Genomic DNA, 57,671 nt, shown 5'->3' on the forward strand with positions numbered 1-57,671 from the left:
CCAGGTCAAATTGAGGCTGTGTTCGATCTTGGTAGTCTTAGCTCACCATTTTTAGGAAGCAACGGCTTTCTCACCTTGCGGCAAGCTGGGGGAAATTATTCAACGTTCGACCCCAACTCGAACAACCTCCAAAACACGCTCAGTGGTTTTACATGGGGTTCGGGAGATCTAAGTTCGGTAGGATTTATGGATGAAGGGAACAATGGTGTTCTTGAAAACAGTGGAGGAACCTTCATACTCCTGAAGAATAACGGCGGGGCGAGCACAGCACCAACAATTACCAGCCCCGATCTTATAGATCTCGATGCAGACAACGACAATGAGTTGGATGCAGGTTCGATTCTAGATAGTTGGACAATCCTGGATTCAATCGGAATTAATGGCGATCCTGGTGAGCCGGCCGGTTTCATGTATGCCCCGATCAATTTTAGTTTGGCAACTCCTCCCGGTGGAGGTAATGTACCTGCAGGAGCCACGTTTGTAGATGTCGGATTTGAAATCGAGTACTTCGGTCGCTGGGGAAATAGTACCGGCTCAACGGCTGCCGATTGGCACATCGCTAACCTTACCAACGATAATGCATCCGGATTTGATGGTCCGACTGACTTCCGCCAATCAGCTGAGCCTCACGGAATCAATACTCCCGATCAGTATGTTGAAACGAGCCAAGGCGTACCCTACGGTACGATCATTACTGGAACTCTCGGGTCTGAGAATCTCTCTATCTTGAACGGTGATTTCGATGCCGTCTACGATGGCGAAGAATATGTATTCGACGGCGATATTGACGGTCATGACTTTCTCACTTGGCAGCGAAATTTTGGGTTCGGCTTAGACTCTTTGAGCGTACCCAAATTCGCCACGCGGCGTCATGGAGATTCGAATGGAGACCGCATTGTCGACGGTGCTGACCTAGCACTCTGGGCTGCTAACTACGGGGCCGGGGCAGGTCCTTTAGTTAGCTCGGCGGTAGCAGTACCCGAACCAACCTCTTTGACCTTGCTGGTATTGTCGGGCTTGCTATTGCTGCGAATTCGCCACAGCGAGCTTTAAGAGACTTGATATCTAGAAACCTGATAACAGATTTTTCCCGCTTGGAGGCATTCATGTTGCGTTTGGATATGCGCAGGCCGCGCCGCTCGCCAAAAGCATTTACTTTGGTTGAGTTATTGGTGGTGATCGCTATCATCGGTGTGCTGGTTGCTCTGTTGCTGCCCGCCATTCAAGCGGCCCGTGAGGCGGCAAGAAGAGCTCAGTGTATGAGCAATCTTAAGCAGATTGGGCTGGGAATGCTTAATTTCGAGAGTTCCCGCAAACATTTTCCGCCGGGACAGTTCAAGCCAGCAGGGTTAACGGAGAAACGTGCCCTCTCGTGGTCGGTTTGGCATCTGCCTTACATCGAACAACAAAACATATTCGATAAGTTTGATCTGAAATTCAGCGTCACCGAGAATCCTAACAATCGAGCTGACTTACTAGGTCCTTCGAATACGGTTATCGATGTTTATCGCTGTCCAAGCACCTCTCGCTTACAGAATTTTCGTGGAAACGATGGTCGTCTGTCAGGGTTGCCCGATGCTTCAGGTTCGTCTGGGCATACTGGCAACGGCCTTGGAGTGATTGACTATATGGGAATTCGAGGACCTGATTGGGACGTAATCAATAAGGTCTCTGGAATCGCGTATGGGACTGAGGGAGGAAGTAATTTCACAAGCCTCAAGCTCGACCGTGGAATACTCATGTATCTTCAATCTGGCGGCTTATGTCTGAATAAGAATGAATCTTGCTCCTCTGCCGTGGTCAGATTCAAAGAAATAACAGATGGTGCCACTTACACGATTCTTATCGGCGAATCAAGCGGTCGCGGTGCAGAGGAAGGTCTCGTATGCAACGGTGACAATACTTTGGCCACAGACGAGTTTTCTGGTGCCTGGGCTAGTTTCAAGAACATAAGTCGAATAAAGCTTGATCCGGATAATCTTGTATGCGGCAAATCAATCTCGGCAATCAATCCTCCTGCTAAATTTCAATTTGTAGAAGAAGAATTCTTCTCTGACCATCCAGGAGGGGTGCAAACGCTTCGCTGCGACGGATCGGTACAGTTTATGAAAGACGACACCGACCGAGATGTGTACTTTGCACTCTGTACCCGCGATGGTGGTGAACTTACTGCGGAATAATCCCGTGGGTTGAATTCTAAATCCAGCCTCATTCTTTCGATCAAGGCCTGCTATTTCTGTAATTGGGACGTGCACCGACCCCGATGCAAGCCAACAGGACAATGATCGCTGAAGCAGCAGGTTCTGGCACGGTGGCAACTACCATGCCTTGCAGACGCGCTCCATTTCCTAGCGAGTTGGGAAATTGAAGTGGAACATTTGGGTTTGTCCGGTATCCAGGGACGTCGCCGAAATTCCCTTCGCCGTAGGTGATCGAAAATATCTCCCCAGCCTGAAATGTATAATTGATTCCAGTTAGGTCGTCATCTTCTAGTTGGCACTCTATGGGACTGGGAACACTGAGATCCGTGAGATGAAATCCCTGTAAGTCAAGGCGATATTCGGTCTGGGAATCGAATATAGTCACCGTGGTCCCATTGGGGAAAGTCAGCAAAAAGTATTCCAATGTTTCATCCTTGACCCCATCGAAGAGCAAGTCCTGGAGAACTCCCGCTTTGTTGAAGGAAAAGCTGAGCGACTCTCCTGAGCTCGTCGAGTTGTTTGTTCCTTCAAGAATATTAAGCTTTGTTCTGTCTCCAGAAGTGCTGTCGAGTGCCCCAGGTAAACTTCTTGCGTCGATTCCTAGCCCCTGCGAATCGGTATCATCTAGCAGTGCTCCGGAAGGACCGGCAGTCAGCGACATAGTCACACCATCTACAGTTACAGATGCATCGGACAGTCCCACGAGAGTGTTCCTGACTCCATCGGACCCAAACAGAAATGTGGCCGCAAATAGACGCGACTCACAAGACACTCCAAATAGCACCAGCAAACTTGTTAGAAAATGGGAAAACTTCACGAGACGACTCCTTTAATTCAAAAAAAGATTAACCCCGCTCTGAAGAATGTCAGAGCGAGGTTAGCGAGAAAATACCTACTGAGATTGACCTTGGTCTTAACGGCGTTTTGCAGCCAATAGGACTAAGCTCATACCAACCAAAACTAAGCTTGCTGGTTCGGGGATAGCGCCAACTGAACCTGGCGAGCCAATTGCTGACTCATTCTCAGCACTCAGAACGGTCGTGGCCACCGCGCCTGAAGCATTGCCAACGGTGCTGAACGAGCCCAAAACCGTGTCGTAGGAACCGCCCATCGCACCACTGGAATCGGGATAAGATGCGTTGATATCTGGCGATCCAGTTGGAGTTCCTGAAGTGATCCATAATCCAATCGCATCACCCCCGCCACTGAGGCCTGCCCCTTCGTAGGATCCGATCTGTGGAAGCGGACTTACGACATCATCCCAGACATCTCCCCATAAAAAGGTATTGACTCCACCAGTTCCAGCATTGCCATCGACAAAGACTACCGACTCTCCTGGAGCAATGGAATTCACCCCAAAGAGAAGGTCTGCTGTCGTTTCGTCGAACGAGTCATCATCAAAATACAGATTGCCGTCAATAGCCTCAACCCAAGCCATGTCCCCATAGTTAGTAAGTTCAAACCAATCGTCGGTAATGTTGTCACTACCGGAATTTCCAGGCCAAATCTCTGTGATTCGCAGATCAAACGCAGCCATAGCCTGACTGGTCAACATCGCGGCCAAAGCCGCAGCACACAATAAAATCCTCATTAAATCCACTCCATCTGTTGTAAGTCTAGAAACAGAAAACCACCAATTGACCGTCTATGGCCAATCACATGGCAGGAGTTTAACGCCATGAAGTGAAGGAACTATGAAGAAACTGTGAGCCTTCTCTTAATATTCCGAATTCACTTGCAAGCTTTCGAAAGCGATGATTCGGGCGCGAGATTGTTAATCTAATGTGAAAATCATATGAAGGCCGTCTCCACTGCCACCAGTCGGACCAGTACATTCATCCGAAAAAGCCTGGAGGCAAGTGTGCCCCCTGCTTGGGTTGTGACCTGGCAGGTTATGCCGGTTCTATCGCCCTTCTCTATTGGCTAATCATGTCTGACAGCAACTCCTCGATGCTAAATGTCATGAACCACACCCTCGCGGTTCGATGCAAGTAATACGTGCCTTAGTGTGACTTTCAAGGAAGAAAGCAAAATGACTTTCCATCGCCTCACTTACTGTGCTCTGCTCATCGCGATTCTTTTGGTGAGCGACTCATTCGCTCAGTCAATTGGCTACTGGCACTTGCCAAGCACTGCGCCGCAATATTGTGGCTTTGGTTGTGGCCCAGGGCATCATGTGCCGATGATTCGTACCCATGGTTGCGTGCCTCCTCGGGTGCCCCGCTGCGTTCATACTCGCGGTTGTCTGTCAGGTGGAATGGCTTATTCTTGCTCGTTTGGTTCTAGCGAGTGCCCCAACTGCCATGCCGAACTCGACGCCCTCATCACTCCAGAGAGCACCAGTGTGGCACCGGAACCAGCTGAACGAATTTTCTCTTTTCCTGAGGGAGGGGACCAACAGGTTCTGCCAACGCCTCAAGTTGACTCGAAACCGTTACCGCAAAATTGAAGCGAATGTCCCGGTTTGAGCGTGTCCTACCTGAGAAATCGGCAGCAATGCCTGTCTCATGCCACGCTATTCAACTACACTGTCTGAAGTTGTGAAGACAAATCCTCTCGGACAGAAAAACGCTTAATGCATGGAGTGATCGTAACACTTGTCGTATTGGCAACTGCAATTGCCTTCGGAGCCATGTGGCGGCTATGGCATAAGTCCCAAGTCAAAAAAATTCGCAAAACTGCTATCCAAGACTTTGAACAGGATCGCTCTGGGCTTGCAGCGTTGTTTCTGCAGGCAGCGGGTGCCACCGGTAAGCCGCGGGGACTGACTTGGAAAAACTGCGAACTGTCAGGCGAACCATTATTTGCGACTGATCGGGTGACAGGCGAATTGTATGCCCTCGTGACCGCAACTATCAGCTTTGAAGCGATTGCCGGGGGCGATATGGAGGATGTCGAGGCGGTCAGCAACCTGCGCTGTGCTACGGCAATTTTTGTTTACCGAGATCAACACTGGACCTCCGATGGCCGGGCTGTCTTCAACCTCGAACCAGCCCAGTCGCTCGAGCGATTCCAAGAATCACTCTCCCCATTTGTGTAGCCGAACAATTCGGGCTCAATTCTAACGATGGAGGGCAATTGGGAAAATGATCCGCAATATCTACCTAATCGCTACCCCCTCAGCGAAATGAATCTGTTATCATGCTAGGTTTGCATAGCAGATATTCCACGAGAGCATGCCGCCTTTCCACCACGAAGGAGCACCCGTTTTGCCGAAGCCAATCCTGTTTGATCCGAGCCACTACAGCAATCTCACTGCAGAGGACCAAGCTCTCCTTCAATTGGGCTACGGACGTGCTGTCGATGCGCTCGAGAGGAATATCACCCCCAAGGGCTTTTCGGCTTGTTCGCTCAACGACAATCAAGTTTACGGGACCGACGCCAATTACCGTTCGGTGTGGGCCCGCGACGGAGCCAAGACCATCATCTGGACCCTCGATCTAGACGATGAGCCGATCCGCGCCTGCCAATTCCAGACCCTCCGCACCATTCTCTCCCACCAGGCACCTGCAGGACAACTTCCGGCCCATGTGCTGATCGACACCGACGAGCCAGAGTATGGCGGCGTGGGAGGAATCACTTCGATCGATAGCGCCTTGTGGACTATCATCGCCGTCCATCATCTGTGCCGTCATCTCGATGATTGGTCGCTGGCCGAAGAGTTTCGCGATACTCTGCAAAGAGCCGTGGATTGGCTTGGTGCCCTCGACGCCAACAATTGTGGTTTGCTGGAGATACCCGAGGCCGGTGATTGGACCGATCTGTTTGCTCGCAGTTACCATGTGCTCTATGACGAAGTGCTCTGGCATCGGTGTCTGCAATGCCATGCGGATATGCTCGACCACTTTGGCGCAACCGAACGAGCCGAGGATTATCGCAGTTGGTCTAAACACGTGAAGAGTGTGATCCTGCGTCGGTTTTGGCCGTCCACAGCGATCGATGAGAACCAGAGCGGCCCCAGCTTTGCTGATGTGCAATACCAACTGGGTGATGCCCGCTATCTGGTCGCTCAAGTTTCGCCATTTAATTACAGTTGGCGCTGTGATGTCTATGGTAACTTGCTGGCGTACCTGACGAATCTCGTCGACAAGGACCGCGCGATGATGACCTTCCGCTTTTTGTGGGGGGTAGGAGTCAACGAGCCGGGGCCGGTGCGCAATATGTATCCCCCCATCTATGCGGGTGACCCAGAGTGGCGGGACTATTTTGCAGTCAACGTGCTCAATTTGCCGGATCATTACCACAACGGCGGAATCTGGCCGTTTATCGGCGGCCTTTGGGTTCGCTATATCCACCGCCTGGGGATGCCGGATGTCGCACGCCGTGAGTTGGTTAAACTAGCGAGACTCTGCTCTCAGGGAGTGACTGCCGAATGGGAATTCAACGAATGGCACCATGCAGTGACGGGGCGCCCCATGGGCAAGGCCTATCAAGCCTGGAGCGCTGCCAGTTTTGTGAAAGCCTGTCATGATCTGCATCTGGAACCGGATCAAAATGGGGAAGTCTAAAAAACGGTTCTTCCGGGATTCATGTGGCTTCTGGTAGCGGCATTGAGGCTTTGAGGCGTTTAAGCATCCTCAAACGCCTCTGGTATCCCGAAGGGTTTAAATCCCATCCAGTTCTAGCGGCTGTCGATAAAACCGAGGGACTTAGGCCGGTGCTGCAATACTGCACGGACGATGAAGTCGAAGCAGTTATGGGACCTCAATACCTGAAAAAATGTGTCACACCATCCGCAAGATTCCCTCGCAGATCGTGGTACGATATCAGTATGCCTAAGAACATTCCAGAAGACGCCGGACTGCTCGAAGCGCTCACAGTCATTGAGGGGGAGAGAGGTCGTGCGTCCATGAAGGTGATGCTAAACTATTGTGCTTCTTTCTTCGACAAGGCGAGTGTACAGCGGAGATTTCTGATTCGAGGATTTCCGTCTGGTACTCTTGGTTGCCACGCTGGAAACCGTCAACTTACTTCATGAATTTGGCACCGGGCCTTGTGTGGCGCCTCATGCAACTTGGTGGAGTACAGCGTATTACCGACGAAGCAACTTTTCAGGTAGGACCAGGAACTACCGGCACAGGACTATACGTTTTCGACTTCGAGCAAAAGTGGGTGCGAATTGGACGGGAAGAAGAGCGGATTGTCATCCGAATTCGAGATGATAGGAAAGGCTTGGACGACCAAGAAACAGAGTTCGCCGTTAAAGTCGTTCGGTGTGAGCTGTGTAACGGCGAGCTACGCACTCCGATTGCAAAGCGATGCCGCCACTGCGGTTACGATTGGCATTAACTGACGCTGGTCACATCGACTGATGAAGCGGGCTGAGGCCACGAGGTGTAGGTGTTCGCCTTCTGCGCCGACAGGACCACTCACCCTACTTTTTTCGAGGATATTCACCTGTTCCTGTTTCACAATTTGCCAGACAATAATTAGCCTGGAAGAGCGAATACTCTGGTGAATGTTTCCTTCACTGGCAATAGTTCCATTAACCTGCCGCGCGCCGATGAATCCAATTGCCTTCATTCTAATTGCTCTGGCTATCTGGGCGATCGTTGCCTACTTTGGCCATCTGCAAATGCAGAAACGGCGGCAAGAGCTTTCTGATTTGGCGGCCGAGTTGGGATGGCATTTTGACGACTCGCAAAATTGGTCGCACGAAGATCGCTATCCGCAATTTGGCGTCTTCACCCGCGGGCACTCGCGGTATGCCTACCATACGCTACGAGGCCAAACGGTGATTGAGGGGCGAGTCTGGCCGGTTGTCATGGGGGACTATCGCTTCCGTGAAACGAGCGGATCGGGGAAGAATCGCACGACCCGGACCTACAGTTTCAGCTATCTTATTCTGGAATTACCATTCCTGCGATCGTGCGATCTGATCGTGAGGAAGGAAGGGTTCTTTGACAAGCTAGCCGGGATGATTGGTTTTGATGATATCGATTTTGAGTCGGCCGAGTTTAGCGATCGGTTTCATGTTAAGAGTTCCGACAAGAAATTTGCCTACGACGTGCTGCACCCTCGCATGATGGAGTTTCTACTTGATAGCGACCCACCCGGCATCGATATTGCTCGGCGGGCCTGCTGCCTCTACACCGGTACAAGCAGTTGGACGCCTACAAAGTTCAAGAGGACGCTACACTGGGCGAATGAGTTTTTTGGTCGTTGGCCAAGCTATGTGACCGAATCGCTGGAGCCGGATTCGCAGCAATTGAGCAACTAGAGCATTGTCAGAACTAAGTATAGGAAGCCGCCGGTACGGAATCGCGAAACCCAAAACAATTAGCTGTGACGTAGTACTCGACTTCCATTTCCGCTGAGAGATATATTTTGGAAGCATTTATCCCCATCCTTGTTCTGGCTGCTCTGGTATTGCTGCCATTGGTTTGGTTGATTGCCATCTACAACCGGTTCGCCCGTTTGCGGCAAATCATCCAAGAAAGCTGGTCGGACATCGACGTCGAGATGAAGCGGCGTTATGAGCTGATTCCAAACCTTGTTGAGACCGTGCGTGGTTATGCAAAGCACGAACAGGAGGTCTTTCGCGATGTGAGTGAGTTGCGTGCTCGTGCGCTGGAGAATCACGGATCGGCAACTGAGCATGCCGTGGATGAGACGGCACTGCAAATTGGAATGAAGCGACTATTTGCGATTGTTGAGGCGTATCCCGAGCTCAAGGCCAACACGCATTTTCTGGCCCTGCAAGTTGAATTGGCCAACACCGAAGACCGCATTGCGGCGTCGCGCCGTTTCTATAACGGGAACGTCAGGGAATTGAATCAACTGTGTGAACAGTTTCCCTCTAGTTTGGTTGCGAATATGTTTGGGTTTGCTCGTGCCGATTTTTTTGAACTCGCGAGCGAGGCGGAGCGGGTGGTGCCGCGTGTGGGGGTGGTGAGTTGAGCGAGGTAACGCGCTCCGCTGCGCTGGGGCTCTGCGTCGCGGCTAACCAATCTATGCTCTTCTCATCTATCCCAGTGTTGCTTTGTGGTCCAATGGCGGATGCCTTCTTCAACGCCGGCGGCGTAGTGTCCCTGGGCATGGTAGATTCGCGGCGACTTGAGTGCCTTGAGTTCTGGCAAGGCGTTGCCGACGACGATCCCCTGGAAGTTCTGCTCGAACATGGAAATATCATTTCCTGTGTCTCCGCAAACGAACACGCGGTCGGCAGGAATCTGCCAATACTCGGCCAGGCGTGCTGTGGCGGCACCTTTGTTGATGCCGGCGGGCAGGAAATCGAGATCACGCTTGGAGCTGTAAACGAGCTGAACCCCCTGCTCTGCTTTTTCCAGGAGCGAATTCCATTTGGCCAGTTCCTCGTCGGCGGCGCAATAGGCAAAGTAGCTGATCTTGTGGTCTGCGAGAAACTCCTCGGGCTGCAGTTCGAGTTCATCGCAAGCAGAGAGGGTCTCGCGGATTACCTGCAGATCCCAGTTGCCCTGCAAGCGGGGCCAATCCTCGAGCCTCTGTCGCGTCGAGTACAATTCGATCTGCGTTCCTACGCCACCGATCAAGGCATCCGGCTCGGGTAGACCCGTCGTCTCTACCGATTTTCGAATAGAATCGGTAAGGCGTCCCGAGTTGTAGGCAAGGAAAAACTGCTCGCGGCGCGGAGCAAGCCAATCAGCAAACCGTGCTAAAGCTTCGTCATCCCCGAGTACGGTTCCATCGACATCGCTAACGATTAAGAACCGGTTGTCCACGACTTCTCTCCCATAAGACTATGGACCGGAGGCTCTTCGTAGGTGGGGTCTTCATCGGAAGGAGCTCGTGGAAGGTCATCCACAAAGGCGAGCAATTGTTGGGCGATGCCTGTCCAGGTGAAATGGGCTCGCGCCTTCTGGCAACCGTATTTCGCCAACTGATCGTAGATCTCAGGGTATTGCAACACCGAGGCAATTGCATGACCAAACGCGGGGGGGTCAAATGGATTGGCGTAAATCGCGTCGCGGCCCCACATCACTTGCTCCCACAAGCCACCTTCGGTTGTGACTACAGTCGGCGTGCCGCAGGCCATGGCCTCGACGGCGGTCATACCGAAAGGCTCGTAGCGACTGCTGAGTGCAAAAACGTCGGCAGCCCGATAGTAGTCACAGAGCTCCTCGTCGGGAATATAGTCGTGGAACACAACGCGATCTTCGATCCCTAGTTCGCTTGCTAATGCCTTGAAGCCAGCGACCATCTCAGCCTCTTGCGGATTCGGCGAGGTAGAGCCAATAGCCAAAACGAGCCTCGCCTCGGGGACTCGATCAAATACTTCCTTCATCGACCTGATCAAGAGGTCATAACCCTTGTTCTTTGCGATGCGTCCCAAGGCCAACACGACGCGGCCTTCGAGGCCAAATTGTTGCTTGAGGCTCCGCCGAGAGGCGCGCGAGACGGGAAAAAAGCGGCGGTCGTCGTAACCCGGGGGGATAACTCGAATCTTGTTGCGGGTGCAATCGTATTCTCCCTCGGGAGAAAGCAGAAAGTCACGTTGAACGGGGGTCGTGGCGATCAATAAATCACATTCGTCATAGACAACTTTTTCTTCACGGATACGGCGACGGAAATTGTATTTCTGCTCCAATTCGTCCGGACTTCCATCCATATTGTCACGCTTCCAGGCACCAATCGAATGCGGTGTGTGAACATGGGGAATCCTCAACCGATTGGCAAGAGCTTGTCCTGCCAGGCCAGCATCCCAATAGTGGCTGTTGATGAAGTCGTATACGATGTTTCCATCGCGGATGAATTTGGCGACGTGCTGGACCCATTCAGGAATTGCTTCGCAGAGCGTTTCTTTGGGAATAAAATGCTTTCCACCACACGGGAATCGCAGGAGCCGCACGCGGTCGTCAACTTGCTCTTCCGCGGGCTGATCTTCAAATTGGCGAGTGAGAATGTCGACTTCGTACCCGAGACGCGCCAAGCAGCGAGACAGTTCGATTACAAAGACAACCTGTCCACCTGTATCAGGCTTGCCAAACTCTGGTTCCGCCGCGACGTAGCCATGCGTAGAAATCATCATGATTCGCTGCGAAGTATGGGACATTTTTTTACTCTTCCGGAAATCGTGATATTGTCAAGTCAACTTTCTATTTTAGCAGATTTTCCTCAAAGGCATAAGTGTTCCCAGCTTAAAGGGTTCCGGAGCCGATTCAATCTGCCATAGCAGAAGAAAACAGAATCAAATCGTTTTTGGTTACGACGCGGAAAGCGGTGGCAGCCACTCGCGCGGGTCTTGTCCAAAGAGTCGCTCCAGTACGGCATAGAGTTCATTATGTTCGCTAGCCAATTGGTGGGGCCTAGTAAAAAAACATTCTGCCGCCACGGCGAAGAACTCTGCATGATTGGTAGCACCATATCGGTCGAGTAGAGTACGTTCTCCGCGCTGACTACTTTGCACCAGGCGATTGTACTCGGCGGAGGTTACTTGATACCACTTCTTCTCGAATTGAAAATCGGTCATCGGAGGAGCGCCATCGGTTACTCCGTCTAGGCTGTCCATGTGGTGGGCGAATTCATGAATCACCACCGACCGACCGCACTTCGGTCGACGGCCTTCGTTCTTCGTGGCCTGCCAAGCCAGCACGATAGGGCCTCCCTGCCAGGATTCGCCGGACCGCACATCCGGGAGCGATAGGGATGACTCTAGGTGCCCTAGGATCAGATCGGAGGTTTCTGCAGGTTGAGAATGATAAACACCCGAATAGACGATTATCGTCTGCAAACGGTCGAAATAGTAAGGCTTCTCGAATCCCAGCGTTAACAGTGCCGCCTGACCGGCGATGGTTACCCGCATTTCATCAGTCACTGCCAGCCGATTGCCACCGACCCAGTCCTTCTCGTGAAAAAGAATATGGACGAAATTCCTCACCCGCTGCTGCCGAGTTCCATCCAAGTGAGCGTACTGCCAGACATTCTCGCGGAGATGCGACTCCCACGTATTCTGCCAGCGCTCAGCTAACCACCGGCGACGGCGACGATTTTTGAACCAACCGAAAAACATTGAATTCTCTTGAAGCGGTTGCTTCCAGCCGCTGCTGATAGGAAGATTTAAGACTGCGGCTGGAAGCCACCGCTACGGGATGATACACTGAAAATCTGATAAATTCGATTTGACTTATCTTCGCTTTGTAGAAGGGTAACTGACGATGCCGATTCAAACTACCTCGAAGGACGGAATTCTTACGATCCAGATTCTGGACGATCGACTGGTGGAACCGGTCGTCCTGGAGAGACTCTTTGAAGACCTAAACACTGCCGTGAACAAGTCAACGGAGGATCGCGTCATTATTGACTTTTCACCGGTGCAGTTCATGGCTTCTTCGGCGCTGAGTAAACTAGTGGGGCTCAATAAGAAGTCGAAAGAATACAACGCCAAGCTTAAGCTAAGTGGCATTTGTCCGGAGATATTGGAAGTCTTCAAGATTACCAAGCTCAATAAGGTATTTGATATCGCCAACGACGAGGCTGCAGCCCGCAAGGCGTTTAACAAGACCGGCCTTTTTCGCTAACGTGGAGCAATGCTTCAAGGCTAGAGCAAATCCACGGCCAAAAATGGCAGCCAGCAAGGCTGCCCCTAAGGGTTTTTCTTGCCATTCTTGGCTGCATGTCTCGTTTCGGGTATCTTGACAGAGCGTCGGATTGACCGCGGCAAGCAATCCTCCTTTCCTTTACGAACGTGCGCAAGGAGAACTACATGGCCAAGAAGAAACCATCATCGTCTGCAGCAACTAAGCCCGCTACTTCAACCAAACAACCAGTTAGCAAGGCGTCGTCCAACGGTGTTGCTTCGAAGACCCAAAGCACGTTGAGTTATGAGCAGATCGGGATTACCGCCGGCGCAATTTGGGCTACGCTCTCGCAGAACGGCGAATCGACTTTGGCGGCCTTGAAAAAAGAAATCGACGCCCCTGCCGACCTGGTGCTTGCGGGTGTTGGTTGGCTGGCCCGAGAGGAAAAGCTGCAATTCAATACCAGTGGTCGCAGCGTGAAGTTGGCCCTTAAGTAGGCTGCTATGGCAAACCTGTTTGAGCCTTACCACGGCATGCGGAGTTTGCGTTTGACAAAATTCGTCGTGAGTTGTGCTAACGTCGCGTGGCTGGCTTCGATCTTGGCAGTTCCTTGCGAACCCAACAATGCCTGTGCGTCCTGTTCTTCTAGTTGCACCTCGACAACGTGAACACGGTTGTCGTCGATTGTTGATTGATCTCCCTTGGGATGCAGCGCCCGGCTTGCGACCTGTGAGACCGTTCCACTGAGAATCCGCACCGGAGCCGAACCAAGTAAGATCCGCACCGGATCCCCAATCTCTACTTCAGCAATGTCCCGCTCGTCGACCGTGACCAAGGCCGAGACTTGCTGCGGGTCACCAATGGTGCAGAACACGGTTCCTGGCTCGATCCAGCAATGCTGATTCCGCGCTTCGAGCGGCGAACCGCTCCAGGTAGGTAGTCGGTCTGCAGCTCGTTTGGCTTCCACCTCGGGGGGCGCGATCACTGTCCCCGCGACGAGCGCATGCATTGTGAGCTTTGCTGCGCGTCGTTCGTACTGAGCTAGTTGCGCTGCCGCGTCTCGCAATTCCGACTCGGCGGTTGGCAGTTGCAACGAAATTCGGGAATCGAGTGCCCGCAAGGTTTTGAGTTGATCAACATGCATGTGTTTTTCGGCCAGCTCGCCGCGATACTTAGCCAGCGAAAGTTCGACCTGGGGATCGGCCAGACGGGCGATCGTATCTCCTGGCTGGACCACAGTTCCCGCAGGGACCGCGAATAGTAATTGCCCCGGTTCGGTGGCGTAGATCGCGTTCCCTTCGGCAGGCACGAACACCGCGGAACCCTCGACCGTGTGGCGAATCGGCACGAGCAGTATTAGCGAAGTCAGTCCACCAAGGCCTGCGCCGACTAGTGCCAGCCTCGGCTTACGTAATCGATATCGGTTTGCCGGATTCCGAATGACTTGCCAGATTCCCAGGCAAGGACCGATGAATATTCCGGCCACAGTGATCGCCGCCAGCATGATGACGACATTTTCAAGATGGTATGGTCGCGCAAACGCAAACAGCATTGCAAAGATCGCCAGTATAATGATCACACTGTAGATTCGAGAAGCCACTGCATAGATTGCCAACCGCCGCTGTTGGTTCGAGTTGATCAATGGATCGGCGGCGTGTGATTGGTCGAGCAGCCAATCTCGCAAGCGCTCACCCCAAAGCCCAGAAGCGCGTCCCGACAGGTTGGGAATTTCCAGCAAATCAGAGAGAAGATAATACCCATCGTAGCGCAACAGCGGGTTGGCGTTAACTGCCAGGGTGCTGATCGAGCAAATAATTACTAACCCCAACAGCCAGGTGTGCAGGAGCCCTGGCTCAGTATGCCACCAAAGGATAAGTGCCACGGCCGCGATAACTAGTTCGACGATCATCCCCGCCGCCGAGACGGCCATTCGCTTCCACTTGCTTGGTATTCGCCATACGTCAGACACGTCGCAATATAAACAGGGCAAGAGCGCCAGGAGTATGACGCCCATTTCATGGCAGCGTGCTCCCACATGACGACAGGTGACCGCATGCCCCAATTCATGCAGCACTTTTACACCCACAATAGTGAGGAGCCACAATACCAAATAAGACGGCGCGGTCAGTTCACTGACCGATGGCATCCTGGCGATCACTCGCGTCCCATGCCCCAGCAGCAACAAGATCGCATAAATCACAATACCGGCGACTGCCATGCCAACCCATGGTGAAAATACCCACTTCACTTTCGAGTAGATCGCTTCAATCGTGGCTGTGGCATCCCAACTCGCCACGCGAAACGAGAGTACTCGCAACAGACTCTGCCAACGTTCGCTGCGACGTCGCTTTGTGGCACGTTCCAAGAGCTCTCGACCCTGCCCTGGAGCGGTACTCACAAGCAATCCATTTTTGAAGAGTTGAGCCACTGCCTGCTGCAGTACGCCATGTGTAATAGTGAGCGGTGCAAAATTGGCTTCAAATTGCTTTTGCAGTTCCGCCAGGGTAACTTCTTGACGCAGGGCGTTGAACAAAAAGCACTCGGCGGCAGTGAGCTGAAAGACTTCCAGAGTGAGTGGATCTTTCAGCACATAACTTTTCTGATCGCCATAAGATACAGCGATTTGCGAAATGTCCCCCCGTGCTCGTAGTCCGAGCGGGCGATTCGCCGTTGCCAGGAGATAGTCTGAAAGTTTGGCCATTCAATAAGGTGCCTATTCAACGATTTCCAGTGTTCCCTGCAGACCGGCGCGTAAGGTTCCTTCAGGGTTGGCGATCTCCGCCCAAACCCGCACCTGGCGAGTAACTGGATCCATCTCGGGGCTGATAAATCGCAACGTTCCTTTTGTTGAGATCGCCTGTTCACCTTTGCCTGAGCGAAAGAGGACTTCTTTGCCAAGCAGGTCGTCTTTGAGCAGATCTACGTCCAAAAAACCTTCGGCACGGAGCTTGTCGATTGCCACGAGCCGCACCACCGGCGCGCCCAGTTCGACCCACTCCCCACGACGTGCCCAGATCAGAGCCACGGTTCCGGCGAAGGGTGCCTGTACCTCGTGCTGCGCAAGTCGCAGTTTAGCTTCCGCCACTTCCTGTTGTTTGAGTTTCCAGGCGAAATCGTCAAGTTCCAACTCATGCTTGGCCTGAGCTGCCTCTAGAGTGAGTTTCTCGACCGTGAGCTTTTCTACGTCGAGTTGCGATTGAGAGATGCTCTTTGCGAACTGGGAGATCGATTCCTGGGACCGTTCCAATTCAGCCTTGGCGACGGCCAACGACTTCTCGGCGAACTGTACCCGGATTTGATTGGTCGCTCTAGCCTTGGTCTGGGAGCTTTCTAGGTCTGCCTTGGCCACATCAAGTTTTGCCTGGCGGTCATCTAAGCGTGCAAGCGTCTCTCCTTCTGCAACGATGCCACCTTCACTGACGACTATCTCTCGCAGCACACCCGTTTGTTGGGCAGGAACTTCGGCCGCTTCCAGCGGGCTCAGGACTACCGCAACGATCGGCGCTTCGGCCTGCACCGCAGAGGGAACTGGCAGCGTAACTGCTACGCATAAGAGGTAAAACGTAAATCTATCCATTTTCACCGAATCGTACCTTTCTCGGGCAATCCTCTTAAAACGCCAACCAGCCGTAGAGGTTGTCCCACACCCCGTGCAGCCACACATAGCCGAGCGGCTTTCTGCCGCATAGCATGCGGACCTTGGCCTCCATTCCTGGTCGTGCCGCGGGGAGATGTTCTGAATCCACAGCAACATCAACTTGAATATCGGGCAGTTCCTCAGCGAGTTTTTCCGTGTCGAATACGGCTGTCTCGCTGATATCCGTCACATGACCTTGGAAAACATTTTCCAAATCCCCCGCAAGCTTAAATCGTACGGGAAGCGGTGCCTCCGTCTCAACTTCGGCGGTAAGCACATGACCGATCTGGTCCTGCGGCACACGTGCCTTAAGCTGCCAGCCTGAGTTGGTATCTGCCACGGTGAAAAGCACTTGACCGCGCTCGACGGGTCGGGTTCTGAGCAGGTGTTGCACATCAAGTGTGAGCACCATGCCGTCCATCGGACTGCGGAGTGTCAATGCTTGGTCGCGGCCCTGTAGGATGGCGGCTTGTTGTTCGAGACTTGCAAGTCGCAATTCTAATTGCCTGGCTTCGGCGGAAAGTGGCAAACGGTCTGTACTAGGTTCCTCGCGCGATTTCCGATCGGTACGTGCCACGGCAATTGCTTCTAGCCGCTTGCGGACGGTAGCAATTTCACCTCTTACGCGTTCCTGGTCCAACGACAATTGTGGATCGTCGAGCACGCAAAGCACATCACCCTTAGTAACTTGATCACCGTGTTGCACGAGGATTTCGCGAACTGTTCCATTCGTCGTCGCAAAAATATCTTGCTCGACCTGGGGGACAAGCGTTCCCGAGGCTTCAATCTCAAAGTCGGCGGGCACAAAGACCAGTGCCGCCAATGCGAAGGCGATTGCCACTGCGGCGAGGGCCAATCGGCTAACACCCCAAGTCTCACAGAGCTTTTGCCAGCGATTGGCCCAAGCGAGTGTCGTCCGCACGGGAAATCGGTCCAAACGGACCGCCTGCTGCAGGGCCGGTTCGCAGAGGTCGGCCAATTCAACGACACGTGATCTCAACAGCTGATCGTTGTTCGTGCCGAAATCCTCAGCAATTAACACCGCAAGACACTCATCACTTTTGTGCGACGTTGTGTCAGTACGATCCTTGTTGCGAAACTGGATCGGGACAGCAACCAAGCGGCGGGCATGCGAGCTATCCAGATGCTCTTGTAGCGCGTCTCCCACCGCAGTCGGCAGGTCGGCAACTGCTTTCGATGAATCGAAGTAATCTATGGGTTCGCTCCACTGGGCCGTCACTCGGGCGAGATTTTCCAACTGCTTGACAGCTTCGGCCCGGGACTCAAAACGCTCTGTACCACTGGCAGACTGCAAATGCCATTTCGTACTCTTACGGAGTACCAAGCTCACGCGATCCACCCCCAGAAACCGGCGCCCCTCGTTGGTAATGTTGTACGCTAACCCAGTGAGGTTCTCGCCGGCTTGTATCCGCCGAATGAGATTTAGCACTTCGGCATGGCTGGCATGCTCACTGCGCAGATTGCGGAGTTCCTCATGCGTATGAAACTCGGCAGCCACTTGGCACACCGTGGCGAGGAATTCCTCCCAACCATGCTGCACTGCAGGACTGCATCCGCTCCGGAGGAACAGTTCGACAATCGCGCGAGGACGCTTGGAAGCTTCCGTTTGAGTGTCTGCGTCATGCACAGCCCCGAGCAAGAGAACCGTGTCAGCAGGAGATTCCCGTCCCTCTGGCAAGAGGACTTGCGGCCGATCCCAGCTAGCAGAATTCTGTAACAGTCTTAGGTTTTCGGCCTGATTGTCATTCAGAAAGTGCTCGCTGTTGATTTGCTGGCTGAGTTGCCAATTGCTGCGGAGTCCGGGCAGCCAGATCGCACCCCCACGTGCGGCAAGCGTCGCCACACAACCTGCTAGCAGTTTTCGGTAGAAAGCATCCGACTCGATTGGCGCACGCGCAAGTTCGTGGAGGTTCGCGAGGAAATCCTCCACCTGCTGCCAACTATCGTGAGTGGTTTCGTAGGGTTCGAGTGTGCTCATCACCTTTCAGTATATGCAGGACGGAGGATTTCTTTCGCGGATGAGTCCTCAGATCAGAGAACTTCCTGCTGATATTTTGTGAGACCTGCCGACATTGGCAAACTGCGCAAGCTTTGCGGTTGGTGCGGGAAATCATGGTTGTGTCGCTTCTAACACGCCGAAAGACTCACTAAGACCACCCGCTGGGGTAGGTGCATTGCACCGTTTGTAGAGAATTCCGCCTCGTCAGAACGGCAACTGATCGCATGTCAATTTTTTTCCGCTCGCAATTGGCCCTAATTCCGCTCTGCCTGCTGGCAGTGCTGGCGGGATGCCGTTCACGGCGAGATTGCACATTCAAGGCCACCGTCTCGGACGATTGCTATCGAGCTGTTGCAACGGAGATTGAGTATCCCGTGACCCAGTGCAGCAGCATGAGCGAGGATTGGGCCACCTTGGAGCCCTTGTCACTCACGAGTACAGAGCAGCCTGATTACTGGGACGTGAAGCTTGAGAATGTTGTGCAAATGGCACTCTCCCAGTCCAAGGTCTTCCGCGATTTGGGGGGCGTTTTACTGCGTGCTCCCGCGACGGTCGAGACCTACTGGGACCCCGCGATTCGTGAGACTGACCCACGTTTTGGTGTCGACGCCGCGCTGAGTGCCTTCGATGCACAGTTTTCGACAAGTATCTATGGCGAAAAGAACGACCGAGCACTCAACAACGAATTCTTCGGCGGCGGCACGCGTTTGTTGAACCAGGATGCCATCGTGTTTCAGTCCCAGATAGCAAAACAGGCCGTCACTGGCACCAAGTTCGCCTTCCGTCACAACATCGACTACGACGCCAATAACGCGCCGAGCAATCTATTCCCCAGTGCCTGGAATGTGAATTTCGAAACTGAATTTCGCCATCCGCTGCTCCAAGGCAATGGAATGGAATATAACCGCATCGCAGGTCCTACGAACATCCCTGGTTTATACAATGGCGTGTTGATTGCCAGGGTGAACACCGACATCGAGTTGGCGGAATTTGAAATCGGCGTACGCGATCTTGTGAGCAATATCGAAAACGCCTACTGGGATCTCTACTACGCCTACCGTGATCTGGAAACCAAGGTTGCCGCGCGTGATGCGGCCCTGGAAACCTGGCGTCGGATTCATGCCTTATACGAGTCAGGCCGCCGTGGCGGCGAGGCGGAGAAAGAAGCCCAAGCCCGCGAGCAATTCTTTCGTTTCCAGGAAGAAGTACAGAATGCACTAAGTGGCCTGCTTATCGATGGTACCCGTACCGATAACGGCAGTGGTGGTGGCACCTTCCGCGGCAACGGTGGCGTGCAAGTCGCGGAGCGACGTTTGCGCCGTTTGATCGGTTTACCGCCAAGTGACGGGCGACTCTTGCGTCCTGCCGATGAACCACTTACAGCCCCCGTCGATTTTGATTGGACCGAGTCCACTCGCGAAGCGGTCCTCCGCCGGGCTGAATTGCGACGTCAGCGATTCGAAACCCGTCGGTTCGAGCTCGAATCGATTGCCAGTCGAAATCACCTGCTGCCTCAGTTAGACACCGTCGGCCGCTATCGCTGGCGTGGGTTTGGCAATGACCTCCTGGATCCCGATAACAATGGCGTGGGTCCATTTGACAATGCCTACAACAATCTCACGGGTGGTGATTTCCAGGAATGGCAACTGGGTGTGGAACTGAATGTGCCCCTCGGCTATCGACGCGGCTACGCTGCGGTGAAAAATGCCGAACTGCAACTCTGCCGGGCAAGGGCCTTGTTGCGTGAGCAGGAACATCAGGTGCTACACAATCTGGCTGGCGCAGTCGCTGAATTAAAGCGGGCCTACGTGGTTTCGCAAACGACATTCAACCGGCTCGATGCCGCACGGCAACAACTGGCGGCAGTCCAAGCCGCGTTCAACGCGGACAAAGCTCCACTTGATTTACTACTTGAAGCCCAGCGTCAGCTGGCCAACTCGGAGACCCGCTACTTCCGCTCGCTGGCTGAATACGCCGTGGCGGTGAAAAACGTACACTACGCTAAAGGGACGCTACTCGATTACGACGGCGTCTACCTAAGTGAGGGAGGTTGGCCCATGGCCGCCTATCAAGATGCCGCCGTACGTGAGAGTCTTCGTGGTCGACCGAGGGAAATCAATTATGCTTCATCCTTTGCTCCACGAGTAGCTTACGGGCCCTACGAGCAACGGATCGATAGCGTGCATCAACTCCCAGCTTCCACTGAAGAAAAGTCTTTCGAGAGTGAATTGCCGCCTGAGCCAAACCCCGCAGACCTGCAAACATCTGTGCCAATTTGGAAGCCAAATGTAGCTGCGGAGCCGATTCCCACCGGCCCAGAAAACGGTGCCACACTGGCCGGTCATTCAGAGCCAGATGCGCAGGTCGATCCGGTGAGCTTCTCAGAAGTCACGATGCAATCGCTGCCGGAAGTGGGAGAGCAGCATTAAAATGCTTCTAAGTTGAGAGATCGCTCTAACGCTTCGTATATTGTCCATCGGTCACAACGCACTGGTATCAACCACTTGCCCATCGGCAATCGTCGATAGATGCCGAAAGGTCTGTTTGTCGATCGATGTGTTAACGGCAGAGACATGACCATCGAGGAAGGCAAAATGAACTATTTGGCTGTGTTCGCTGCCGAATTTCGTATTGTCCGGGTCATTGCGATCAGACGCCAACCCATTTTGTGTTCCCGCTAGAATTGCTAACGGATTATCCGCCGCAAAGAAAGCCGTGTCTCCCTTGTCGTGATCTTCGAGACCCGGTTCAGAGTCGACTTCGGCAGGAATATGTCGCTCGCCGATGGCAAACGTTTGCGACAAACCATCGATCACTTGCTGTGCCTTGATTTTCGAAAAAGTAAACATAGGACCAACAACAGCACCGATGTCAGGAGTCTCTTCCCAATCTTTGTCAGTGGTACCCCAGTGGTAGTCGAGACCGGCATTGGCAGCGTAATCTCCTCCTGCCGCAACATCTTGAACCGTCGAGGGGCTGTCATTGTTGTCGAAATCACGATCGGCATTGGGCTCTCGCCGCGTCGGACAATAAAAAGTCTCGACGGGAGTTCTCATCGCCTGCGCGTTCCGCTCGTCAAATACTGGCGCTTCTTTCACGAAAGAATCATAAACATTTCCCTGCTCAATGAATGGCAACATATGAAATGCCCAAGAGACACCTTGCTGCCAGTGCGTTTCACGACCCATCGTATAGTGTTGCTTTGTGTCATGATACAGCTGCTCGGAAAGCATCATTTGCTTGAGATTATTCACGCACTGGGAACGGCGCCCAGATTCGCGTGCGGCCTGAATCGCTGGCAACAATAGACCAACGAGCGTACCGATGATGGCAATCACAACAAGCAATTCAACTAGGGTAAAGCCAGATTTTTGCGCAGGTCTCATAGAATCACCTTAGGGTATAAAGGTACAGGTTCAAGGCAGAGTCTTCGCGATAGCGAAGCGATCAAACTTTGGCAGGAAAAAAAACGGTGGGATTGGGGGCGGAGGAAGAAAACTTGCGATGGTAACATGTCTTCGGCGCTAATTTTAGTTGGCGTGCGCCGCCGATGTCAACATTGTTCTGATAAGAATTGCGATAAGATTTCAAGTGGTAATAGGCACTACCGATTTATTCACATGCTAGCAAGACAATTGATCGCCACACACAAGAAAGTCTTCATGATTCCGCTGGAAAGCGAAGAAAACCTCGCATTGATTGCGCGGACTTGCAGCACTTGAAAACCGTTAACGCACCTTACACGCCTGCAGTTCGCCTGCTAGATACTCGGCCAATTCTTTCGGTGAGGGACAACTCCAAATCACCATCGGAGGAGATTGCAAACCAAGTACCTGGTCTAGTTCCTGACTTACTTCTACGGCCGTTAGCGAGTCGATTCCCAATTCAGCAAATGGGGTTTCCGGCTGCATCGAGCCCGGCTGAATATTGGTGCGATTGGCGAGCCATACGACTAACCAATCCTGCAACTGGGATTGGAGTTGCTCGGAACTCATATTGGCAGCATTGGAAAGAAAATCAGGAGACGCGGATCGTTCCAAACTTGGTTCTGCAGGAAGGTCGTCTCCTCCACATAGACGATTAGTCCACTGGGCGGTGATGGCAAGTTCGTTATTCAGAAATTGCTCGCGACACTTTTGCCTTTGCACCTTGCCGCTAGAGGTGATGGGTAGACTTGCAGGACGAATTAGCACAATCGCATGGGGGTCAATCTCATGCTCCTCGACGATGGCAGTGCGGATCGCATGCATCATGGCCTCGTGGTCGGAATTACGGAATTCTCGCCGCCATTGGAACACCAGCACCAATTGCTCCTGCCGATTAACTTCGACAGCAAACGCTGCACCCATGTCCACAGCCTCGTGAGACTGCTGAGCCGTTCGTTCCAGGTCCTGTGGATAGTGATTTCGGCCGCGCACGATGATCACATCCTTCAGGCGGCCCGTGACGTAAAGCTCACCCTCGTAATTGAACCCCAAATCGCCCGTGCGGAGATACTCACCTTCTCCATTATCTGCCAGCCTAGCGCGAAAAGTTGCGTCGTTGGTCAAATCTTGGTTCCAGTAGCCCCGGGCAACCGAGCCTCCCCGCACCCAGATCTCACCGACTTGGTTTTCGTCACAGGACATCAGCGATACCGGGTCCACGATTCGGCATGTAAGTCCCTCGCAGATGGGGCCGCATCCGACCAGGGCTTGGCTGTTTCCGTTGCGTTCAGCGAGGCTGACGACTCGATGCTCTCGCTTGGCATTTCGGTCGACATGCAATATGCGCGGCCCGTCAGGATGCTGCCCACCGGTCACCAGTAAAGTAGTCTCGGCCATACCATAGCAGGGGAAGAACGCACTGCGACGAAAACCAGCGGGCTCGAAAGCCGAGGCAAACTCGTCGAGAGTTGAGGGATTTATTGGCTCAGCCCCACAAAAAGCAAGCCGCCAGTGGCTCAGATCCAAGACAGCACGATCAGCTTCAGTGGTCTTGCGCACGGCCAGTTCATAGCCAAAATTGGGCGAACCACTGATCGCGGCTTGCTTTTCAGACATGAGCTCTAACCAGCGATGCGGCCGGCGAAGAAATGTCGCTGGGGCTATCAGCGTGCTCGTCCCCCCTACAAACATTGGAGTGAGAATCGAACCAATCAGTCCCATATCGTGATAGGCAGGCAGCCAAAAGACTCCCTGCTGATGAACATTCTCTTCCAACGCAAAACCACTTCGGATCGCAGTAAGGTTGTGCAGAATGTTGCCGTGGCTGACCATGACGCCGCGAGGATCGGAAGTCGATCCGGAGGTATACTGCAGAAACGCCAGATCCTCAGCACTACGCGAAACTGCTTCGAAGGAACTTTTTTCTGCCGAGGGGATCAAGTCGGTCGGTTCCCAGCTCAGTTCACTGATTGCGGGAGACTGTTGCTCCAAGCATATCCCTCCGAGAGAAGAACTATGCGTCAGTACAAGACTTGGCTGACAGTCCTCGACTATGGAATCCAAGCGGGGAGAAGGACGGCGTGGCTTGGGATAAGTGGCGGGCACAGGGAGGACCCCTGCATAGATACACCCGAGGAAAGCCGCGATGAATTCCAATCCCGGCGGATAGACCAACAGGACCCGATCACCAAGGTTTACCCGCCGCACAAGCCAGCTACCCAAGGTCCGTGACCTTGCTTCGAGTTCGGCATAGGTCCAACTCTCTTGGTTCCCTTCGTCGTCTTCAAAGACAAATGCTTCCCGCGCGGGATACTGCGAAGCGCGTGTTTGAAGCATCTCGGCCAGATTAGTGAATTTCAAAGCGGACTCTATCGAATTTCCATGCATATCAGTTCACTACAGAGAAGCGTGGTTGCTTGCAATCGTTCTCAGGCAAATTGTTGATTTACTAAATCCATCCGACCAGCCAATTACTCAATCAAGATCCTAATCTGAACACTCTCCCAGGAGAGAGTTTACATCGAAGCAGGCATTTTGCTTAGTCGAGTTGCTTGGTTGAACGACTAGCTTGAGAAGCTGCTGGCAACGCTGGTAACATAAATTAGCGTCTAATGGCCTTTTCTGGCAACTCTTTGGCGTTATTCCACAGCAAGAAATCGGGATTTCCAGCGATACAGACGCGGTGATCCGCGAGAATCCTCACAATGATCAGTGTCGCAGAAGCAACGCGACCAAATCGATGTCATCCTCATTCATCACTTGGCGGCGTTGGCGGGGGATTCTCTGCCCGATTGACTGCCTGTGCGGGGCGTGCTTGGAGCGGTTGATTATTCAAGTATAAGACTCCTCGATAGGAAACGGGGGGATCAGTGTCTCGTAGCGAGAATGTCGGCTGCGCTTCGGTAGCAGCAATAACCAATGGTCGGAATTGAGGATCGATTACTAACAACTGCCTGGCTACTAGCCGTCCAGCGAGTATATCGTTGTTGATATTGCATACTGTGTTGCCTTTGCCATCCCGCAATTGCAAGGAGCCTACTCGTTCGGATAATTGTGTGGGGTCGTGGACATTTGCCTCGGTGAAGCCCAATTCCGCCAGCGTGATATCAGGATTCTGCTGATCGACAATCTGCAGGCTCGCGCAGCGAATCACTTCCGACTCGACCCGCTGCATCAGCTTGTCACGTACGGCTGCCCCCAAGGCAAACATCAACAAGGGATACACGATCCAGCGTTCTCGTTCAGACATGGTGTGTCACTTTCTCTGTGTTTTGCAGGTCGTTTTTCTTAATCTACGAGTGTGGTGGGCACGGCCCACCAGAATGATAACTTGATTTGTATTTTCGTTGCTGGGAGTTGCGTACCCTACGGAGCCCGAGAAAAATAAAGCGCACCTAGTTGGCGATCGGCTCCTGACTCGGTGAGCAGGAATCCGACGATCGTTCCCGCGCGCTCGTCCATTTCGAGTTCAAAATTGCGCACCTCCGGTGAGCCCTCCTCTGCTTCTGCCGGGGTTACTACCTCGATCATGCAACCAGTGGGTGAAGTCTCGATAACACGCCAAGTCGCTGAGATCGCTTCTGACCCGTTGGCTAATGACATCTCGAGGTGTTTGTGATCTACGAAATTGAATCGGACTTCGACGTCATAGGTTTCCCAATCCGTGACGTCCTTAGCCGAGGCCTTTTGCTGCGAGTCGGCGCTCATTGACGAGCGCTTACCATATTTCTCTGCCTCACGCTCAGCCCGCCCTGTCGAAGTGTCGGGACGGCCCACCCAGGAGCCAAGTAGTTCACCAGCTATCTGCTGCTGGCAACCTGCGCTGGAGAGCAGAAGGATCAAGAGAATACTCTTGAGGAAGCAAGAATATCGGCAATGTTGCGATAAAAGCATATGAGGATTTCCGCGGGATAATTAGAATCTAGAACGATGCACTCATTGTAGCGGCCCATCTAAGCTCGACCAATGATGATGTATGATGACCGGAAAAATGCGACGAGAAAGCCGCATTACCACGCTGGTTCTGCGTTTCCGTTTGCACCAAGCTTCCACGGCAACCACACAAGAACGACACGCCCAACATCGATGTCGCTCTTACGGGGAGTCGTCTCTTGCTTTTCCAGCTTGAGATTCGCCGGGTCACACTCTTGCTCGATTTGCTCGATACGGGAGGCAAGCTCTTCCTTGAGCTGCTCGAGTTCTTCCATTTTCGCTTCGAGTTTATCCTGAGCCCGCGATTGCTCGCCCCGCTCTCGCATCGTGCGCTCGACGGCTGTTGTCGGCTGGCGGCGTGAAGAGCGCTTCTTGCCCATGAAACTCATCAGCACGTCAACCACCACCATTAGCATTTCACCCAGGCGAAACCAGAATTGGGATCTTTGCGAACTGAGATAGTCTTCTGCTTTGCGAACATTTGCTTCAGCGCGATCAATTTTCTTGGCGAAGTCTCGCTTCGCTTCCTCAACAAGCTCGGACCGCTTGCGAAGTGCCAACTCACCAAGACGACTTCGGAATTCTGACTCGGATTCTTCAGCTTTGGAAGTAGCGTCCAAGATAGTGCACTTCCAAGTGGTTAGTCGCTCGGTGCGATACAGGTGATCGACCAAGTCATTATCCCAGCGGGTGTAGTTTTTCTGCTGAGTCACGGGCGACGGCAGATCAGCGTACTCCCCTTCAAGTCGGGGTGCGTCTTCCAGCGGTCGTGTGTTCTCCAGCAGCATGGCCGACTTCCACATCGGCTCGGGCAATCGTTCAGCGATCGTTTGCAGAGCGACTAGAATTCGCCAACAGTCCACGTCGGCCGACGCCTGCACAAAATGAAGCTTTGCCTCGCAAGCCAAGCCAGGCCGGTACTGCAGACGGCAATCCTCGGGCAATGCCTCGGCCAGCGGCCAGTACTTCTGCACAATGCTGCCAGAGAGAATCGGTTTCGCACTGGCTTGTGATTTCCCAGGAACTACTTCGGCATTGGGAGCTGCAGAACTTTCCTGGGCAAACTCCGCCCGACGTGGTTGCATGAGGGTACGTATCTGATCGCGCGTGAGTGGTCCCCGCAGGTAGGACATTGCCCAGCGGGTATGGAACACGCGTGGTTGATTCTCATGCACATTGTTCATCAGAAACACTCGCGAGCCCAAGGCCGCCAGGGTCGCTTCCATATCCTTCCGATTGAAGGTCGCACCTGCCTGGGTGGAGGCCCCTTCGAGTCCTTCCAGCACCCGCATCTTATCCCGTTCCGTTTGCAGCCGGCCCAGGAACCAGGTTCCCGCATTCGAGAGTCCCTTGTAATCGAGATCGACCGGATTCTGAGTAGCCAACACCACTCCCAACCCGTAAGCCCGAGCCTGTTTGAGTAGCGTAAGCATCGGTTTCTTACTGGGAGGATTGGCGGTCGGTGGGAAATAGCCAAAAACCTCATCCATGTAAAGAATCGCCCGCAGGCTGCCGGTGCCTGGCTGAGATCGCATCCACGTCACGATTTCATTTAGTAAGATCGTGACAAAGAACATCCGCTCCGACTCGCTCAGATGGGCAATCGACAGTATCGACAGCCGTGGCTTCTTCTCAGTGGTGTAAAGCAATTGCCCCACGTCGAGCGAACTCCCTTCGAGCCAGCTAGCGAACGAAGGGGAAGCCAACAAATTGTTGAGCTTCATTCCCAATTCCAGCCGTGCGGCAGCCGGGAGAAATGTCTCTAGATCAACAATGCCCACCTTGGTAAACGGCGGCTGCTGGATATCGTGAATCAAGCCCGCCAGATCGGGGCTGCGACCGCTGCGCCACGCGTGGTCGAGCACATTGGAGACAAGAATCGCCTCGCGGCTCTTGACGGGGTCAGCCTCCAAACCCAAAAGTGCAAACACCCCCTGGGTAGTCGACTGTACGAGGTCTTGATAGATGTCGGTGTCGTCGATCACTTCCTGCGGCGGGGCATGAAAACTCTTGAGGACCGTGAGTGGGATACCTGCGCTGCTGCCTGGGGTGTAGATCACCTTGTCGACCGCGTCGTTGAATCGCTGGATCCGCTCACCCGATTCGTCCCACTCGGCCAACCCATTGCGCCACAGACTCGCGGTCTTCTCGGCCAATTCGTCGGGCGTGATCTCTTTCTGGGTGGCGACCGAAGGATCGACCCAGGGCCGAAAATCTTCCGGCTTCAATTCGGGAAACGCGAGGAGTAGATTGCCCAGGTCCCCCTTGGGGTCGACGGCAATCACGGGAATACCATCCAGTGCCGCTTCTTCGATCAGCGAGAGACAAAGCCCCGTCTTGCCGCTGCCAGTCATGCCAACGCAGACAGCATGGGTGGTCAAGTCGCTACTGTCGTAGAGCAACTTGGCCGTAGCAACCTTGCGCTGGGCGAGATCATAATCCCGCCCGAGATAAAATGAACCGCGCTGTTCGTAATCTTGCATAGAGGGAGATTGTAGCCAGTTAAAGTAATCCAGAACAAGCGGAATCGTATTTCCCGTGAAAGACTTTCAAGATACTCCCGAGAAGGCACCAATGCTGTTAAATTGCCAAAGCAGTGTTGGATCAAATTCTGTTTTAAGGACCCTTCATTCATGAAGCGATTTATCCGCCAATTTTTTGATCGTTATCGTTGGTTCTTTGTTGCCGAGGGAGTCTTCGGTAATTTTCTTTTTTTTGTGGGGAGCGTGCTTTTCTTATGGCCTGGCACAACGCGATTTGGCGTGTGGTTGTTTATTGCTGGCTCGGGTTCGATGCTCGTAAGCAGTATCGCTACGGCAGTCGCTGAATACACCCAATGAAATGCAAGCAAAAACTTCAGAGCACGGTATCATCATCGGAGTGGAACGTGTCTTGACGAAGACGGTCTCGGCGATCAGCTTCGAGTGAGGCTACGACCCCGGTTGAGAGAATCCCCGCGATGATTCCCAGGGACACGCCGTTGGGGATCGTGAAATAGTGGGAGAGCAGCATCTTAAAGCCCACATAGGCCAGCAGCACGATGATGCTAGGCTTGAGATAGCGGAATTTTTCGATCATGCTGCCGAGGACAAAGTACAGCGACCTCAATCCTAGTATCGCAAAAATGTTTGACGTGAATACGATAAAGGGATCGCGTGTGACGGCAAACACGGCGGGGATCGAATCGACCGCGAACATCACATCGCTGCTCTCCACCAGCACCAGGGCTAACAACAAGGGAGTAGCCGTGGTCTTGTCGGCTATCGTGACGAAAAAATGATGCCCGTGGAATTCGTGGGTTACAGGAAAAAACTTTTTCGTGAGATTGATGAGCGGATTGTGTTCGGGGCTGAATGCTTCTTCGCGGGTGAAGAGCATCTTGGCAGCAGAGAAAATCAGGAATGCGCCGAAGACATAGATGATCCACTCAAAACGGGCGATCAGTACGCTTCCCAAAGCGATCATGATGCCGCGCAGCACGACTGCCCCAAAAATGCCCCAGAACAGCACTCGATGCTGCAAAGCGAGCGGGACGTGAAAATAAGCAAATATCATCGCAATGACGAACAGATTGTCCATCGACAGCGACTTCTCCACGACGTACCCTGTGAAAAAGTCTAAAGCTGCCTCGGAGCCCGTCGAGTGGTGCGATGCGTAGTCCGTCCAGCCCAACCAGTTGTGCTCGTACAGCCCATAAACGAAAATATTAAATACCAGGGCGGCCGCGATCCAGACGCATGTCCAACTGAGGGCCTGCTTGAAAGAAAGCACCGTGTCCCGACGGTGAAACAGGCCTAAATCCAAGAACAGCAGCACCGCAATCAGTGCCAAAAATCCCAGCCAAATAGTGATCACAGCGTTGCCAATCAAATTGCGGTTGTCTGAGGACCGCCAACTGGTGAAGCTAAGGAGCCTGCTGGCGTGCGACTCACAGTGTAATTGGTTGTGAGAACATTGAGCAATGACTCGAATTTTTGTGCTAGAGTTGTAGCTTTCAGGCGAAAGGTGGATTCCTTTGCAACCACTGAGAAAGCGGATCGGCGCTAGCCGCCGGTAGCAAAAGACAACCGTTGGCTAGCGCCAATCCCCTAACATTTTCGAACCAGATCCTCAGAAAAGTAGTGCCATGGAAGCCGAAAACATCGAGGGCAATGCTGCTAGCAAAGGTCAGACGGCATCGCGTTCAGCTGGCCCCGTACGCCGACTCTACAACTGGATGCTCTCCTGGGCCGAGACCCCTTATGGCACCCCTGCCCTGTTTTTGATCTCTTTTGCGGAGAGTTCTTTCTTTCCCTTGCCACCCGATTTGCTGCAAATTGCGTTGTCGGTCTCCAAACCGCGGCGCTCCTTTTTCTATGCGGCCGTGAGTGCAGTTGGCTCTGTGCTGGGCGGAATCGTCGGCTGGCTGATCGGCTTCGCGGCATGGGCAGCGCTGGGAAGTTTCTTTTACAGCTATGTGCCAGGTGTCACGCCCGAGCGGATTGATTATGTGGGGAAACTTTACGAAGCGAACGCCTTCTGGGCCATCCTTGCCGCCGCATTCACGCCAATCCCCTACAAGGTGTTCACGATCTCGGCCGGGATCTTCAGTCAGTATGTCTCGCTGGAGACATTGATTCTCGCCTCGGCACTGGGCCGGTCGGCCCGCTTCTTCCTGGTGGCCACCTGCCTCTGGTGGTTTGGTCCGACAGTGCGAACAATTCTCGAACGCCACTTCGAGTGGATCACACTTGCACTCTTCGCGCTACTAATTGGTGGCTTCTTTGCAATCAAGCTGCTGGCGCATTAGTTTCTTGGCAAAAGACATGTGCGACCCGCGGCCAAAGAGTTCAATAATGTTCAGTCTCATAAACAAACCCACCTCTCCAAATTATTTGGAGAGGCGGGATGTTTGTGAAAACTACTAAGCAAAACGAATCTCTGCGCGATTTTAGAGGCTTACACGGCTGCGAAGGTCAATTCGTCCCAGACTGCAAAAGCTTCATCGAAGGCTTTTTCTTCCTCTTCCTCTGAACCGAATGAGGCAATCGAATCGTCTTGCTGGCTATTGAACAATGCATCGACTGAGTCTGTCAGAGCTGCCTGCGAAGGCTCGGTATCAAACACATCCTCCAGAGCTGCATCGGTTACCTCTGAGGTGGCCAAGGCTGTTGGAATCGCCAACCAGGTATTGCCAGTGAGTGCAAACGAAGTTGTTACTTCTTCAGTGGCTGCTTGCGTTTCGCCGTCCTCCACACCAAGGGCAAGCAATGGGCTTGTACCATATTGCCCTTGCCAAACAGCGAGGTCAGCCCCATCGACGTCAGCATCGTTGTCGGCGTCGCCATCGGTTTTCGCTGCGGGTGATGTGCCATAGCCTCGTAACCAGGATAGGAAGTCACGTCCATCGATATCGCCGTCCCCGTCAAAGTCGGCTGAATTCGCGGATGCGGCAATCGTGATCTGAACACTGCTAACCGTGTCACTGCCGGTAGTGCCGTTGCCTGAGACGTCAACGGCTCGGCCATTACCAACCAACCCGTTACCGACAAAATTGAGATTGTAAGTACCGGCTGGAAGTTGACCACCAATTGTTTGAGCACCTGTGAAGCTCAAGGAGAGTGTGTTTGTTCCATAACCGGTAACTTGTGGGAACTGATCGATGCCGGGGACGGGGTTGCCACTTATGTTGGTAATACTGATGCCGGCACCCGCTTCGTTAATACTGAGATCTCCAAGAACAACCTGCTGTATAGTTCCAGTGAAGCTAACCTGCACACCGCCAGTCGTGGACACGGTACCCAAGCTTACTAGAGGATTCTGAGCATTCGTACCGGTATTCAGGAGGCCAGGTGTTGCGGCAGCTCCCGGTGACGGCAATCCCTGAGAGAACGCTTGGGTGTATACCAAGGCATCATCACCGGCGATCAGATCGCCAGCATACCAACTGGCTGCATTGTTGCGAGCGGTCGAATTGGGAAGCCGGCTAAGAGCATCGTAGGACTCTACCGGATTCGTAATGATCGTATTCGAACCACCACCGTAAGTCGTATCTTCAGCACTGTTATCCTTGATTCCAATCGAGTCCACGATACTAGCACCGAGAGGCAAATCCAATCCGCCGTCGTTGTCCCAATCGTAGTCATAATTGCCTACGTAGAGTTCTCTGAGCGGGCTGTAAATCAAGGCGTATGTCGAGGTACCATTGTCATTGCCTCCTACGAACTCGACGTCAAGTTCTGGAAGACCTATGAACGTCGTCCCAGCGGGAATATCCCAGGTGAAGTTGTTCTGAGATCCGATCAAGACGGTGCCGTTGGCACCTATTTCGTATTGCCCCAGGTCAACCACCAAATTGGTAGCACCCTCGTCATCACCGACATCTCCACCAATTACCACGGCATACCATGAACCCAAACCGGCCCCTGGTGTGCCGACTAGCTCAATAAACTCGGCACCACCATCATTTCCAGGTTGATTGTAGACCACTTCGCTCATCAATACATGTGGCGAAGTCGTTGATGAGTCGTTATCACGAATCGTGAGAATTGAGCTACCCAAAACGGGAGAGATGGTTGCACCTATCGACGGGCTGTTCAGAGTGATGTTGAAGGTCTCGTTCTTTTCGATCAGAGTATCCTGAACCGTTGCCACGTTGAAGGTCTTCGACAATTCATTGGCAGCAAAGTTCAAAGTTCCCGACAGGGGACCGGTCAGGTCGCCCAAGGACCCTGTTCCAGGCGTAACTGCCCAGCTCACAGAAGCGGCTCCAGTAGTCCCCCCGACCCTTTGAACAGTGACCGTAGCCGTAGATCCCTCGTTGACGATTACTTGATCGGAGGAAAGCTGGAATTCTCCTTCACCGCTAGTGGCGCTGGGGTTTGTGTAGAGAATAGTCAGTTCTGGTGCGAAGGGATTCTGGCTGCCATCGCGAGAGGAGCCAATCGTCCAGCTTTCCAGCGAATCGTTGACGATCACCCAGCCATGGTTTTCCATTGAACCGTTGGCCCAGGCTTGGAGCGTTGCGACATTCAAGGGAACTTGCACTTTGCCAGCTTGTCCTGGAGTGGTGACGCGGCTATCTGCTCTGGCTGCGGCTTCGGAGCCTTCCAGTGTTACACCATTGACGATGGTCCCTGCCTGGCCACCGTTAGGCAGGGTCCAAGTGGCAAAGCCGTCCCAATCCTGAAGCATGGGGACAAATCGGATGTCGGCCTCTTGCGAGGATGGGCTCAAGACATTAACCGTCATAAACGCACCAAAGATTTGAGCGCCTTCGGGCACCTGCCCTGGAGCATTTCCAAAGATATTATCGAACCTAATCAGGCCCTGTTGTGGGCGGATATCTGCTCCTTCGGGAGCACCCTCGCCTTCACCAGCTGCATTGTCGGCAGTGATCGTTTCAGCCAGCAAGAAGAAGGAGTTTGGCAGCGAGGCATCAATGTAGGTATCGACCGTACTATTGAATCCATTGACATTCTGCTGGAATTTAGCGGCCTCCACATCGGCGTCGTTGATCGTGACGACGGCTGGGCTGCCGACGATCAGAAACGGCTCGTCCACGCTTGTCAAGCGAATGCTAAACGTCTCAAAGCCTTCAGGGACTCCATCATCATTGATGGTGACAGTGATCGGCTGGGTGGCAACTCCCACACCGAAGTTGAGTACGCCTGACTTGCCGACAAAGTCGCTCCCCGCCTGGGCAGTGCCGTTAACTGTCTCGAAGCCGACGTTAATCGCGGAAGTCAGATCACCCGAGCGTGTCACAGTAAATGTGGCCTGTCCGGAGGTTTCATCGACACTTACCAAGTCGGCCGTTACCTCCACGTTTCGGAGGATGTTGTGAGCTCCAGGGGTTAAGACCGCACCTTGAGGTGCCACGACACTAATGAAAATTGAACCGTTCAAGTACTGAATTGGATTGTTAGTAACCTGAGTATTGACGATATCTCCGTTGTACCAGGCACCGATCGTGTTCGATTGAAAATTGTTAAAACGACGTGTGATAGCGTCGGGAGTAACGCCACTGCTGTTAGGAAGTCCTTGAGGCTGATGAATATGGATACCAGGTAGACCCAACTCGGGGGAAGTCACCGTGCGGTCGCGATCGGAACCCCCTTCGACAACACCGACTGTATCGACGATTTGAGCTGTTCCATCGAGGAAGATCGGATGGTCTAGCAAACCGACACCCAAGCCAGTTTCGGTAAGATCGTTTGTGGTCGCATAGGAACCAACCGTGTCGTAATCGGTGCCTTCCACTAGAGGCACACTACTTCGAATCAAAGCGTAAGTTTGTGAGGCATCTTCCAGCACACCACCATTTCCATCTAACCTTGAAGTCGCAAACACGGCAGTCCCTGGTGCTGCCGTGTATGCCCAGTTGGTGGGAGTGATAACCAGCAGGCCATTCGATCCAAAAGACTTCCCAGTCAGATCGATCACAATATCAGCGATACCTGATCCGGCCCCGAAGCCGCCGTTCTCCTCTTCCTCACCCTCAAAAACTACGAAGTAGTAGCCGTCGAGCGAGGCTCCCGGAGTACCTATCAGCTCGATGTACTCTCGATTTGTTTCATCAATCGTGATCGTATTCTCATTGGGATCATCCGACACATTGGCGAGAATTTCATTGATCAAAGCATCGTCATCGGCAATCGTTGCAGTAGCGACCGAGTCGCCAAGGGTTGCTCCCCCAGTTGGATTGGAAAGCGTGACGGTAAAATTCTCATTCCCTTCGAGTGCCGTGTCTCCGATAATCTCTACTGCAATCGACGCTGAAGTTTGACCGTCGGCAAAATTTACTACGCCGTTGGCAAGAACAAAATCTGTTCCTGCCGCCGCCGAACCTGCGGTCAGCGAATAGTTGGCCGACACTGCACCGGTGACACCTCCGAGTCGGCTCACGTTGATCATCGCGATCGTATTGCCGCTGTTCCCTTCAGCAAAGCGAGGTTTGGTATTCAATAGAGTTATCTGGCCTGCGCCAGAAGGAGCGGTCCAATTGACAGTGAGTTTGGGGCGATTGGCCTGAGCCGCTTCTGAGGTTTCAAAATCCCACCCATCCGTGGCGGCACTCTCTATCATCCAACCATTATTCGCTTGACCGGCCGACCAACTCTGCAATGAAAGAGTCACATCGATACTCTTGACCCCTGTTGATGGATCGAACAGCACAAAGTCTGGAGGGAGATCGGTGGCCTCATTTTCTGAGGCCTGAACACCGCCTATCTCACCGAAACTATTCCAAGTGGCCGTATTCTCGGTCCAGGGGGTAAGCATCCGGTAGAAGCTCATCTGCATACCCGAACGCGATGGATTGACAACGCTTAGGTCAATCGAGGCACTATTGATGGTAGCTCCCAATGGAATCTGCCCAGGTCCATTGCCAAAAATACCATCGAATTGCAGCAGAGCCTGTCGAACACCATTGGCATCCTGCTGGTCAGGACTAATGCTGACTTCGCCGCCAAAATTCACATCGGGACTGATTGAGAATATTCCCGTATCACGTGTACCTTGATAGCCCCCGGCAATGTCTTGAAAGGAAGTAACCGCCATGAGGCGGCGATCTTCTAGATTCTCGAAAGTGAGGCTAGAACGACGCCCGTTGAATGATTTAGCACTTTTATTCGACTTGCGATTCCGTCGTTTGCCAAAGTTTGAGGACTTCGATTTGCGAGACATAAGAAAGTTCCTTCAATGAAGTTGTAGTTAATGAGTGCGAGAAAGGACTAATTACCTGGTAAAGTTGTCAGCGCTTAGTTTTTATTACTCAAATGTGAAAGTTTGACGGTTGTAGTTGTGAAAAATTGATGAATTAGAAGCTGGATAGAAAAAATCATCAGCCGCCGTCCACGACTTCACCCCCTGCGCGAGTACACATAGCTTGCCAAACAACTCCATCAATTTCATTTTCGACGAAGCGGACCGAGGCATCAGCCATAGCAGCATTGACACCTTGGCTGTGGCGACTCCGAGCAGCAGCATAGTTGTTGCCGCCGCTACTCTCAGCCGATCGCTCCTCGCAAGGCATATCGCTCCATTCGGCAGTCTCTCTAATGCCTGTGCCGCAAGCTGGGATAATATCTGGCTCCTTGGAATTGGGGGTCTGATACCCCATGAAAGCTCCGGCTCCCGCACTAGGAATCATCCACACCCCTCGCCAGTCGTCATTTCCTGATCCCTCGTCACCGGTTTTGGTGGGAGAGGATCCATCCCAAGTTAGAACCTCACTTAAGAGAACAGTGTTTGATAGACCATCGCTGATTTGTGCCGGCTTGGTCCCTCTTCCCAGGCGCGCTCCGGCAGGAAATTTTTGGATTCGCACCATACTGAAAGAGCCCGCCAGATACTCCGGCGGAGCCGAAACGAGTCTGCCCGTCCCGTTTTCTCTTCTCACCGGAGCACCCGCGAGAGCAGCGGCATCGTTTGATTCCAGGGGCACGGCGTGCATCATATAACCCCCTCCAAAGCAAGCCACGTAATTACCTTTTACTAGATTACCCAAGCTGGTTCCGCTCGTTCCATCATCGTCGTCGTTGTAAACAAGGCTCGTGTCTGACCCAGCACTTGGGCAGAGGAACGTTTGATTATTCTTCCCTCCCAAGCCAAACTCGTCACCGCGCTTCGCATCCCAGTTGTCCATGGGATTCGCTTCTTGAAGATCTTCTGGGAAAGTTTTCAGAGCACGGCTGGCAAGATTTGCCAGAGAACCTTGTTCGATGTATCCCAAGAGTTGAACGGCCCAGTCAGGACCGTAGCACTCGCAACCCTTCTGAGTTCCGGCAACAATGAAGGAAGATTTATTCGCCTGCCCGCCGGGAAAGCTGCTCTGGATGTCTACGCATGTTGGCCCTCCCGGCGGGAAAAATGTATTCGCCGACTCAAAATTCGAGCAAGATAGAGCGATTTGCTTCAAGTTGTTCGTGCAAGAGGAACGCCGTGCCGCCTCACGAGCGGCTTGAATCGCGGGCAGTAGCAGGGCCACGAGAACGCCAATGATGGCAATTACCACTAAGAGTTCAACCAACGTGAATCCCGGGGGAGAGGCTTTTTTCATTGAGGAAATCCTTATCTCATAAAGCGAAAATCGATGGCGGGACCAGCCTAGCCGCCCGAACTTAGGATTGGAGGTGACCGAAAACTAATGCAGTGGGGCGGTCTTCAAATCCAGATAGCACGGATTCTAAAAAGCAATTGCGAAGATCGTGCTTGGAATTCGTGAATTCCTTATTAGCTTTTTGTGAAGAGGTGAAGTTGGGAGAACCAACTCTGTTGCGCAAAGAAATGCGCGAGATGTGCTCTTCAATTCATCATTTACGAGGGGTTGAAGCAGCTTCGGAAGTCGCAATACCCTTCGAATCCTGCCCAGTAATTAATCGTGCCGAGCGATCATAGGTAAAGTAGCTCCATCCCCACTGCATGAGTACCAACAAACGGTTGCGGAAGGTGACTATCTTCATCAAATGGATCACAAGCCAAAGTATCCAGGCAAACAAACCGGAGAAATGGAAACGACCTATCTCGCCGACGGCAGCGCTTCGGCCGATTGTTGCCAGACTCCCCAGATGCCGATATTGGTAATCAGTGGTCGGGCGATTCTTAAGGCGTTCGCGGATGAGCTTTGCGGCATATTTTCCTTGCGAGATCGCCACCGGAGCTACTCCTGGCAGAGGATTACCGGATTGGTCATGGCACTTGGCCATATCTCCCAGTACTAGAATCTCGGGATGACCTGGCAAAGAGAGATCAGCCTCAACTGTAATCCGACCGGCACGATCGAGTTCGGCGCCTGTAGCGGTAGCCAAGATCTTGGCTAGTGGTGAGGCCTCCACACCGGCTGCCCAAAGAACCGTTTTCGTGGGGATTGTCTCTTCACCATTGTCCGTCTTGATAGTCACCGTAGAATCGGTGATCTGCTCGACCATGGAATTCGTGCGTACAGTGACTCCCAGTTTTTCGAGCGCAAGCTGACACTTCTTCGACAGATCGGGCGGATACGCGAGGAGTACCCTTTCGCCCCCCTCGATCAGTAAGATTCGGGCATCCGAAGGATTGATGCGATGAAAGTCTTCTTTCAAACTGTGTCGAGCAATCTCCGCAAGGGAACCTGCAAGTTCCACACCCGTCGGCCCTGCTCCGACGATCACGAAGTTTAACAAGGAGCGTCGCCTCGTCGCATCCTCTGTGAGTTCTGCGGCTTCGAAAGCAGAAAGTAATCGCCGGCGAATCTCTGTGGCGTCTTCAACTGTTTTCAACCCAGGTGCCAAGGATTCCCACTCCGGATGGCCAAAGTAGCTATGTCGAGCCCCGGCAGCAACCACCAGCGTATCGTAGTTCAAATCACCACTCGCCAGACACACTGCACGCCGTTCGGCGTCGATATCCGTCACCTCCTCCATGAGAACTTGGCAGTTGGCTTGCTTGCCAAGCAGGCCACGCAAAGGGGCTGCGATATTCGCAGGCGACAGGCCGCCGGTCGCCACCTGATAGAGCAACGGCTGAAACAAATGGAAGTTGCGGCGATCGATGAGCGTGACGTCGACTGGTGCGCGGCGCAATCCCCTAGCAGCACTGAAGCCGCCAAATCCACCGCCAATGATGACCACTTGCGGTCGCCGAGTTTCTGAGCTGGTTGGAGGGGTCGTCACGAATATTTTTACTCGAACCAGCTTGATGACATCAGTCAGGTAGCGGCTTGCCCTTTGTCTCGGGTGCGAACGGCAAGACAAGGAGTCCAAGCACAAAGATGCCACACATTGTCAAACCGGCATTGCGAAGCGGTTCTGCAGTATCGGCGTAAACATTTCCAGTCAGCCAGCCAAGCAAAAACGGACCAACAGCAGCTACAAACCGACCCACGTTGTAGCAAAAGCTCGTTCCTGTGCTCCTCAGATGAGTGGGAAACAATTCGGGAAAGTAAATTGCATACCCGGCAAAGAGCGACAGGATGCAAAATCCCATAATTGGCACCATCCAAAACACCTGGTGAAATTCCGTCAGGAAATAAAACACGGAAGCCGTGCTAATCATCGCCGCAATGAAAGCAATTGCGAAAGTCGGTTTTCGACCCAGTCGCTGTGCCAGAATGGCAAACCCATACATACCGAGCGCCGCCCCCAGATTCATCATCATCGAGGCGATTCCCTTCCAATGAGTCACTGAGCCAGCAACCTGTGCATCTGAAAGACCCTCGGCCACGAATTTGGTTCGCATTACGTTGCCCACCAGATCAAAGGTGAAAAACGCGATCCCCCAGAGACCGACGATCCCAGAAAACGCCAGGCCCAAACCAATCAAAGCATGTTTGCGCCACGTGGGATGACCGAAGAGTTCTCGATAAGAGCCGAGTTTGCGAGCAACATCCCCTTCATGCGAGGCTTGCTGCCAGCGCTCAGGTTCTTTCAGCCGTGTACGAATCACAAGGGCAAGCAAGGCCGGAACAGCGCCGACGACAAACATGGGCCTCCACACACTGTCGACCAAGCCATGTTCGTGGAGCGATCCCATCGACATCCCAATCAACGCAGCAGAGACATTGCCTATCGCCGAGAGGGCTTGCAATACGCTCAGGCAATAAGGGCGTGCTCGATCAGGCATCACTTCAGCAACCAATGCGACGCCCACTGCGAACTCCCCTCCCACCCCCAGACCGGTCAGAAATCGATAGAGCGAAAAATCCCAAAAACCGACACTCAATGCACTGAGACCCGTGAATAGGGAATACAACAAGATGGTGACGATCATCGTTTTAGCACGACCAATGCGATCACCCATGACCCCGAAGACGAGACCACCAATCGCCCAACCCATCAAGAAGATTGCGGTCGCATACCCACCTGCTGCGTCGATGTCAGCTTGTGAGGGAGTTCCCGGAAGCAACTCAGCCATCGCAGGCTGGCGAGCCAAAATAAAGAGCTGTTGGTCGAGACAATCAAAAAGCCAACCAAGCGCTGCCACAAGCAGCACAAACCATTGGTAGCCATTAAGTTCTCGATACCAACGATAACGTCCTTCAGTCATCATGTGGGTTCCCCATCATTATTGATTGCGTCAACACCAGGCTCCGGTAGCAAGCAACTCAACAGCAGGTTGCAAAGGATCAAAACAAAGGCAACCCCCGCCGATACGACCGCTATCTTGGCCGCAGGACTGGCCCCAGGTACAAAACTGAAGGTGGCGATGAATTGAGTGACAAAAGCAAAGGGAGTGCCCAACATGCGGCCCCCGATATTGGCGGCAAAACTTTCGCCCGTACCGCGCAGATGGACAGGGAACACATGGGGCAAATAGTTACCCCAAAAACTGAATACACCTACCGTGAAAAAGCCCGCCAGGAAAATACCGATGCCCAAAAGTGACAAACTCACGTTGTGGAATCCAGGGAGCCAACTCATGTCCCCTGTCCAATAAACCTTCTCGTGTCCGAGGAAGTAGCCATAAAATACCATGGGCAAGACTATCAGGCCAGGTATCAAAAAGAATCGCAGCAAGTTACGCCGACTGACTATATGCACGACCAGCACGGCCAAAGCAAAACGACCAAAGAGACCACCCAGCTCTTGTGACTTCGTGTAATTGGCCGTGATCACTTGCCGCGTCCTGCCAGCCGCCGCAGCCGCCTGGGGCTTCGGTTTTCCCTCGCTAGCCGCCGTCATCTTGGCTTGCACCGTGTCGAGACCGGGCAAGATCTGAGGCAATTGCTGTAACGCCCCGAAGGCAACTCCGTAGCTGCAGGCAAACATTAGCGTGGTAACGATTGTGGTGCGTTTGAGTTTGGGCGAAAACAACTCTGCAATGCTCGGGCGCTGTAGCGTACCCGCAGCCTTTTTCGCAGCCCATTTGGGTGACTCCGGTAAAAAGGGTCGAATAATAATCAACGGAATTGCCGGAATAAGACCGCTCATCATCGTGTAGCGCCAATCGGCGTGTTCGCCGATGGGGGCAATTGTACCTACGAATGATTGCAGAAAACCGGGAATCTGGATGGCAGGAAGACTCATGGCATGCTTGGCGATAACGCCATTGACAAATGCCACTAACAATCCGCCGAAAGACGAAAAGGCCTGCGTGTAGCCGAGAACTTTTTCGCGCTGCACGGGGTTGTCAAACAGTTCGGCGAGCCACGCCACGGCAGCAACAAACTCGACACACACTCCCACAAAAGTCGTAGTGCGAAAGAAGAGTAACATCCAGAGGCTGGTAGAGAAACCGGAAAGACACGCCGACACCGCATAAAGCAAGATACTCCAGGTGAGCACACGGCGGCGACCGAAACGATCGGTCAGGTATCCCCCCAACAGTCCAAATATTCCGCCGCATAAGGCAGGTACATAAAACAACAGCCCAAACCAGCGCGCAAACTCGGGAGTTCCCGGCGAGATCCCTCCTAACTCCATCAAGGCACTACGGGCTACGAGGGGTAGCATCAGCAGTTCGTAGATATCGAATGCAAAACCGATCGCAGCAATGATACAGACCAACCACTGGACTGAAGTTAGTCTTTGAGATTCAGGCATCGACAATTCCTTGCGAAGCTATTGCGGGAGGCAAACCAGAGGCAGATTTCAAGGCGAGAAGTGAACGATCATAGCCGATTGAGTTGAAATCGTGTAGTGACTGAAGCGAAATTCGCATGATGGGCGGATTGTTCGTAGTCAGTAACATGCAAACCGCGCTAGATTCTCAGCCGATCAGGACACGTGGTCTCTTTTCGGGGTCTGGTTCTGCTCGCCGTATCAATTCCCGCACCAGCCAAGGTATGTTTCCTTCCCCAAAGAGAACGAAATCCAAACTTGCAGTCAGTGGACTCCGCTCCGACCAACCAAAGTGGATTTCGGGCACTTTGCCCGATTGTGCTAATTCAAGTGAGACCAAAGCAATTGCGTGAGCAATGGAAACGCATTTGGTTAACTCGACTACAAATCGGCCGCTCTCCTCGAGAACGGAAATAGTCGGGCTCTGAGTGAATTCGCTGGTATCCCCCAAGAAGGTCTCAATAAACACGATGGGGATCTCTTCACCCAAGCGATGCGTTTGCCGGATAGATCGCTCTTTTTGTTCCAAGCTATGCCGACCAGGGCGATGCGGCACCAGAACCGGGAAGTCGAGATACTTCAGAGTTTCCCACAAAACGCGAGATTCTTCGTCCGCAAACTCAAATCGATCAAACCGCAATTCAGTACTACGTTTGATTCGCGAAATAGCCGATGCAACGATAACAGACAAAATGAACACGCCAGCAATTTGAGTGCCATCAGGTTTTTCAAACATGATGGCAATCGTCGTATAACAGAAAACCAATGTCGCCACCACGTAACCCCAGGCGATGCGAGGACTGCCGAGAGCACGAGACTCCTGCCAGATGTCGATTACTACAGCGATCGCTGCACTGGACATCAGCACCATGACACCCGTGGCGTAAGCCTCCCCTTGGGCTTCGACACTGGCATCGAAAATCCAGGTGACCAACAAACTGACGAAGGTGAGCAAGACCACGAGCGGACGAGTGGCCTCTGCCCACTGCGGCGCCATTCCGTACCGCGGAAGGTAGCGCGGGATTATATTCAAGAGCCCCGACATCGCACTCGCACCGGCAAACCACAATATCAACACAGTGAACAGATCGTAGAAAGCTCCAAAGTTCTCGCCGAAGATTGGACTGATTGTGAAATGGGACTCCCCGTGGGCGAGGAACGCCAAGGCACGATCAGCAGCGGCGCCCCCTCTCAGCTCCGACTCTTTGATTAAGGTGCTAACGACGAGCGATGAACCGAAAAGAAGGATCGACATGATCGTGGCAGAAGTCAGCAACAATCGCTGTGTGTTGCGAATGCGGCCTAGGGGTTGATCGAGATTATCGTCTATATCACCTCGGACAAGAGGCATGACCACCACTCCTGTTTCAAACCCGCTCAAACCCAAAGCCAATTTGGGAAAGAGTATGAGACAGGTGGCCAGAATCGGAAACAGTCCATTTCCACCCACAGGTGGATTAGGTATTTCCCAATCACCTGTTAAAACCTGCGACCACCAGTCGCCGAATAGGGTGCCGTGATCCGCGATAAAATAGAGTCCGCTGCCGATCACAATCAGGTTGAGTAGCAGGTACATTCCTACCAGAAAAACGGCTATGCCAATGACTTCGCGGAAACCTCGCAGAAACATTCCACCTAAGAGAACCAACAATCCCATCGTCAGGGTCATCTGCCCTTGAAACACACTCGGCAGATCCTGCCAATAGGGATTGTGAACCAGATGAGCAGCCGCGTCTGCGGCGGAGAGAGTCTTCGTAATTATGAAATCAGTGGCAGCGAAGCCCAACAGGACCAGGACGATGATCTTGCTCCCCCAACCGGAGGCGAGTTTCTCCAGCATGGCAATTGAACCTTGACCATGAGGAGACTTGGTCGCTACGAAGCGATACACAGGTAGTGCACAGCCTAATGTCACGGCGATCAATAGTAGCGTAGCAATCGGGGCCAGCCGGCCAGCGGCTTCGTAGGCCAAGGAAGGCTGATAGCCCAATGTGCTGAAGTAATCGACGCCCGTCAGGCACATCACCCACAGCCAGAACGACTGATGGTGCTCCTGGCGAGGATGAGCGATCAATTCTGAAGGCGGCATTATGCCGCTTCGTTCTTCAGAAGAAGGTATTGCTTCAACCGAGTTTACTTCTTGTTGCTCAGAATCACTGGAATCATCTTTGCGAATTTCCATCTTGGTAGAATACTGGCCTGAACGGAAAATGGAAGGCCGCGCTCGGTGGGATCGCTTCACACTTATTCGATCGACTAGGCGTCCGGTTTTGCATTCTGCTGCTCAGTCGCTGGCTCTTCCTTTTCACCGGAGAGCTTCTTTAAGGCTTCGTCGACTTCCTGCAATCGCTTTTCTGCTGCTGCCTGGGCTTCTTCGGCCACTTTGAGATCCGTTTGAAGGCGGGCTGTTTGCTCTTGTTTTGTCTTCACATCGGCGGTGAACTCGACTTGTTGCTGCTCCAGCCGCTTGCGAGCGACCACGGGATGATCCCAGCCAAGATTCCACTCGATCCCGGGCAGATCCTTCTCAAGACTCACCGCCCCATCGTAGGAAACCTTAGTCTTCCACAGATAAATCTTTTGCAGCCGCTTGAGTCCGCGCAGAGGATCAAGGACACCATCGCTAACGGTTGTGCCATAGAGATTCAGAGACTCAAGTCGATCGAGACCCGAAAGGTATTGGGCGGCATCGTCTGGAAAGTTGGAGTTCTCCGCTGAAAGAGTTGTTAGGTTTGTTAGCTTGGCAATTTCCGACCAACCCTTGTCAGTTGCCTGCGCACCACGCAGATTCAGAGAAAACACTTGAGGTCCTACTTCAGCGAGCGTGGCCAACGCGTCATCATTGGCAGGTTCTGATGAGAGGGCAAATGAAACATCCAAGAGATTACTTTTAGCAAAGAGCGGCATCACTTGAGCCCCTACACTACGTAATCGGTCAATTGCTTCCTCGGAGGCAGGTTCGACTTCAGGTAGAGGCAAGGGTTCAATCTTAAGTGGTTGAGGCTTGACCTCTGGAGCTGTGGTGGCCTCTTCGACTGTTGCAGCTTCTTCTGTGGGAGGAGATGTTTTCTCAGCCGACTTGCCAAAACTTGCGCCTTCCTTGATCCACAAGCTTACGAGATCAATCTCGGCCTGATCGAGGGGATCGCTTCCCTTAGGCATCCGCTTCTTATTGTCGGCAGGCAAGACCAGACGCTCATATAACTCACTGCTTTCTGGATCACCAGCAACAATCAAGTGCTCGTCGTCTGCGAGTTTTTCCTGTATCGCCTCGGCCGATTGTAATCGCAGTTTTCCCAGAGCTTTCTTTTCACCGTGGCACTTGGTGCAATGGGCAGTAAAGATCGGCTGAATTTGCTTTTCATAGTCGACCGCTGCTCGCACATGTGGCGATGTAACCAAGAGGGTGAGAAGGGTAAGTAAAGAGGAGAGCGGGAACTTTAGACGCAGGTGCATAATGTCAACTCCTAGGGGGTTTAGAATTTGAGTATAGTTGAGAGAGCTAAGCGATTCAAATAGGTGCCAGAAAGACAATTTCTGCGGAACTTATTCGGTGATCGCGGCATAAAGCGAATTGATTTTCATACCCGCACCGTCCAGCCACGCAGGGAAAGTAGCCACATTGCGAACCACCAGAACGCGACTGTCGTAATTGCGTAGGCCAAAGATGATAACTCCGGTGTATTGATCCAGGAAGTGAACAATGTCTCGTAGAGCCATTGTTTCGTGGACTGATCACCCACATGGGTTACACTCAGTAATACACTTGACAGACCAGAGGCTACAAAAACAAGGATGGCGTTGACGCCTACTACTTCAAATGCGCGACCAATTCGGCGCCAGCCCCAGACGTCGAATTTCAAGAGCGACCCAGCCAGGAAGACGAGTGCCCAACCGGCAGTAAGAACCACAAAACTACTTGTCCAGATTTTCTTGTTGATGGGAAATGCCGAACCCCATAAGAGGCCCAGTCCGATGCAAACCACCCCAGCAGTCGCCAGCCAGCCGACCGTGTTAACGGTTGCGCCTTTACGCTGAATGAGCAATCCGGCCCAGTATCCTAGAAGCGCCGTAACGATGGCCGGCAGAGTGCTAAGAAGCCCTTCGGGATCTGTCTTCTCGGTCTTGGCTTGGGTCCACATGTGGCTCTCGCCAAGTACAGCGCGGTCCACGACTCGGACGACATTTCCTTCGGTGGATAAATTTGCCTGGTAGTCACCACTGGGAAGCCACGCCAATAATGCCCAGTAACCCAGGAGCAGCGCAACCGCGAGCACCGCTTGGGCACGTACCCCCAGATGCAGCACAATCATTGACGTTGCAAAATACACCAACCCAATTCGTTGCAAGACCCCCGGAAACCGCCAATTGGAGAGATCAACCTTGTCGGCATTTCCGAGTAGAAAACTGAACACGGCGCTGGACCGATTCAGCAGCAAGCCCAACAAGATTAGAACTGCTGTCCGACGTAGAATCCGCCAGTAGACCGCTGACGAGATTTCGGTGCCCGTGCGGTATTTTCGTAATGAGTAGGCCAAGGCCGTTCCCACGATGAAAAGAAAAAAGGGAAACACCAAATCGGTCGGCGTCCACCCGTGCCAATCGGCATGCCCCAAGGGCCAATAGAGATGTCCCCAATCCCCCGGGTTATTTACGAGGATCATTCCCAAGATTGTAAAACCTCGAAAGACATCAAGCGCCAGTAGGCGAGCTGGTGAAGAAGAGGTATTGTGTGGAAGTATTGTTGCGATTGGATCTGCCATAAGTTCCTCTGCTGCTAAGATCTTATCAACTCCGCGTAATCGAATTGGGCCTTCCGACAGTCAGGGAGAGAATCGAGAAACGTGCGGCCATAATTCTTGGTGTGAATGCGTGGGTCCAAAATTACCACGCGGCCATGGTCGGTTCGAGTTCGGATCAATCGACCAAAACCTTGCTTAAGTTTCAGCACTGCCTCGGGGAGTTGGTATTGGCGGAACGGCTCGCCCCCGGTTGCACGGATTGCCTCGAAACGGGCCTCTAAAAGCGGACGATCCGGCACGCTGAATGGCAGCTTGGCGATAACTACCAATTGCAGGGCGTCGCCAGGCACATCGACACCTTGCCAAAAGCTGTCGGTCCCTAAAAGCACCGAACGAGGATCTCGCTTGAAGAGCTCGATCATCTGGGTCCGTGGTGTACCCTCAGCCTGACTCAGAAGGTTGATATTATTGGTGCGTAGCCACGGAGCCAAGTTGGCCGCAGCGCGGCGGAGCATGTCGTAGCTTGTGAACAGCACGAAGGCGTGGCCATCGCTTTCACGGACAAAGCGACGAATCATTTCGAATGACGCCTTATCAAAATCGTCCCGATGTGTGGCAGGATCTGGCATGCCGCGCAGCGTGATCAGTTCCGCTTGCTCTTGATAATCGAACGGGCTCCCCAGTTGTAGCGTTTCACACTTCACTAGGCCAATCCGCTCGCGGAAAAAATCAAAATTGTCTCGTTTGCCGACTGCAAGAGTGGCGCTAGTCATTATCGAGGTGGGTACCTCGTTGAACAACTGCTCACGCAGCGCAGGACCCACATCAATAGGAGAGGCGAGCATAGAAAGTCTGTGGACGCCGCGGCGAGTCTTGTAGGCCTCGACCCAATAAACAGTATCGTTAAGCTGTTGCTGATGCCAGCAGTTTAATTCACCCGCCAAGACCTTCAGGCGATCGTGTGCAGCGATGTAATCTTGTCTTTCAGTTTCTTCCTGTTGAGAATCTCCAACTCGCTTTACTTCGTGGGCCAAGTTTTGTAGTTCACCGCTGAGATGATTGTGGATGTTGAGTGGCTTGGCAACCCGACCATTGGCTGGGGCCTTGCCTTCCTGCCAATCCAACAGGTCGGCAAACAGTTCGTCGGCCATTACGCGGCAGCGCTCGACCTTGTGCTGCAAGTCGTGCATGTCTGGGTGAGAGAGTAACCCTTTGTGGGTCCGGTCGTTGTAGAGCCGGCTCAAGTGGTAATCGAATTGACCGGATGTGAGTCGAATCCCCAGTTGGTCAGCGGCAACGGATTCGACGGTATGAGCCTCGTCCAGTACTACTACGTCGTAGTCGGGCAACATGCTTACTCCCACCCGACGGAGAGCCAGATCGCTAAAAAACAGGGCGTGATTGACGATCAAGAGTTGTGCATACTGGGCGCGCTTGCGATCTTTGTAGAAAAAGCATTGTTTGAACGTCGGACAATTGCGCCCCATGCAGTTGCCTTGATCGCTGGCCACTTCTTCCCACACATGTGGCGAAGGCTGAAAGGAGAGCGTACTCCGCGAGCCATCATCGGTTGTTTCGCTCCATCGACGAATCTCGCGGAGCTCGTCGAGCGCACCTTGAGTGTCGAACAAACTCGGTGCTCGATCCAGTGCCTTGTGCATGCGTCGCAGTGAGATGTAGTTGCTACGCCCTTTGACCAGCACCGCCGAGAACTCCCGTGGGATCACACTATTCAAGAAAGGAATGTCTTTCTGGATGAGCTGCTCTTGCAGGCTGATGGTGTGTGTGGATATCACGACGCGAAGCGGCTTTTCCTTTGAATCGTCGCTCCCTTCCTTTTTGGTAGCCGCCAAGATCGCAGGAACCAAATATGCAAAACTCTTGCCGACGCCGGTCCCCGCTTCGACAACGAGATGTGATTTCTTTCTAATCGCCGTCTCGACGGCTTCAGCCATCGCCAACTGCTGCGGACGCTGCTCATACTTCGAGAGTCGCCGGGCGATTGCACCGTTTGGCCCCAGAATATCGGCAACTTCGAGATTATCAGGCGCAGGCATCGGTCCTTCATTCTGCCGCAAAGGAGTTGCGTAGCAAGAAACTAGCGCGGCTTGCTGGTAATCACGCCTTCGTCGGGGCTACTGGCTGTGGCGTACAGTTTCCGAGGAATTCGACCCGAAAGATAGGCCAATCGTCCTGCCTCGGTCGCATGGCGCATTGCGTCGGCCATTTTAAGCGGGTCCTTGGCGTGGGCAATGCCCGTGTTGAGTAACACACCATCCACCCCCAGCTCCATGGCGATGGTCACGTCGCTGGCGGTACCCACGCCCGCGTCAACAATCACCGGATAGTCAGGATCCCCCTCCTTCAGATACTCCAGGCAGATGCGGATGTTATTCGGATTGAGCACCCCCTGCCCTGACCCGATCGGGCTGCCGGCGGGCATCACGCTGGTCGCACCCGCTTCCTTCAATCGGCGTGCGACCACAGGATCGTCAGTTGAGTAACACAACACCTGGAAACCGTCGGCCACTAGTTTCTCGGTCGCTTCAAGCGTGGCGATCGGATCGGGAAGCAGCGTCTTCGTATCGCTCAATACTTCGAGCTTGACCCAGTCTGCACCTGGATTCTCAATGCCAACCAGAATCTCTCGGCCCAAACGCGCAACGCGCACTGCGTCCTCTGCCGAGAAACACCCAGCCGTATTAGGAAGCAAAGTATAACGCTGCGTATCGATGAATTCGAGAAGATTGTTCCCCGCTGCGTCGATGAGTCGCTCTCGTCTGACCGCCACCGTGATGCAATCGGTTCCAGAACGCTGAAGTGCTTCGCCCATCAACTCGTAGTTAGCATATTTCCCGGTTCCTACAATCAATCGACTGGAAAGAGTATGGGTGCCAATAGTAAGCGACGATTCTGCGAGAATTTCAGTTGCCATGAAAGATACCAGTCTAGATGTCGCGCTATGAAACGCGTAGGACCGCGAAAACAATGATTCAGCCACCCCCAACAAGGGTGACGACTTCTACCCGATCTCCTTCTTTTAGTTGAGTTTGGGCATGTTGAGCGCGGGGCACAAGCTCTAAATTGCATTCCACCGCCAACGAGCGAGGATCAAGGGCCAACTCCTCGATCAACTGAGCTATCGTAGTCCCCTCAGGCAGTTCGCGTTCCCGGCCATTGACACTTAGTTGCATCACAGTATTACTCATCTCGGACAAATGCCGTACGGAACGAACCCCCAGCCAGTTTGACAAAGGTCCCAGTCTGTGGAGCCCCTTTGGCACTCAAGCTGGGGTTCCAAGGAATTGCGTAAGCGCTGACTTCTCCACTGGTAGCTTCGGCAATATAAATCAAGCTGCTACCGATCTGAAAGGGGGACTTCCCACGGGGAATGCTTGCCAAGCCCGTTACCATGAGAAACTTGGGATTCTTACCCAAGGTACTGAAATCTGTAAGGATGTTTTTTTCGAAGAAAGCGACGAATTCTCCAGTACGCCGACTCACTACAGCGGCTCGTAAGTCTCCAGTGAGGAAATCTAGAAAGTAAAAAGCCTCTTGTTCCTCGTCTACGAATCCGGTGGCAATAGCAAAGTTCTTTTCACCATGCGTGGCGGTAGCCTGCACTGGAATCCCTTGTCCAAGCCCAAACCAGCCAACCGACACGACTATGCCGACAAGAATCCCCAACAACACCCCCACTGAATGATTTCCGATACGCTGGACCATGATTACCTCCCCAGACAAGCTTCTTGTGTACGAGTTTGCTGGTCGATCTCAATACTTAGCGAAGCTGACATAACATCTACAACTCCCTTCATGGTAACCCGTAGGAGAGAGAGTTTCTAGATGGCGGTAAAATTGGCTTGGTCGAACTGCATGGCCCTTTAGCTAAGATTCTTCTTGCCCCGAGGGAGGCAGGAATTGAAGCGGTATAGCATGTACCCTCGATTCATAGTTTTAGATATGGGATTCATTGTCGCTTCAATACCTTCACGCGGGCATCTCTCCGGAACGGTGCACTCCCTATTCTTTTCATTGGAAGACACCTTATGATGATGTGGAAAACCGATTTTCGAGAATTGACTTTGAGAGGTCACTGGAGTCTCAAAAATGAATATTAAATCGCTAGCTTATAGATACTGCACAGCTTTTTCTTACTGGGGAATTGTCATTGCGATGCTCTTTTTCGCAGCTTCGCTGACTCCCTCGCTCTTGCCAAGGAATTTCTTGTTCCAAGGCCTCCTCTCTGGATTCGCATTGGCCATAGGGTATGCGGCGGGAGTTTTCTTCGTTTGGCTGTGGGGTTACTTGCAATTGCCCAAGCCGAATGAACGACTGGAGCGGGTAAGCAAGCAGCTCACCACGATCGGCGTGCTTTTGGTTGCCGTACTCTTTCTATGGCGCGAAACGGTTTGGCAAAACTCGATCCGAGAGTTGATGGAAATGGAACCTGTCGCCACCTCCTACCCTTGGAGGATTGGGTTGATTGCATGCCTCACTGCAGCGCTCATGATAACCGCAACTCGTTGCCTGGTAGCGTCTTGGTTGTACATCCATCACAGTGTCAACCGAATCTTGCCTCGGCGGATCTCTTATGTTCTCACGACAATTGCAATCGGGCTGATTGTTTTATTCGTGACGAATCGCGTACTTGCCAGGCTAGCCCTGGATGCCGCGGACGCCATTTTCCTCCAACTTGACAAAGTAGTGGACGAAGGGATTGAACAGCCCTCCGACGCGTTAGCCTCGGGAAGTGCCGAGTCGCTTATCGACTGGGACTCGATCGGAGTACGAGGGAAGAACTTCATTGCAAACGGACCAACCCAGGAAGAAATCAGCCAGTTCCACGGCAAAGAAGCACTCCGACCATTACGTATCTATGCTGGCCTACGCTCTACCGAAACAATTGAAGAGCGAGCCAAACTTGCCCTCGACGAACTTATTCGCGTTGGTGGATTCAAACGCTCCGTGCTGGTAGTCGCCACTCCCACGGGTACCGGTTGGCTTGATCCGGGCGCCGTCGATACTGTTGAGTATCTTCACAATGGCGACATCGCAATAGTGAGTATGCAGTATTCCTATCTGCCAAGTTGGATCACTATTCTTGTAGATCCTCATCGCTCGCGTGATGCAGCGTACATTCTTTTCAATGAAATATATGACTATTGGAAAACACTACCGAAGGCAGAAAGACCAAAACTCTACGTGCATGGGTTGAGCCTTGGATCGCTGGGGTCGGAATCGAGTTTTGACCTATTTACTGTCTTCGAGGATCCCATCCAAGGGGGCCTCTGGAGTGGCCCACCATTCCCGAGCCGTGTTTGGGCGGAGCTGACTCGAGAACGAAATCCAGACTCGCCAAGCTGGCTCCCAACCTTTCGCGATGGTTCCATCGTCCGCTTTACGGGACGCGAAGATTCGTTGAATCAGTGGGGTGATCATTGGAGCCCCATGAGGTTTGTGTATATCCAACACGCAAGTGACCCTATGATCTTTTTTGAACCCGAACTCTTTTACCGCAAGCCCGAGTGGCTAGTCGGCGAAAGAGGTCCCGACGTTTCACCGTATTTGCGGTGGTATCCCATCGTTACGTTTCTGCAAACCGCCTTCGACTTGCCTATGGCCACCAGCGTACCTCATGGCTACGGTCATAATTACGCGGCCGCGAGCTACATCGACGCATGGATTGCAGTCACGGACCCCACAAATTGGAAATCCGAAGATACAGATCGCCTCAAAGTGCTTTTTGCCGAAGAGTAATATCTAAGCTCACGCCTAATGGAGGCAACAACCTTCGCTTGGCTTGCTAAACTCAAGATCTTTCCCTAAAGCCATTTTGCATTTGGCAACGAAGCACACCTTGATTCCACCCACCTTCATTGATCTGCTGGAAATTCTCGCTGCGGGATTAGTTGCTGCGCTGATCTGCCGTCGATTGAAGATTTCGTCGATCGTTGGTTACCTGGTCATGGGCGCATTATTGGGAGAAGGTGCCCTCCACTGGGTCGGTCAGAATAATCATGACATCGAGGTTCTGAGCGAAGCTGGAGTCTTCTTGCTCTTGTTTTCTATTGGACTGGAGTTTTCGCTTGACGATCTGCTGCGACTTGGTCGACATTTAGTGGTGGGTGGCGCGACTCAGATGGCATTGGTAGCTATTCCTGCTGGGCTGATTTTTCGTGTCGTAGGTTACGACCTTTCCACGAGCATTGTCTTGGCCGCAGCTCTTTCTTTTAGTTCAACCGTGTTGGTCTTTAATGCGCTGGTCGAATATGGGGAATCATCAACTCGTCATGGCAAACGTGCGATTGGTGTGTTGCTGTTTCAAGATCTGGCACTCGTCCCATTGTTACTCTTGGTGCCGATGCTCACTGGAGGAGTCGCTCCTACTTTAGGAGAGGTAGCGCAGCTTGCGGGGGCTTCGCTCTTGTTCATCGGATTAATTTTGCTGAGTCGTCAGGTACTTGCAGGTTGGCTCATTCCCAGCCTGGCCAACTATCGTAGCCCAGATATTATCATCCTATTCACGTTGGTTACTTTGGGTGGGATTACCATGACGGCGCATGGACTGGGCTTGCCAGCAGCGGTCGGTGCCTTTGCTGCCGGCCTGGCCTTTGGAGGTAATCGCTGGAGTGTACAGATCGACGCCCTCATCTTGCCATTTCGCGAGACATTTGCCGCCGTGTTCTTCGTCAGTTTGGGGCTACTTCTCGATGTACAGATTGTACTAAACTCTCCGCTTCGGTTGCTGTTTTTGATCTCGGTGCTTATCGTGCTGAAAGCTGTTGCAGCTTGCTTGGCCATGCGTCTCACCGGACTAACTTGGCGAAGTTCATTGGGAATTGGCGTTGGGCTCGCCCATGTCGGTGAGTTTGCGTTTGTACTAGCTCGCATTGCTTGGCAAGAAAATGTAATTTCTGCCGAGGACTACAACCTCTTGAATGCGGTTGCGATTGGTTCATTGATCCTCACACCGTTGCTATTGCGAGCCGGCTTGCGATGGGTCGAAGCGACTCAAGAACTAGAGGCAATGCCTTCGACAGCAGATTATGATCATGAATCCTTGAAAGAAGCGGTCGTCATTGGCATCGGGCCAATCGGCAAGCAAATCGCCAGTTTTCTCGAAACGCAAGGCATAGAGGTCTCGCTTATCGACCGGAGCCCCATCAACCTCTACCCCTTCGAGCAATTAGGATTCCATACAGCCGCGGGGGACGCGACCCAGCCAGATATACTCAGAGCAGCCCACACCCACCAGGCAGGGCTGGTCGTACTCTGCGTTCCTGACGACTTGATTGCACTACGAATTCTCGAACAAGTTCGCGGGCTGAACGACAAGGCACAGGTTATCGTCCGCTGTCGGTATCAATCGAACGTCGCAAGTTTCCAGAAAGCACGAGTCCAATTTGTCGTCAGCGAGGAACAACAGGCGTACGAAAGCATGATTGGTTTTCTGTCGGGTTTCTTTCTCGAAAAAGCATAAACCGCAGAATACTGGCGATTAGTAACTGCTTTGCATTTCCCAGTGCTCACCAATCAATGCCAGGAAGCTAAAGCTTGGCTTTCCCAACATGATGACTATAATCGGACATGCCAAGTGATTTCAATGACACCATTTCAACGGATCTGGCCATGCCCTCGACCCTACTCGATTACCCTACCACCCTGGCTGATCTCCGTGAGAGCGGATGGCAAACAAAAACAGTCAAACAAGAGATTCACGATAACTTTCTTAGCCAACTACAAGACGGCAAAGAACTTTATCCTGGGATCATTGGATACGATGATTCCGTGATTCCTGAGTTGAATATTGCCATTCTCGCCCAACACGACATTCTCTTTCTGGGCGAAAAGGGTCAGGCCAAGAGTCGCCTCATGCGGCTGATGTCCACATTTTTAGACGAAGCGATCCCTTTTATCGCCGATCCGGAGATTCCGTTGCATGACGACCCCTATCGGCCCATCACGCGGCGGGGCCGACAGATTGTCGCTGACCGTGCTGCAGAAGACGTCCCCATTGCTTGGTGGGGACGCGAAGATCGTTATGCTGAGAGGCTATCCCCCGGAACCAAGTTTGCCGACATCATCGGGGAAATCGATCCGGCCAAACTTGCCTCTGGTGTGAGCATGAGCACCGAAGACGCGTTGCATTTTGGTTTAATTCCTCGCATGCATCGAGGGATATTTGCCATGAATGAACTGCCAGAACTCGACGAACTGGTGCAGGTAGGGTTGTTCAATATCCTCGAAGAACGCGATGTGCAGATTCGTGGTTACCCGGTAAAGTTCGACATCGACGTGCTGATTCTCTTCAGCGCGAACCCCGCTACTTACAACCGCAGCGGCAAGGTGATCCCCCAGCTCAAAGATCGTATCGGCTCGATGATCCAGACGCATTACCCTCTGGAACGCGAACTCGGTGTGCAAATTCTGGAACAAGAGGCAGAGGGGAATGCAGATTCCGCAGAGCAAGATCCCTCCGTTGTAGTTCCTTACTTTATGAAGGAATTGATTGAGGAAATTAGCCGTTCGGCTCGCACTTCAAAATATGTCGATCAGGAATCGGGGGTGAGTGCACGCTTGTCGATTGCCAACTATCGCACAATGCTCGCCAGTGCTCGCCAACGTGCTGCGATACTCGGCGAGTCCCCTGCCGTGCCGCGAATCAGCGACCTGGGCCACATTTACGCATCTTCCCTGGGCAAGCTGGAACTTGATCTGATGGGCACACATCAAATGAGCGAGAAACAAGTGCTCGATACCGTACTAGCCGAGGCGATCGCTACTGTATTTGGTGAGTATGTCGACAAGCATGGACTTGCCGAGATTGGTCAAATTTTTTCGCAAGGTGTAAAAATCGAAGTGGGCGACATGCTCCCTTCGTCGCACTACGCAAAACTCCTGAAACGTGTTCCTCCCGTTTGGGATAAGGCCTTTGAGGTAAATGCAAGCGAAAACGAAGCCGTTCGAGCATCCTGCGTCGAGTTCGTGCTGGCCGGACTGTACGCAACGGAGCGTATCAGTCGCAGTCAATCGCATGGGCGGATTGTTTACGAGGTCTAATTAGCAATTGCCTCGATCGAAATCATTTGAGTCCCATCGTATCTCGCGATCTAATATGTTCTAATGGCGTGTTTGGCCAATAGAACAATAGCCCTCTATTACCCTCGCACTCTTTCGGAGTCGAGTTCAACCCGGCTCGCCGTATAAAAAATGCAATTCGAACTCGAATCACCTTTCAAGCCTGCCGGGGATCAACCAGCCGCTATCCGACAACTTGTCGCGGGACTCACTTCCGAACAGCGAGAGCAGGTGCTCATGGGGGTCACCGGCAGTGGCAAGACTTTCACGATGGCCAATGTCATCCAAGAAGTTCAGCGACCGGCGCTGGTCCTCTCGCACAATAAGACACTCGCTGCGCAACTTTATAGCGAGTTTAAAGAGTTCTTTCCCCGCAATGCCGTCAGTTACTTTGTTAGTTACTACGACTATTACCAGCCCGAGGCCTACATTCCCCAGAGAGACATTTACATTGAAAAGGATGCTTCGATCAACGAAGAGATTGACCGCATGCGCCTCGCGACGACCAGTTCCCTGGTAAGTCGTCGAGACGTGATTGTGATCGCCAGTGTCTCTTGCATCTATGGCTTGGGTTCGCCCGAGGATTACAAGGAGATGATGGTTGGTCTGCAAGTGGGGAGTACGCTGGACCGCGATGACGTCCTTACACGGATGATCGACATTCAATATGAGCGTAATGACACCGACCCCGCACGTGGCAAGTTTCGGGTGCGTGGTGATTGCGTGGAGATCTGGCCCTCTTACGAAGAGTTCTCTTACCGCATCGAGTTCTGGGGCGATGAAATCGAGCGACTCTCGATCATCGATCCTACCTCCGGTGAAACCATTGACAATCTCCAAGAAGTCTTCATTTATCCGGCAAAGCATTTCGTGCTGCCCGAGGAGCGGATTCACAACGCAGTCGACAATATCCGCCAGGAACTCCGTGAACGACTGGAGCTGTTCCGGTCTCAGGGCAAGCTACTCGAAGCACAGCGACTCAATGCACGAACCCGTTTCGATGTGGAGATGATGTTGGAGATGGGCTATTGCCCGGGTGTTGAGAACTACAGTCGCCACCTTAGTGGTCGTGCCAAAGGGGACCCACCATATACCCTCTTCGACTTCTTCCCTGAAGATTTCTTGCTGTTCATCGACGAGTCGCACGCCACGGTGTCGCAGATTGGGGCGATGTACGCAGGGGACCAGAGTCGCAAAACAACGCTCGTCGAGCATGGATTCCGCCTCCCAAGTGCACTCGACAATCGGCCACTTAAGTTCAACGAATTTCAAGAACGATACAAACAGGTGGTTTATGTCTCCGCTACACCTGCCTCCTACGAACTCGAACGCACCGGCGGCGAGGTGGTTGAGCAGGTTGTGCGACCCACAGGGCTCTTGGACCCCGAAATAGAAGTAATCCCGGCCCGTGGGCAGGTTCCACACTTGCTCGAACAAATCCGTGAACGAACCGCCAACGGGGAACGTGTTCTGGTGACCACGCTCACCAAGCGACTAGCCGAAGATCTCGCGACCTACTACTCCGACCAGGGTATCCTCTGCAAATGGATGCACAGCGAGTTAGACGCCTTCGAGCGAGTCGAGTTACTACGAGACTTGCGCCAGGGTCGCTTTGAAGTCCTCGTAGGTATCAACCTACTGCGAGAAGGTTTGGATTTGCCGGAAGTCTCACTCGTCGCGATTTTGGATGCAGACAAAGAAGGTTTCCTCCGCAGCGAAACCTCTCTTATGCAAACCATCGGCCGCGCTGCCCGCAATGTGAACGCCAAGGTCATTCTCTATGGCGATAAGGTGACCAACTCCATGCAAAAAGCGATCGATGAAACCGCCCGGCGAAGAAAATTGCAAGAAGCCTATAACAAGAAGAATGGCATCACTCCTGAGACAATTCGCAAAGCGATCCATCGCGGCATCGAGGCCACCGCTGCCGCCCATGCCCAGGCCAACGCAGCAGTCGGTCGTACCGAGGAAACAAAGTACATCACCGAGGAATACATTGCCGAGTTGGAAGTGGAAATGCTAGCCGCAGCTGAGGCACTGGAATTCGAACGAGCTGCTGCGATACGGGACCGTATTGAAAAGATGCAGGATGCCATCGGCGAGCCGGTCGATTCGATTAAAGAGAAGGCTGGGGGAAAGGGTCGACGTGGGATGCGAAGTAAAAAAGCATCGAGCGGAAAAGTGCCCCGGCCCAAACGCGGAGTGTGATATTTTCTGATTGACGGGTCAACTCTTACGGCATGCGATTTGTGATATTTGCTTTGCATTATCTTCGACTGGTTTAACAAAGATATTTGGTTGTATTTCCTGCCGATTTGCAGTACATTGCCTCCCACCCCAACTCTCGCCGGTCACTGCAATTCTATTCTGGGAGGCAACGATGAAGATCTTAACTCGTGCCGGGCGACTCTGCTCGGACCATGTGTGTCGTTTGTTTTTCTTTCTTGCGACGTTACTGTTCTGTGAATCTACTCACGTTCTTGCACAGATCACAGCCATCTGGACAGGCAGTGGTGGCGACTCGAACTACAACACCGCTGCTAATTGGGACATTGCCCAAGTCCCTATAAATAATTTGATAGACGATTTTATTGTCGTAATTCCCGCGAGCCATACGG

At 52.8% G+C, this 57,671-nt stretch carries 45 protein-coding genes (2 of these 45 only partly in view); 19 read left to right on the forward strand and 26 right to left on the reverse strand.

Annotation, left to right across the window (positions count from 1 at the left end; translation table 11 throughout):
- Together Pla144_RS10480 and Pla144_RS10485 are read left to right on the forward strand one after the other, a co-directional pair.
- A protein-coding gene (locus Pla144_RS10480; protein WP_146450629.1) for a hypothetical protein crosses the window boundary here: on the forward strand, positions 1–1,053 show its 3' portion. It extends 234 nt beyond the left edge of the window; the window shows 1,053 of its 1,287 coding nt (coding positions 235–1,287); its start codon lies beyond the left edge, outside the window; the stop codon is at positions 1,051–1,053.
- A gap of 53 nt (positions 1,054–1,106) precedes the next feature.
- Complete coding sequence (locus Pla144_RS10485; RefSeq protein WP_146451060.1) at positions 1,107–2,180, forward strand: DUF1559 domain-containing protein; 1,074 nt, start codon at positions 1,107–1,109, stop codon at positions 2,178–2,180.
- Between the two features lie 40 nt (positions 2,181–2,220).
- Here the strand turns inward: Pla144_RS10485 and Pla144_RS10490 are convergent, their stop codons facing one another.
- Positions 2,221–3,018 (reverse strand): hypothetical protein, encoded by a 798-nt coding sequence (locus tag Pla144_RS10490; RefSeq protein ID WP_146450630.1) that lies wholly within the window; start codon positions 3,016–3,018, stop codon positions 2,221–2,223.
- A gap of 96 nt (positions 3,019–3,114) precedes the next feature.
- Positions 3,115–3,792, reverse strand: a complete 678-nt coding sequence (locus Pla144_RS10495) for a hypothetical protein (RefSeq protein WP_146450631.1) — start codon at positions 3,790–3,792, stop codon at positions 3,115–3,117.
- Between the two features lie 441 nt (positions 3,793–4,233).
- On the opposite strand from Pla144_RS10495, the gene Pla144_RS10500 reads away from it, so the two are divergent.
- From Pla144_RS10500 to Pla144_RS10530, 7 genes are all read left to right on the forward strand, one after another.
- Positions 4,234–4,650, forward strand: coding sequence for a hypothetical protein (locus Pla144_RS10500; RefSeq protein WP_146450632.1), 417 nt, complete (start codon positions 4,234–4,236; stop codon positions 4,648–4,650).
- Positions 4,651–4,776: 126 nt separating this feature from the next.
- A complete protein-coding gene (locus Pla144_RS10505) occupies positions 4,777–5,241 on the forward strand; it encodes a hypothetical protein (RefSeq protein ID WP_146450633.1) in 465 nt (154 codons plus the stop codon).
- A gap of 169 nt (positions 5,242–5,410) precedes the next feature.
- Positions 5,411–6,709 carry an amylo-alpha-1,6-glucosidase gene (locus tag Pla144_RS10510; protein WP_197530561.1) on the forward strand — a complete coding sequence of 433 codons (1,299 nt, stop codon included), beginning with the start codon at positions 5,411–5,413 and terminating at the stop codon, positions 6,707–6,709.
- 263 nt (positions 6,710–6,972) lie between these two features.
- Positions 6,973–7,179, forward strand: coding sequence for a hypothetical protein (locus Pla144_RS10515; protein ID WP_146450635.1), 207 nt, complete (start codon positions 6,973–6,975; stop codon positions 7,177–7,179).
- The gene (locus Pla144_RS10520; protein ID WP_146450636.1) at positions 7,176–7,490 is read left to right on the forward strand and encodes a hypothetical protein; all 315 of its coding nucleotides are present in this window, start codon (positions 7,176–7,178) and stop codon (positions 7,488–7,490) included. Before Pla144_RS10515 ends, Pla144_RS10520 begins: the two co-directional genes overlap by 4 nt.
- A 169-nt stretch (positions 7,491–7,659) precedes the next feature.
- The gene (locus Pla144_RS10525; protein ID WP_146450637.1) at positions 7,660–8,421 is read left to right on the forward strand and encodes a hypothetical protein; all 762 of its coding nucleotides are present in this window, start codon (positions 7,660–7,662) and stop codon (positions 8,419–8,421) included.
- 107 nt (positions 8,422–8,528) lie between these two features.
- On the forward strand, positions 8,529–9,101 hold the full coding sequence (locus Pla144_RS10530) for a LemA family protein (RefSeq protein WP_197530562.1): 573 nt from the start codon (positions 8,529–8,531) through the stop codon (positions 9,099–9,101).
- Positions 9,102–9,163: 62 nt separating this feature from the next.
- Here Pla144_RS10530 and Pla144_RS10535 read toward each other — a convergent pair whose 3' ends face one another.
- The 3 genes from Pla144_RS10535 to Pla144_RS10545 form a co-directional block, all read right to left on the reverse strand.
- Entirely contained in the window at positions 9,164–9,901 is a 738-nt protein-coding gene (locus Pla144_RS10535) for an HAD-IIB family hydrolase (protein ID WP_146450638.1), read from the reverse strand.
- Positions 9,883–11,232, reverse strand: coding sequence for a glycosyltransferase (locus Pla144_RS10540; protein ID WP_146450639.1), 1,350 nt, complete (start codon positions 11,230–11,232; stop codon positions 9,883–9,885). The genes Pla144_RS10535 and Pla144_RS10540 overlap by 19 nt, the downstream gene beginning before the upstream one ends.
- A 150-nt stretch (positions 11,233–11,382) precedes the next feature.
- A complete protein-coding gene (locus tag Pla144_RS10545; protein ID WP_146450640.1) occupies positions 11,383–12,189 on the reverse strand; it encodes a M90 family metallopeptidase in 807 nt (268 codons plus the stop codon).
- 145 nt (positions 12,190–12,334) lie between these two features.
- Here Pla144_RS10545 and Pla144_RS10550 point away from each other — a divergent pair, with 145 nt between their 5' ends.
- Positions 12,335–12,697, forward strand: coding sequence for an STAS domain-containing protein (locus tag Pla144_RS10550; RefSeq protein ID WP_146450641.1), 363 nt, complete (start codon positions 12,335–12,337; stop codon positions 12,695–12,697).
- Between the two features lie 185 nt (positions 12,698–12,882).
- A complete protein-coding gene (locus tag Pla144_RS10555; protein WP_146450642.1) occupies positions 12,883–13,194 on the forward strand; it encodes a winged helix-turn-helix domain-containing protein in 312 nt (103 codons plus the stop codon).
- A 26-nt stretch (positions 13,195–13,220) separates the two neighbouring features.
- Here Pla144_RS10555 and Pla144_RS10560 read toward each other — a convergent pair whose 3' ends face one another.
- The 3 genes from Pla144_RS10560 to Pla144_RS10570 are packed head-to-tail and all read right to left on the reverse strand — an operon-like array spanning position 13,221 to position 18,333.
- Entirely contained in the window at positions 13,221–15,398 is a 2,178-nt protein-coding gene (locus Pla144_RS10560) for an HlyD family efflux transporter periplasmic adaptor subunit (protein ID WP_146450643.1), read from the reverse strand.
- A 12-nt stretch (positions 15,399–15,410) separates the two neighbouring features.
- A complete protein-coding gene (locus tag Pla144_RS10565; RefSeq protein ID WP_197530563.1) occupies positions 15,411–16,274 on the reverse strand; it encodes an efflux RND transporter periplasmic adaptor subunit in 864 nt (287 codons plus the stop codon).
- A gap of 34 nt (positions 16,275–16,308) precedes the next feature.
- Positions 16,309–18,333 (reverse strand): efflux RND transporter periplasmic adaptor subunit, encoded by a 2,025-nt coding sequence (locus Pla144_RS10570; protein WP_146450645.1) that lies wholly within the window; start codon positions 18,331–18,333, stop codon positions 16,309–16,311.
- A gap of 245 nt (positions 18,334–18,578) precedes the next feature.
- On the opposite strand from Pla144_RS10570, the gene Pla144_RS10575 reads away from it, so the two are divergent.
- Positions 18,579–20,783, forward strand: coding sequence for a TolC family protein (locus Pla144_RS10575; protein ID WP_146450646.1), 2,205 nt, complete (start codon positions 18,579–18,581; stop codon positions 20,781–20,783).
- Positions 20,784–20,834: 51 nt separating this feature from the next.
- On the opposite strand, the gene Pla144_RS10580 is transcribed toward Pla144_RS10575, so the two are convergent.
- From Pla144_RS10580 to Pla144_RS10600, 5 genes are all read right to left on the reverse strand, one after another.
- Entirely contained in the window at positions 20,835–21,740 is a 906-nt protein-coding gene (locus Pla144_RS10580) for a DUF1559 family PulG-like putative transporter (RefSeq protein ID WP_146450647.1), read from the reverse strand.
- A gap of 342 nt (positions 21,741–22,082) precedes the next feature.
- Positions 22,083–24,140, reverse strand: coding sequence for an AMP-binding protein (locus tag Pla144_RS10585; RefSeq protein WP_197530564.1), 2,058 nt, complete (start codon positions 24,138–24,140; stop codon positions 22,083–22,085).
- A 388-nt stretch (positions 24,141–24,528) separates the two neighbouring features.
- The gene (locus Pla144_RS10590) at positions 24,529–25,029 is read right to left on the reverse strand and encodes a hypothetical protein (RefSeq protein ID WP_146450649.1); all 501 of its coding nucleotides are present in this window, start codon (positions 25,027–25,029) and stop codon (positions 24,529–24,531) included.
- Between the two features lie 116 nt (positions 25,030–25,145).
- The gene (locus tag Pla144_RS10595) at positions 25,146–25,673 is read right to left on the reverse strand and encodes a hypothetical protein (protein ID WP_146450650.1); all 528 of its coding nucleotides are present in this window, start codon (positions 25,671–25,673) and stop codon (positions 25,146–25,148) included.
- A gap of 116 nt (positions 25,674–25,789) precedes the next feature.
- Positions 25,790–28,195, reverse strand: a complete 2,406-nt coding sequence (locus Pla144_RS10600; protein ID WP_146450651.1) for a helicase HerA domain-containing protein — start codon at positions 28,193–28,195, stop codon at positions 25,790–25,792.
- A gap of 150 nt (positions 28,196–28,345) precedes the next feature.
- Between Pla144_RS10600 and Pla144_RS10605 the strand changes: the two genes are divergently transcribed.
- On the forward strand, positions 28,346–28,552 hold the full coding sequence (locus Pla144_RS10605) for a YrhK family protein (protein WP_146450652.1): 207 nt from the start codon (positions 28,346–28,348) through the stop codon (positions 28,550–28,552).
- A 16-nt stretch (positions 28,553–28,568) separates the two neighbouring features.
- Here Pla144_RS10605 and Pla144_RS10610 read toward each other — a convergent pair whose 3' ends face one another.
- Positions 28,569–29,567 (reverse strand): TerC family protein, encoded by a 999-nt coding sequence (locus Pla144_RS10610; protein ID WP_197530565.1) that lies wholly within the window; start codon positions 29,565–29,567, stop codon positions 28,569–28,571.
- A gap of 271 nt (positions 29,568–29,838) precedes the next feature.
- Here Pla144_RS10610 and Pla144_RS10615 point away from each other — a divergent pair, with 271 nt between their 5' ends.
- Positions 29,839–30,501 carry a YqaA family protein gene (locus Pla144_RS10615; protein WP_197530566.1) on the forward strand — a complete coding sequence of 221 codons (663 nt, stop codon included), beginning with the start codon at positions 29,839–29,841 and terminating at the stop codon, positions 30,499–30,501.
- Between the two features lie 149 nt (positions 30,502–30,650).
- Here the strand turns inward: Pla144_RS10615 and Pla144_RS10620 are convergent, their stop codons facing one another.
- The 12 genes from Pla144_RS10620 to Pla144_RS10675 form a co-directional block, all read right to left on the reverse strand.
- Complete coding sequence (locus tag Pla144_RS10620; protein WP_146450654.1) at positions 30,651–35,378, reverse strand: Calx-beta domain-containing protein; 4,728 nt, start codon at positions 35,376–35,378, stop codon at positions 30,651–30,653.
- A 157-nt stretch (positions 35,379–35,535) separates the two neighbouring features.
- Positions 35,536–36,753: a DUF1559 family PulG-like putative transporter gene (locus tag Pla144_RS10625; protein WP_146450655.1), complete on the reverse strand. Its 1,218-nt coding sequence runs from the start codon at positions 36,751–36,753 to the stop codon at positions 35,536–35,538.
- Between the two features lie 253 nt (positions 36,754–37,006).
- Complete coding sequence (locus tag Pla144_RS10630) at positions 37,007–38,344, reverse strand: NAD(P)/FAD-dependent oxidoreductase (protein WP_146450656.1); 1,338 nt, start codon at positions 38,342–38,344, stop codon at positions 37,007–37,009.
- Positions 38,345–38,375: 31 nt separating this feature from the next.
- Positions 38,376–39,719: an MFS transporter gene (locus Pla144_RS10635; RefSeq protein WP_146450657.1), complete on the reverse strand. Its 1,344-nt coding sequence runs from the start codon at positions 39,717–39,719 to the stop codon at positions 38,376–38,378.
- Positions 39,716–41,212, reverse strand: a complete 1,497-nt coding sequence (locus Pla144_RS10640) for an MFS transporter (RefSeq protein WP_146450658.1) — start codon at positions 41,210–41,212, stop codon at positions 39,716–39,718. The genes Pla144_RS10635 and Pla144_RS10640 overlap by 4 nt, the downstream gene beginning before the upstream one ends.
- A 166-nt stretch (positions 41,213–41,378) precedes the next feature.
- Positions 41,379–43,412, reverse strand: a complete 2,034-nt coding sequence (locus tag Pla144_RS10645) for a hypothetical protein (protein WP_231936303.1) — start codon at positions 43,410–43,412, stop codon at positions 41,379–41,381.
- Positions 43,413–43,486: 74 nt separating this feature from the next.
- A complete protein-coding gene (locus Pla144_RS10650; RefSeq protein ID WP_146450659.1) occupies positions 43,487–44,686 on the reverse strand; it encodes a c-type cytochrome domain-containing protein in 1,200 nt (399 codons plus the stop codon).
- Between the two features lie 125 nt (positions 44,687–44,811).
- Entirely contained in the window at positions 44,812–45,993 is a 1,182-nt protein-coding gene (locus tag Pla144_RS10655; protein WP_146450660.1) for an acyltransferase family protein, read from the reverse strand.
- A 14-nt stretch (positions 45,994–46,007) separates the two neighbouring features.
- Positions 46,008–48,029 carry an ATP-dependent DNA helicase gene (locus Pla144_RS10660; RefSeq protein ID WP_231936304.1) on the reverse strand — a complete coding sequence of 674 codons (2,022 nt, stop codon included), beginning with the start codon at positions 48,027–48,029 and terminating at the stop codon, positions 46,008–46,010.
- A gap of 41 nt (positions 48,030–48,070) precedes the next feature.
- Positions 48,071–48,907 carry a thiazole synthase gene (locus Pla144_RS10665; protein WP_146450661.1) on the reverse strand — a complete coding sequence of 279 codons (837 nt, stop codon included), beginning with the start codon at positions 48,905–48,907 and terminating at the stop codon, positions 48,071–48,073.
- Between the two features lie 58 nt (positions 48,908–48,965).
- Positions 48,966–49,166 (reverse strand): sulfur carrier protein ThiS, encoded by a 201-nt coding sequence (thiS, locus tag Pla144_RS10670; protein WP_146451065.1) that lies wholly within the window; start codon positions 49,164–49,166, stop codon positions 48,966–48,968.
- A 7-nt stretch (positions 49,167–49,173) separates the two neighbouring features.
- The gene (locus tag Pla144_RS10675) at positions 49,174–49,698 is read right to left on the reverse strand and encodes a hypothetical protein (RefSeq protein ID WP_146450662.1); all 525 of its coding nucleotides are present in this window, start codon (positions 49,696–49,698) and stop codon (positions 49,174–49,176) included.
- Positions 49,699–50,082: 384 nt separating this feature from the next.
- Between Pla144_RS10675 and Pla144_RS10680 the strand changes: the two genes are divergently transcribed.
- The 5 genes from Pla144_RS10680 to Pla144_RS10700 all read left to right on the forward strand — a co-directional run.
- On the forward strand, positions 50,083–51,732 hold the full coding sequence (locus tag Pla144_RS10680; protein WP_146450663.1) for an alpha/beta hydrolase: 1,650 nt from the start codon (positions 50,083–50,085) through the stop codon (positions 51,730–51,732).
- Positions 51,733–51,832: 100 nt separating this feature from the next.
- Positions 51,833–53,455, forward strand: a complete 1,623-nt coding sequence (locus tag Pla144_RS10685) for a cation:proton antiporter (protein ID WP_231936305.1) — start codon at positions 51,833–51,835, stop codon at positions 53,453–53,455.
- 149 nt (positions 53,456–53,604) lie between these two features.
- Positions 53,605–55,035 (forward strand): magnesium chelatase, encoded by a 1,431-nt coding sequence (locus tag Pla144_RS10690; protein ID WP_146450664.1) that lies wholly within the window; start codon positions 53,605–53,607, stop codon positions 55,033–55,035.
- Positions 55,036–55,185: 150 nt separating this feature from the next.
- Positions 55,186–57,261 (forward strand): excinuclease ABC subunit UvrB, encoded by a 2,076-nt coding sequence (uvrB, locus tag Pla144_RS10695; RefSeq protein WP_146450665.1) that lies wholly within the window; start codon positions 55,186–55,188, stop codon positions 57,259–57,261.
- A gap of 172 nt (positions 57,262–57,433) precedes the next feature.
- Positions 57,434–57,671 carry the 5' portion of a hypothetical protein gene (locus Pla144_RS10700; RefSeq protein WP_146450666.1) on the forward strand. 2,978 nt of this gene lie beyond the right edge of the window, so 238 of the gene's 3,216 nt are visible here — the first part of the coding sequence; the start codon lies at positions 57,434–57,436; the stop codon falls past the right edge of the window.

The organism is Bythopirellula polymerisocia (genome assembly GCF_007860015.1).
In the GTDB taxonomy this organism is placed as follows: domain Bacteria; phylum Planctomycetota; class Planctomycetia; order Pirellulales; family Lacipirellulaceae; genus Bythopirellula; species Bythopirellula polymerisocia.

Excerpts from the sequence above, each read along its gene's own strand:
- Pla144_RS10495 (WP_146450631.1), bottom strand. The coding sequence starts at position 3,792 with ATGAGGATTTTATTGTGTGCTGCGGCTTTGGCCGCGATGTTGACCAGT.
- Pla144_RS10645 (WP_231936303.1), bottom strand. The coding sequence starts at position 43,412 with ATGGAAATTCGCAAAGATGATTCCAGTGATTCTGAGCAACAAGAAGTA.
- Pla144_RS10515 (WP_146450635.1), top strand. The coding sequence starts at position 6,973 with ATGCCTAAGAACATTCCAGAAGACGCCGGACTGCTCGAAGCGCTCACA.
- Pla144_RS10595 (WP_146450650.1), bottom strand. The coding sequence starts at position 25,673 with ATGCTTTTATCGCAACATTGCCGATATTCTTGCTTCCTCAAGAGTATT.
- Pla144_RS10575 (WP_146450646.1), top strand. The coding sequence starts at position 18,579 with ATGTCAATTTTTTTCCGCTCGCAATTGGCCCTAATTCCGCTCTGCCTG.
- thiS (WP_146451065.1), bottom strand. The coding sequence starts at position 49,166 with ATGCAACTAAGTGTCAATGGCCGGGAACGCGAACTGCCTGAGGGGACT.
- Pla144_RS10690 (WP_146450664.1), top strand. The coding sequence starts at position 53,605 with ATGCCCTCGACCCTACTCGATTACCCTACCACCCTGGCTGATCTCCGT.
- Pla144_RS10540 (WP_146450639.1), bottom strand. The coding sequence starts at position 11,232 with ATGTCCCATACTTCGCAGCGAATCATGATGATTTCTACGCATGGCTAC.
- Pla144_RS10500 (WP_146450632.1), top strand. The coding sequence starts at position 4,234 with ATGACTTTCCATCGCCTCACTTACTGTGCTCTGCTCATCGCGATTCTT.
- Pla144_RS10565 (WP_197530563.1), bottom strand. The coding sequence starts at position 16,274 with ATGGATAGATTTACGTTTTACCTCTTATGCGTAGCAGTTACGCTGCCA.
- Pla144_RS10625 (WP_146450655.1), bottom strand. The coding sequence starts at position 36,753 with ATGAAAAAAGCCTCTCCCCCGGGATTCACGTTGGTTGAACTCTTAGTG.
- Pla144_RS10680 (WP_146450663.1), top strand. The coding sequence starts at position 50,083 with ATGAATATTAAATCGCTAGCTTATAGATACTGCACAGCTTTTTCTTAC.
- Pla144_RS10620 (WP_146450654.1), bottom strand. The coding sequence starts at position 35,378 with ATGTCTCGCAAATCGAAGTCCTCAAACTTTGGCAAACGACGGAATCGC.
- Pla144_RS10505 (WP_146450633.1), top strand. The coding sequence starts at position 4,777 with ATGCATGGAGTGATCGTAACACTTGTCGTATTGGCAACTGCAATTGCC.
- Pla144_RS10675 (WP_146450662.1), bottom strand. The coding sequence starts at position 49,698 with ATGGTCCAGCGTATCGGAAATCATTCAGTGGGGGTGTTGTTGGGGATT.
- Pla144_RS10545 (WP_146450640.1), bottom strand. The coding sequence starts at position 12,189 with ATGTTTTTCGGTTGGTTCAAAAATCGTCGCCGTCGCCGGTGGTTAGCT.
- Pla144_RS10635 (WP_146450657.1), bottom strand. The coding sequence starts at position 39,719 with ATGATGACTGAAGGACGTTATCGTTGGTATCGAGAACTTAATGGCTAC.
- Pla144_RS10560 (WP_146450643.1), bottom strand. The coding sequence starts at position 15,398 with ATGGCCAAACTTTCAGACTATCTCCTGGCAACGGCGAATCGCCCGCTC.
- Pla144_RS10520 (WP_146450636.1), top strand. The coding sequence starts at position 7,176 with ATGAATTTGGCACCGGGCCTTGTGTGGCGCCTCATGCAACTTGGTGGA.
- Pla144_RS10600 (WP_146450651.1), bottom strand. The coding sequence starts at position 28,195 with ATGCAAGATTACGAACAGCGCGGTTCATTTTATCTCGGGCGGGATTAT.
- Pla144_RS10570 (WP_146450645.1), bottom strand. The coding sequence starts at position 18,333 with ATGAGCACACTCGAACCCTACGAAACCACTCACGATAGTTGGCAGCAG.
- Pla144_RS10665 (WP_146450661.1), bottom strand. The coding sequence starts at position 48,907 with ATGGCAACTGAAATTCTCGCAGAATCGTCGCTTACTATTGGCACCCAT.
- uvrB (WP_146450665.1), top strand. The coding sequence starts at position 55,186 with ATGCAATTCGAACTCGAATCACCTTTCAAGCCTGCCGGGGATCAACCA.
- Pla144_RS10605 (WP_146450652.1), top strand. The coding sequence starts at position 28,346 with ATGAAGCGATTTATCCGCCAATTTTTTGATCGTTATCGTTGGTTCTTT.
- Pla144_RS10555 (WP_146450642.1), top strand. The coding sequence starts at position 12,883 with ATGGCCAAGAAGAAACCATCATCGTCTGCAGCAACTAAGCCCGCTACT.
- Pla144_RS10640 (WP_146450658.1), bottom strand. The coding sequence starts at position 41,212 with ATGCCTGAATCTCAAAGACTAACTTCAGTCCAGTGGTTGGTCTGTATC.
- Pla144_RS10615 (WP_197530566.1), top strand. The coding sequence starts at position 29,839 with ATGGAAGCCGAAAACATCGAGGGCAATGCTGCTAGCAAAGGTCAGACG.
- Pla144_RS10550 (WP_146450641.1), top strand. The coding sequence starts at position 12,335 with ATGCCGATTCAAACTACCTCGAAGGACGGAATTCTTACGATCCAGATT.
- Pla144_RS10525 (WP_146450637.1), top strand. The coding sequence starts at position 7,660 with ATGTTTCCTTCACTGGCAATAGTTCCATTAACCTGCCGCGCGCCGATG.
- Pla144_RS10590 (WP_146450649.1), bottom strand. The coding sequence starts at position 25,029 with ATGTCTGAACGAGAACGCTGGATCGTGTATCCCTTGTTGATGTTTGCC.
- Pla144_RS10485 (WP_146451060.1), top strand. The coding sequence starts at position 1,107 with ATGTTGCGTTTGGATATGCGCAGGCCGCGCCGCTCGCCAAAAGCATTT.
- Pla144_RS10650 (WP_146450659.1), bottom strand. The coding sequence starts at position 44,686 with ATGCACCTGCGTCTAAAGTTCCCGCTCTCCTCTTTACTTACCCTTCTC.
- Pla144_RS10580 (WP_146450647.1), bottom strand. The coding sequence starts at position 21,740 with ATGAGACCTGCGCAAAAATCTGGCTTTACCCTAGTTGAATTGCTTGTT.
- Pla144_RS10660 (WP_231936304.1), bottom strand. The coding sequence starts at position 48,029 with ATGCCTGCGCCTGATAATCTCGAAGTTGCCGATATTCTGGGGCCAAAC.
- Pla144_RS10655 (WP_146450660.1), bottom strand. The coding sequence starts at position 45,993 with ATGGCAGATCCAATCGCAACAATACTTCCACACAATACCTCTTCTTCA.